Below are 57,267 nucleotides of genomic sequence, written 5' to 3'. Positions count from 1 at the left end.
CCGCATCGCCGACGTATCGCACGGTCTCGTGCGCGAGCGGCCGCCAGGCGCCCATCTTCATCGGCGATCCGTCCTTGGAATGGATCATCCAACCGCAGATCAGGTTGCCGATACCATCGGCGAGCAACTGCTTGCCGTCGAGCACACCGATCACGCCTGGCATGCCGATCGCCGCCGACCCGTCGACTTTGAGGATCTTCGCATGCGCATGCGGGCTGCGCACGAACACCGCATATTTCATCCCCGGCACGGACATGTCGTCCGTATAGCGGCCCTTGCCGGTCAGGAACCGCTTGTCCTCCTTGCGCGCCACGCGCGCGCCAATGCCTTCAACGCCCATTGCCTATCTCCTCCCGAGATATCCAGCGACAGTCCCGACGGCCATGCATCGGTCCTGAGTGACATGCGTCAGGGGCGAGATTCCGCCCCCGTTCTGCCGCTATTCTGCGGCCACACGGGCGCCGCTCATCTCGGCGGCGGCGGCAAGGATCGCTTTCACGATGTTGTGGTAACCGGTGCAACGACAGATGTTGCCTTCGAGCTCGGCGCGCACCGTCGCCTCGTCCAGCTGACCCTGATGCCTGCGGATCATGTCAACGGCCGTCATCACCATGCCGGGCGTGCAGAAGCCGCATTGCAGGCCGTGATTGGCCTTGAAGGCCGCCTGCACCGGATGCAGTTCGCCATCGGCCGCCAGCCCTTCGACGGTGGTGATCGTAGAGCCTGCGGCTTGCGCGGCGAGGATGGAACAGCTCTTGACCGACTTTCCGTCCATATGGATGACGCAGGCGCCGCACTGCGAGGTATCGCAGCCGACATGGGTGCCGGTCAGTCCGAGATTTTCGCGTATGAATTGCACCAGCAATGTGCGGTCGTCGCAATGACCGCTCACCTGACGGCCGTTGACCGTCATTGTTACTTTCGCCATTTCGCTCCTCCGGGGTCGGTCAATGCCAACACGAGCGCGGCCGGAAAGTCGGGTGAGATGGTTCACGCGACTAGGGTACGCGCCAACTGATATCGATGCCCGTCGCCCACGGATCCGCTCCTCCGGATTTTCGCAGGCTTGTTTGTATCATTTGTCTTTTTTTGGAATGCCGCAACCGCCCCTGCCCGCCGAACGACAAAATTTTTCCACGCCGGTTGTGCCGAAGGGAACTGCCTTCATGTCCCGTTCAGGAACGATATCATTATCTTGCCGGCAGGAAGAAACCGCAGCGCTCCCGTAGACTTTCGATGGGGACCGCGTATTTTCCGAACCGCAAGTTCCGGTGGAGCGGGATGTTCCCGGCTTCGCCATCATCCACGGGACGGACTGAGCGATAGGCTTGAGATCCGTAGACATCGGAGAGAACAACATGAAGAAAGCCATCGCACTTGTGCTGGTCGCCCTGGCGGTCGCAAGCTGCACCCAGACGGAAAAGGGCGCCGGCATCGGTGCCGTTTCCGGCGCGATCATCGGCGGCGCTGTTACCGGCGACGTCCGTGGCGCTGCAGTCGGCGCGGCAATCGGCGGTGTTTCCGGCGCAGTCATCGGCAACGTCACCGAGCAGCCCGGCCAGTGCTACTATCGCGACCGCTACGGCCGCCGCTACATCGACTCGTGCCCGCGCTAAGGCGACAGGCAGCCTGCCGTCGGCTGCAGCTTGAGCCGCCCGACGGTCTGGTTTGATGTTTCCCCCTCACGGCTGACCGCCCTGAGGGGGTTTTTCGTTGCGGCAACCGCATCCTCTGCCGCACACAACGCGCAGCGGCCAACGAAGGCGCCGAAATCGGGTGGCAACCGCCGAAGCAATCTCGTCTGCTGACCTCGACGTTTCATGATCGAGGTTCTTCCATGCCAAACCCACCACGCGACACCCTGCCACCGGCCTTCAAGCGCATCGGCTGGTCTAACCTGTTCGCACAGTTTTCCGAGCAGATGGCGCTGGCCGCCGCTCCGCTCGCCGCCGTGCTTCTGCTCGCCGCAGGCCCTGCGGAAACCGGATGGCTGCAGATGGCGCAGACGCTGCCATTCCTTCTGCTCTCCATTCCCGCCGGTCTCGTTGCCGACCGCGCATCGCGGCGCAGGCTGATGGTCTCCTCGGAAATGCTGCGCGCGCTGTCGCTGGTTGCCACGCTGTTGCTGATGCTCGGCGGCCTGCTGTCGCTGCCGCTGCTCGCCGTCATGGGCTTCGTCGGCGCCATTGGCACGGTCTGCTACAATGTCGCCGCCCCAGCCCTGGTGCCGGCGATCGTGCCCCGTCACCAACTCGCCGACGCCAATCGCTGGCTGGAGCTCGCCCGCAGTCTCGCCTATTCCGGCGGACCGGCGATCGGCGGCGCGATCGTCGCATGGACCGGCGCATCGCTCGCCTATGTCGCCGCCACATCCCTGTCCCTTCTCTCTGTCGTCCTGCTCGCCGGCCTTGGCGACCAGCAGCAACCGACCGCTCCCAGGCGCAACCTCCTTCAGGATCTCGCCGAAGGCGCCCGGTTCCTGGGCGGCCACGCGCTGCTCAGGCCCATTCTGGTGACCGCCATCGTCTTCAACACGGCCTGGTTCGTGCTGCAGGCGGTCTATGTCGCCTATGCCATTCAGACCCTCGGGCTGACGGCGACCGGCGTCGGCATCACGCTTGGCATCTATGGCGCCGGCATGATGATCGGCGCCTTCGCAGCCCCCGCCATTGCGCGCCGGATCCCCTTCGGCCTGATGATCGCCCTCGGCCCACTCGGCGGGTTGACGGCTGCGGCCGTGATGCTCTCGACCATCTGGGTTCCCTCAGGCGCCCTTGCCGGTTTGAGCTTCTTCCTGTTCGGCGCCGGCCCGGTGCTCTGGTCGATCGCCACGCTCACTTTGCGGCAGGCCGTCACCCCCAATGCGATGCTCGGGCGCGTATCGGCCTTCATCACCACCGCCACCTTCGGCGCCCGGCCGATCGGTGCAGCGCTCGGCGCCATCGTCGCCACACGCTTCGGCGTCGAGGCGTGCCTTGCCGTCGCAGCGGTCGGTTTCCTCATCCAGTTCCTCGTCATCATCGCTTCCGGCGTACCGCAATTGCGGGCGCTGCCCGAGGCGGCGTAGCGGCTCGATACAGCGGACAAGGCGGCATTTAAGCCTCCAAAAAGGCGCAGCGCCTTACTGGTTGTCGGCGGTGGTTGTGCTGCGCCGACAACATTTCCGCGCTTTTTCGACGGAATCGGCACCGAAATTCGGCATCAGGGGTGGATGCAGCGGATCGTCATCGTTAACAGATGGAAAACCTTAGGCATGCGATAGTGACCCAGCCGCATAAGCAGGCAGTTTGTATTGGGTCGCCTGAAGACGGGATGCGGAAGCGAATGTCCCCACCACGGTCGAGTATTGCGTACTGGAAGGCAGCGACTTCGCTTGCTGTTGCCTTTTCGTGCGCGCTCGGCCCGCTTTCCGCCGAGAAGGCCTATGCCTTCAAGCTCTTCGGCATGAAGTTTTTCGAGAGCGACGAGGAAGAGGCGCCGGTGATCGACCCGGTCAACTATACCCTCACCTTCGACGCCGGCACCGAAGACAAGGAACTGAAGGAAGCGCTGGAAAACAGCTCGCAGCTCGTGCAGGGCCAGGAAAAGCCTGTCTCCGGCGATCTTGGCCTGGCAATTCGGGCGCGTGACGACCGCGACCGGCTGCTTGCCGCACTCTACGAAAAGGCCCGCTACGGCGGCACCATCGCGATCCGCATCAACGGCCAGGATATCGACAGTCTGCCGCCGGATCCGTCTTTCCCGGATGGCAAGCCGATTCCGGTCACCGTCACCGTGACGCCGGGTCCGGTCTTCAACGTCGGTTCCGTCAAGTTCGAAGGCGATGCGGCCGGTTTCAGTCCCGCTGATTACGGCCTGCCCGCCGGCGCGCGTGCCGATTCCACCTTGATCATCAAGGCCGGCGAAAAGGTCGTGAACGATCTGCGCGAGCAGGGTCGCCCCCTGGCCAAGCTCACCGAACGCAGCGCTGTCGCCAACCACGCCAACTCGACCGTCGACATCGTCATCGGCGCCAGCGGCGGCCCGGTTGCCCCAGTCGGCGAAGTCAGCGTCGACGGAACGAAGACCGTCGACCCGGGTTTCGTGCGCGACTACTCACGCCTCAACGAAGGCCGTCCCTATTCGCCCGCGGACATCCGCAAAGCCTCCGAGCGCCTGCGCCAGCTCGGCGTCTTTTCGAGCGTCACCATCAAGGAAGCCAATGCGCTTTCGCCCGATGGATCTCTCCCGATGAAGATCGAGGTGTCCGAAGGCAAGCACAAGTATTTCGGCTTCGGCGCCCAGGTCTCGACCACCGACGGCCTCGGGCTTTCGGGCTACTGGGGACACCGCAACCTTTTCGGCCGCGCCGAATCGCTGCGCATCGAAGGATCGGTCGACCGCATCGGCGAGACCAAGGAACTGGACAAGCTCGACTATTCGGTTGGCATCCTGTTTGCCAAACCCGGTGCCTTCGGCCCGGCTTCCACCTTTACCGCGAGCGTCAAGGCCAACATCCAGGACCCAGACGCCTACCGCGCCAAGATCCTGACGGCAGCGGCCGGCGCCACCTTCGAGCTCTCGGACACCGACACCGTCTCAGGCGGCGGCGAGCTCAGCTGGGCCAATATCGACGACGCCTTCGGCTCGAACTCTTATCTGACGGCCGCGATCCCGCTCGAATATGTGCGCGATACCCGCAACGACAAGCTGAACGCGACCGAAGGCTACCGGGCGATGATCAACGCCAAGCCGAGCTACGAAATCAAGGGCCAGACCTTCTTCTCGTCCTTCGAAGCCTCGGCATCCGGTTACCATGCGCTCGGCGACGAGAAGCGCTTCGTGCTTGCCGGCAAGATCGGCGCCGGCATGCTCGTCGGCGGCAGCGGGCTCGAAGACATTCCTGCCAACCGCCGCTTCTACCTCGGCGGTGGCGGCTCGGTACGCGGCTATTCCTACCAGGAGATCGGCCCGCGCAATTCCGACAACGAGGAGACCGGCGGACGTTCCTATGTCAACGCCTCGCTCGAAGCCCGCATCGCCATCACCGACACGATCGGGGTTGTTCCCTTCATCGACGCCGGTACGGTGTCTGCGAAGACGACGCCGGATTTTTCCGACATCCGCGCCGGCGCCGGCATCGGCCTGCGTTACGCCACGCCCTTCGGCCCGATCCGCCTCGACTTTGCCGTTCCGCTTAACAAATATCCCGGCGGCACCAAGTACGGCATCTATGCCGGTATCGGCCAATCCTTCTGATCCGGGCCGTTTCTTCCACCAGAACCGGCAAATCGCCGCCATTGCCGGATAGTTTCTGCCGGCGGCGATTCCGCTTGGGAGCAACTTGCGTTATGGGTAGATCATGAATCAGGTCGTCCGCTTCCTTCGCGCGACGCTGCGCTATGGCCTTCGTGTGCTTGGCGTGATTGCGGTCGTTGCCCTTCTTCTCGTCGCCTTCGTGGGCTTCACCACACCCGGCGCAAGGCTCGTCGCCTGGGCAATCGAGAAGTATGCGGCAACCCCTGACCAGATCGTGCGGATCGCCGATCCGAGCGCGCTGTTGACCGGCAAGTTCACGGCCGGAAGCATCACGCTGTTCGATGGCGAGGGCGTCTATGCCGAAGTGCGCGACCTCGATCTCACCTGGTCGCCCGCCGCCCTTCTCTCCTTCCGCTTCGAAGCCGCGGCGCTCTCGGCCGGCTCGGTGCGCGTCGAGCGCCTGCCGATCCCCTCCACCGAGACCAAGGAAGTCCGCTCGACCTTTGCGCTTCCCGTGGACGTCAAGATCGACGCGATCGATCTCAAGGAGATCATCATCGGCAAGGCGATCACCGGCGAGGACCAGTTCCTGACCGCCAGCGGCAAGGTGAACGCGACCAACGAGAGCATCGCCCTTCAGCTTGCGGCCGCCCAGCGCGACCGGCCGGAGGCGCGCGCGGTTGCCGATATCGTCTTCAATCCGGCAGGCAACGAGCTGAAGCTCGAGGCGACCGTGGACGAGCCCAACAACGGCGTGCTGGCAAAGCTGCTTCGCCTGCCCAACGAGCCCGCAGTCAACATCAAGTTGACCGGCGAAGGCCCGCTTTCCGACTGGGCCGGCAGCGCCACGGCCGCACTCGACGGCAGCGAAATTCTCAAGCTCGACGGTCGCCACGTCCAGACGCCCGACGGAATGCACCGGCTGACCGTCAACGGCGGCGGCGGTTTCGGCTCGCTGATGCCGCCGGCGCTGCGCCCGATGTTCGAGGGTGACACCAGTCTCGACATCGCCGCCGCGTTCAACGACCAGGGGCTGGTTCAGGTCGACAAGGCTCATGTGACGACGGGCGCGCTCTCCTTTGCCGCTTTCGGTACCTACGACAGCAAGGGCGAGAACAACCTCAAGGCCAGGCTTGCCGGCACCAACGGCCCTGTCGACTTCCGCTGGCCGCTGCAGAAGGGTGAAGCGCAGGCCAAGATCAATGCCGTCGATTTCTCGCTGATCGGCGACGCGCAAGCCGCGATCCTCGATCTCACCGCAGACGTCACCTCCCTGGCGGTGCCCGACGTGGCGCTCGGCGCAGTCAAGCTTTCGGCACGCAGCGACGGCTTCAATCTCCAGGCGCAATCCGGTCCGGTGAAGGCGGCAATCGAGGTGGGCGAAGCCGGCTTCAACGACCCCAACCTCGCCCGCCTAGTCCAGGTGCCGCTGAAGGTGGACGCAATCCTCTCCGTGACGAAGGAAAACATCGCCTTCAACCCGGTGACGATCGAAAGCCCCGGTATCGGCGGTTCGCTCACCGGCGCCTTTTATCGCGACGAGAACACGGTTTCCGCGGCCTTCAAGCTCTTCGCCGTTCCGGACGCGTTGCCGCCGGCGGCCGCCGCGAAATTCGATGGCACGATCGCACTCTCGGGCGAAGTGAAGACGGCAACCGACGGCGGCGTCACCGTGGAGGGCCTCGAACTCAAGTCGGGCACGATCGAGGCCGCCGGCACAGTAGCGCTCGCGCAGAGCAACCTGACGGCCGACCTTAGGGGTACCCTGCCTGATCTCGGCAAGCTGCTTGCCGATGCCAAGGGCAAGGCCGACTTTACCGCCGCCGTGACCGGCCCGCTTTCGGAACTCGGCATCAAGGCCGAGTTGACGTCGAGCGGCGCGACACTGGCCGGACGCACGCTCAGCGACCTCAATGTCAAGGCCGACGCCAAGGCCAACCATTCGAGCCCGCAGGCAAGCCTGACGGCGACCGGTGCACTCGACGGCCAGGCCATCGACGTCAAGGCCGACGTCGTCTCGAAGGATGGCCAGACCGCAATCCCGGTGCTCGAAGCCAGGATCGGCGAGAACAAGCTGACCGGGGCAATCAGCTTCACCCCCGATTTCAAGCCGGACGGCACGGTCAGCTTCGACCTGCCCGATCTCGGCCTCTTGGCCGCGATGGCCGGGCAGAAGGCCTCCGGCGACCTCAACGGCTCGGCGGCCATCAAGACCCAAAACGGCATCACCTCCGTCGTCGTCAAGGCCGGCGGCAGCGGCATCAAACGCGACCAGCTGACCATCTCCAGGCCGACCGCCGACATCACCATCGCCGACCTCGCGGCCCTGGCGATCAAGGGCAGCATCCGCGCCGAAACGGTGGCGCAGGGCGAAAACCGTGTTTCCGGACTTGCCGTCGATTTCGAGCAACAGGCCGGCCGCACCGGTTTTGCCGTCGACGGCAAATATGACGGCGGACCGCTGACGATGAAGGGCGACCTTGCGAGCGCCAAGGGCCGCACCGAAATCCGCCTCGCATCCTTTGGCGCAACGCCGAAGGGCATTGCGCTGAAACTGGCGCAGCCGACGGTGATCGCCATCGAAAACGGCACCGTCCGTCTCAACGCGCTGACGATCCAGGCATCGAAAGGCACGATCGCAGTCAACGGCACGGCTGGCGAAAAGCTCGACATCACTGCGAAGCTCAACGCCCTGCCCGCAGCACTGGTCAACGCCTTCGCACCGGACCTCGGCGCCGAGGGCACGATCGCCGGCACCGTCGATGTCGAGGGCGCAGCGTCTGCCCCGGTCGTCGCCTACGACCTCAAATGGTCGGGCGCCTCGCTCGCGGCAGCCCGCACCGCGGGCGTTGCGGCCTTCGATGTCACGGCGGACGGCAAGTTTGCCAACAACAAAGTGACGCTCGATACGACGCTTTCGGGCGCCGGCGGACTTTCCTTCAAGGGCGGCGGCAATGTCGACATCGGCGGCAACATGCCGATCGCGATGAAGTTCAGTGGCAACGTCCCCTTCGCCCTCATCGCCAACCTGATGGCGGAGAAAGGCTTCACGCTGACGGGCCAGGCAAATGTCGATGTGGCAATCTCCGGTTCCGCGAAGGCGCCGCAGATCGCCGGCACGATCACCACGTCAGGCGGGCGCCTCGTCGACGTGCGTCGCAACCTGGCGCTCAACGACCTGACCGCCAATGTCGCGCTCGATGGCAAGCAGGCGACGATCTCCAGGCTCTCGGCCAATCTCGCGACCGGCGGCTCGGTCGAAGCCAGCGGTACCGTCGGCACCGTACCCGGTTCCGGCTTCCCGGCCAACCTGACGATCAAGCTGAACAACGCGACCTACGTCGATGGCACCCTGTTCAACGCCAACGTTGCCGGCGAGATGACCTTGACCGGTCCCCTGGTCGCGACCCCGACGCTCGGCGGCAAGGTGACGATCCGCAAGGCATCGATCACCATTCCGGAGAAGTTGCCGACCTCGCTTTCGGCCATCGACATCAAGCACAAGAATGCGCCGCCCAAGGTGCGGAAGATGGTCAAGGACCTGCGCAAGGACGAAGTGCCGGCCGCAGGCGCCAATGCCAGCGGCGTGATTGCCTTCGATCTCGGCGTCAACGCCCACCAGATCTTCGTGCGCGGCCGCGGCATCAACGCGGAGCTTGGCGGCGACTTGACGATCCGTGGCACCGCCGTGCAGCCAATTGTTTCCGGCGGCTTTGAGATGCGCCGCGGACGGCTCGAAATCCTCGGCAAACGCCTGACCTTCACCGACGGCAATATCGGCTTTGGCGGCGACCTGATCCCGACGCTCGACCTCAAGGCGACCTCCAGCGTCGGCGCGACCACCATCACCGTCGCGGTCGCGGGCCTCGCCAACAATCCGCAGATCGCCTTCTCTTCCTCCCCGGCGCTGCCGCAGGACGAAATCCTGGCGCAGCTCATCTTCAACCGGTCGCTGTCGAACCTCTCGGCCTTCCAGATCGCCCAGCTCGCCTCCGCCGTCAGCCAGCTGGCCGGCGGCGGATCGACCTCACTGCTCGACGGCCTGCGCAACAAGCTCGGCGTCGACGATCTCGACGTCACCACCGACGAGAATGGCGGCGCGTCCGTGCGCGCCGGCAAGTATCTCAACGACCGCACCTATATCGAGCTGCAGCAGGGTTCCGATTCCGCCTCCAGCAAGGCGGTCATCAACCTCGATGTCGGCAAGGGCGTGAAGCTCAAGGGCTCGGCGGCCGGCGACGGTTCGGCCTCGGGCGGCGTCTTCTTCGAAAAGGAATATTGAGCGGCGGCGGGCGTAAACACGCCTGTCCCGCCCGCATCACAAGGAAGCCGGTGGGTCGATCGCGATCCACCGGCGCCAGAGCCCCTGTGTTGCCCGCTCGACAGCAAGCTCACTATGGTCTTTTGGATGCACCGGCGGCGCCTGAAGCCGTGATCGGTCGCATGTCGTCGGCGCGGAGCGCGCTGCCCTTCTTGCGCCTGTTTCAGGCCCAGCCATTCTCGGGGACGAAGGAGACCTCGCGGCGTGGGCGCGTCTGCTCGTAGCGGTTCCATGCGACGGCGTCAGGCGACACGCCGGTCATCTCGGTTTTTCGGGCGAGCATGAGGAGTTCGTCGATCGACAGGGCATCGCCGCGCTCGATCTTCTGGAGCGCCGCATCGATCAAGGACAGGCCGTGTTCGACACGGTCGCGCAGGTCCAAGAACGCCGATTGCTGAACGGCTAGCGTTTGTCCGAGGGCCGGCGCAGTACCGGCGAGCATTTCGGTAATCCGGGTGAGGCTAAGGCCAAGCCGCCTCAAAGCCATGATTTCGGTCAGCCGCGCGATTTCGACCGCACCATAGAGCCGCCACTTCTTCTGCGTCCGCCGGGGCGTGATCAGACCGCGGTCCTCATAGACCTTGAGAGCGCGGATGGTAATGCCGAGACGGTCGGCGCATTCGGCCGCCGACAGCAGTTCATTGTGGTTCACGACCATGAGCACCTCTTCGAAACACTTTCAAAAAGGTGACTTTGCGGTCGACCCGAGCGGGCTTTGCGAAGCTTTGATGGAGATTTGGCGAAGACGCACCGTGAAAGGCGATTTGCCGGCACGCGCCGTCAAAACTTGCGGGACCGCTCCGTGGAAATGCCACTTTGCCAAACCTACATCGGCATCCAGGCGCGACCGCGCGCCCCGTTGTTTCATTCCTTTTTTCAGGTGATTGCCTTGCCCTCTTCTTTTCCGCGTCCCGAACTGCCCGAACCATTCCGCCCTCTTGTCGCTGGCTATCAGTGGAACCGTGATCTGCTCGGGCAATCCAACTCGAGCATCTTTCTCCTGAAGGCGCCCGATCGACCCATGCTGGTGCTGAAGCTCGAGGAAGCCGGCCCGTTCAGCGAGTTCGTCGACGAGGCGGCGCGGCTTGATTGGCTGGCATCAAAGGACGTGCCCTGCCCGCGGGTGATCGCTCGTGCCTTCGGCGCCGAGACGAACTGGCTGCTGCTGCAAGCAGTGCAAGGGACAGACCTCGCCTCCTCGACGCTCTCGCCCAAGGACCGGATCGTCATCCTCGCGGACGCGCTGAAGCAACTGTGTGCGCTGGATATCACCAACTGCCCCTTCGATCACCGGATCGAAGGGCGCATCGCCATCGCGAAGGCGCGCACCCAGGCAGGCGTGATCGATGAAAGCGACTTTGACGAGACGCGGCTCGGCCGAACGGCGGCGGATCTCTTTGCCGAACTTCAGGCGCGCGTGCCCCGAACCGGCGAACTCGTCGTCACCCATGGCGACGCCTGCCTGCCGAACATCATCGAGAAGAACGGCCGGTTTTCCGGCTTCATCGATTGCAGCCGGCTGGGCGTCGCCGACCCCTACCAGGACATCGCTCTTGCCTGCCGCAGCATCGTCCACAATCTCGGCGAGGAATGGGTTCAGCCGTTTCTGACCCGCTATGGCCTCGACAAGGACGATTCGGAGAAACGTGACTTCTACTGCCTGCTCGACGAGTTCTTCTGATCGTCAGGCAGCAGGTATAAAATCCACCCAGAGCACATGCCCGGGCAGCGAAAGGCCCGCAACGCCTCAGGCGGCGTTGCGGGCCTCGATGCTCAGATCGACGACGTCGGCATCTTCCATAGCGTTGAACAACGCCCAGATGTGGCCGAAGGGGTCGATGAAGGCGCCGACGCGATCGCCCGTCGACAAGGTTTCGGCCGCATTGCGAAGGCTTGCGCCTGCGCCGATCGCTCGGCCGATGACGCGATCGACGTCGCGCACATGCAGTTCCAGGATCACCGCCGTGGTGCCGAGCGCATGCGGCGAGCGCGGCCCGCCGAGCTTGGGTTCCGCATCGCGGCGCGGATTGGCCCCGGCAATACGGAACACCGATTCCCCGATCCTCAGATCCGCACTCGTCAGAATGCCGCTCGGCCATTCATGCCTTTGCAGCAGTTCGGCGCCGAGTGCTTCGCGATAGAAGGCGATGGCGCGATCCTCGTCGCCATGCCTGACGAACAGCTTCACACAGATCTGCCGATCGGCAAGCCTGCCGCCATTGGCAACCATGACATCCTCCATCTTGGGTGAGGCGGCCATCATAGCGAAGTACTAGAACAAAGCAAGAACAATTCGACTCTGAGAGGCAATTTCCTCACCGCTTCGGGTGGCCAGAAATGCTCAGAACGCCCCGGTCATCTTACTGGTTTTCAACAGGATATTCGTCTCCGTAACGGTGATGCCGTCGATCAGGCGGATGCGCCGCAGCGTTTCGTCGAAAGAGACGAGATCGCGGTCCTGAAGCTCGGCGATGAAGTCCCAGCGGCCATTGGTGCTGTGCAGCGCCCGCACCTGCGGCAGTCCGCGCAATTGCTCGGCGACACGATCGGCCATCTTGCCGTGCACCTCGATCATGACCACGGCGCGCACCCCGGAGGTCGGGATTTCGGCACCGGTGCGGATGGTGAAGGCGGCGATCGTACCATTGGCCACCAGCCTGTCGATACGGGCCGCCACCGTCGCCCGCGACACGCCCGTCATTTCCGATAGCGTCGAAACGGGAATGCGCGCATTCTGGCGCAGAGCGCTTATCAGCGCCTGGTCGAGATCATCCATAGCCTGCCACTTTGTAAAATCGGACTTAGCAATCTGTCGAATCTAGCTCACTAATCGGCAGTTTTCCATCTTTTTGCTGACGCCCATTTTGGCCATAATCCACACATCCCGGACTGGGTCACATCGGAATTATCTTGAGAAGGAATCGGGCGGACATGACGACTATCACGCTGATCGGCGCACCCATCGAGGAAGGTTCTGGACGACGCGGCGCGGCCATGGGTCCGACGGCCCTGCGCATCGCCGGCGTCGACACGGTGCTGCGCGATCTCGGCCATACGGTTCACGACGAAGGCGACGTCAAGCCGCTGCCGGCGCGCGATCTCGCCAACCATCCCGGCGCCAACAACCTGCAGATCGTCGCAGCCTTCGCCCGCGCCCTGCATGATTCCGTGCACGACACCGTGCGCAAGGGCCATTTCCCGATCATTCTGGGTGGCGACCATGCGCTTTCGATGGGCAGCGTCTCCGGCATGGCGCGCCATGCCGCAGACGTCGGCCGGCCGCTGTTCGTGCTCTGGCTCGACGCCCATGCCGACTTCAACTCGCCGTCGACCTCGCCCTCCGGCAACATGCACGGCATGCCGGTCGCCTTCTTCTGCGGCCAGGCCGAATTCGCCCCGATCCTGCCGTCGGACCGTCCGCTCGTCGATCCGAAGAAGGTCTTCCAGGTCGGTATCCGCTCGGTCGACGACCGCGAGCGCGAAGAGATCACAGAACATGGCGTGCGCGTCTTCGACATGCGCGCCGTCGACGAACTCGGCATGGCTCACATCATGCGCCAGATCCTCGAAGAGGTCCGCGCCGCCAATGGCCTGCTGCATGTCAGCCTCGATGTCGATTTCATGGATCCGGAACTGGCGCCCGGCGTCGGCACCACCGTTCCGGGCGGCGCCACCTTCCGCGAGGCGCACCTGATCATGGAAGTGCTCTGGGAAAGCGGGCTCGTTTCCTCGCTCGACGTCGTCGAGCTCAACCCCTTCCTCGACGATCGCGGCAAGAGCGCGCGCATCCTGGTCGAACTGACGGCGAGCCTCTTCGGCCGCCGTGTTCTCGACCGGCCGACCCGCAGCGCCTAGATCACGGAGATCTTGGGTCGACTGGATCCAAGATCATAAGCGTGAACGGCTCTCATAAGTCTAAGCGGGATGCGGGCGGAAAACCGCGCACACTTTTCCTCTTCCCGCTCAGACAAAGAAACACCGGAGGACGATATATGAACACGACGGCTGCCCTGATCGAAACCGAATACCGGCTCGGCGCCCATAACTACAAGCCGCTCGACGTGGTGCTTTCGCGCGGCGAAGGTGTCTATGTCTGGGATATGGAAGGCAACCGCTACCTCGACTGTCTCTCGGCCTATTCTGCCGTGAACCAGGGCCATTGCCACCCGAAGATCCTGAAGGCGATGATGGAGCAGGCGCAGAAGCTGACGCTGACCTCCCGCGCCTTCCGCAACGATCAGCTGGCGCATTTCTACGAAGAGATCGCTGCGCTGACCGGCTCGCACAAGGTGCTGCCGATGAACTCCGGCGCCGAAGCCGTCGAGACCGCCGTCAAGGCCGTGCGCAAGTGGGGCTACGAGGTCAAGGGCGTGGCCGAGAACAAGGCCGAGATCATCGTCTGCTCCAACAACTTCCACGGCCGCACCATGGGTATCGTCGGTTTCTCGACCGATCCGGACGCCCGCACCGGCTTTGGCCCGTTTGCGCCGGGCTTCAAGGTCGTACCCTTCGGTGACATCGACGCCTTCCGTGCGGCGATCAACGAAAACACCGTCGCCTTCCTGGTCGAGCCGATCCAGGGCGAAGCCGGCGTCATCGTCCCGCCGGTCGGCTACTTCACGACGGTGCGCGAGCTCTGCACCAAGCACGGCATCACGCTGATCCTCGACGAGATCCAGACCGGGCTTGGCCGCACCGGCAAGCTGCTTGCCGAAGAGCATGAGGCGATCGAAGCCGACGTGACGCTGATCGGCAAGGCTCTGTCCGGCGGCTTTTATCCGGTCTCGGCGGTGCTTTCGAATTCCGAAGTGCTCGGCGTCTTGAAGCCCGGCCAGCACGGCTCGACCTTCGGCGGCAACCCGCTTGCCTGCGCCATTGCCCGCGCGGCGCTGAAGGCGCTGACCGAGGAAGGCATGATCGAGAACTCGGCAAAGATGGGCGAGCGCTTCCAGAAGGGCCTCACCGACATCCGTTCCAACATCATCAAGGAAGTGCGCGGTCGCGGCCTGATGCTGGCGGTGGAACTGGTGCCGGAAGCCGGCGGCGCGCGCAAGTATTGCGAAGCGCTGAAGCAGCTCGGCATCCTTGCCAAGGACACCCACGGCGACACGATCCGCATCGCGCCGCCGCTCGTCATCACCGCCGAGCAGGTGGATTGGGCGGTCGAACAGTTTGCCAGGGTTCTCGCCTCCGCTTGATCGCAAATCGCTTCCGCCCCGGGGTCACGCCCGGGGCGAGATCTTCGTAAGCACTTGCAAAAGCAAGTCTTAACGAATCCCGGCCTATAGTCCTTTCCCAAAGCGCAAAGCGGTTCCTCCGCGCATGATGCAGCTGCGCCCTGCCGGATGTGATCGGCGGACTGGAAGGATCTCTCCTTTACGGATCATTGACCGCGCCTGATGCGCCGTCAGCCATGCGGAGAGATCTGGAGTATGGCGGTGTCGCGCCCAGAGGCGTCGACCGGAAAGCTGGAAGGACCTTCGATGACAAGCACACTCAGGACGGCCGGGTTCGACGGCGAGACGCTGGAAATCATTGCGTTCCGCCTCCACGATCAGGAATTCTGCGTCAAGACGACGACGATCCGTGAAATCCGCGGCTGGGCGCCCTCGACGCCTATCCCGCATTCGCCGCCGGAAGTGATCGGCGTCATGAACCTGCGCGGCACGGTGATCCCGATCATCGACCTCGCCCACAAGCTCGGCATGAAATCGACCACCGCCAACGAGCGCAGCGCCATCGTCGTCGCCGAAGTGCACAACATGGTCATCGGCCTCGTCGTCGACCGCGTGTCGGATATCCTCACGGTCCAGGGCAGCCAGGTGCAGCCGGTGCCGGAAGTGACGGCCTCCTTCGACAAGAGCTTCGCCGAAGGCATCATCGCCAACGAAACCGGCATGATCTGCTTCCTGAACCTTGCCCGCATGTTCAAGGAACGCGAGGTCGAGGAACTGGCCGCCTAAAGCAACAGCTCAGCGATATTCAAGGCCGTCCGACGTCTCGTCGGGCGGCTTTTTTGTTGGTTATTTGCTCAGCCAGAGGGCGATACTTTAGAAAAACAGGAGAAACTAATTCAACTAAAATTGGGATCTACGAGTTCTTACAACTGAAATTTGATAGTTGCTATTTTAACACCTGCTTAATAGTCCTATCACTAACCTAGATTGCATAAACACGGCGCCTGGGCATGAAGCCCGCCAGTTCGAACTCCCCTCACGAAGCACTAAATCGCTGACCCGGTGGGCCGGCGCGGGACGACCAGACATGTTTCGGCAGGCCGGCATTTGTCTTAGTCCGGGAGTTTGCGCCGCTTCGGCTCCGCAAACCCTGTCAAAGAAGGCACGAAGCCCCCGGCTTGAGCCAACAAACCAGAAGAGGGTTACAATGTTCGCTCTCGGAAAAATTGCAGACGCGAACCAGATCATCGCCGCGCTATCGAAGTCGCAGGCTATCATCCAGTTCGACCTGACCGGCAAGATCCTGACCGCCAATGAGAATTTCTGCCAGGCACTCGGTTACAACCTCAGCGAAATCGTCGGGCAGCACCACCGCATGTTCTGCCCCGCCGACTACGCCCAGACGCAGGAATACCGCGACTTCTGGGCCCGGCTCGGCCGCGGCGAATTCGACGCCAATGCCTACAAGCGTGTCGCCAAGGGCGGCCGCGAAATCTGGATCCAGGCGACCTACAACCCGGTGCTTCGGGGCGGCAAACCCTACAAGGTGGTCAAGTTCGCAAGCGACATCACTGCCGCCAAGGCAAGGGCCACGGAAGATGCCGGCAAGCTCGACGCGATCTCCCGCTCCCAGGCCGTGATCGAGTTCACGCCATCGGGCGAGATCCTGACCGCCAACGAAAACTTCTGCGCCGCGCTCGGCTACAGCCTCCAGGAAATCCAGGGCAAGCACCACAGCATGTTCTGCGAGCCCAACTATGCTCGCACCGCCGAATATGCCGACTTCTGGAAGCGGCTCGCCGCCGGCGAGTTCTTTTCCAACGAGTTCGTGCGCTACGGCAAGGGCGGCAAGGAGATCTGGATCCAGGCGGCCTATAACCCGATCCGCGACTTCAGCGGCAAGGTCTACAAGGTCGTCAAGTTCGCGACCGATGTCAGCGAGCGCATGAGCGCCATCAACAGCCTCGGCGCGGGCCTGCGGGCGCTCGCCGAAGGCGATCTGACGCGCAACCTCGACACGCCCTTCGTACCAAGCATGGAAGCGGTGCGGATCGACTTCAACGATGCCACCGCAAAGCTGCGCGGGGCGATGCGAACCGTCGGCGACAATGCCAGCGCGATCGCCTCCGGCGCCCGCGAGATCCGGGCCGCCGCCGACGACCTGTCGAAGCGCACCGAGCAACAGGCCGCTTCCGTGGAAGAGACCGCCGCAGCGCTCGACGAGATCACCACGACCGTCTCGGACTCCAGCCGCCGCGCCGAGGAGGCCGGAGGCCTGGTCGCCAAGACCAAGGCCGGTGCCGAACGCTCCGGCAATGTGGTCAAGAGCGCGATCGGCGCCATGGACCAGATCGAACAGTCGTCACGCGAAATCTCCAACATCATCGGCGTGATCGACGACATCGCCTTCCAGACGAACCTTTTGGCGCTGAACGCCGGCGTCGAGGCGGCGCGCGCCGGTGAAGCCGGCAAGGGCTTCGCCGTCGTCGCCCAGGAAGTGCGTGAGCTGGCCCAACGCTCCGCCAGTGCCGCCAAGGACATCAAGTCGCTGATCGGCACCTCGACCGAACACGTCAAGAACGGCGTGTCGCTGGTCGGCCAGACCGGGGCGGCGCTTGAGGAAATCCTCGTCCAAGTCCAGGAGATCAACGCCAACGTCTCGGCGATCGTGGAGGCGGCACGGGAACAGTCGACCGGCCTCAAGGAGATCAACCAGGCGGTCAACTCGATGGACCAGGCGACCCAGCAGAACGCCGCGATGGTCGAGGAAAGCACGGCCGCAAGCCACGCCATGGCCCGCGAGGCCGAAGCCCTGCACGAACTGCTCCGCCAGTTCCGCTACGGCGAGCAGGCCCAGGTCGTCGACGCGAACCGCCACCTCGAAGATCGCGCGCAGCCATCACGCCTACAGGCCACCGCCCGCGCCATGCGCGGCGGACAACGAACAAGCCTGGCCGCGGCACCGGCCGCGGATGGCTGGCAGAATTTCTGAGCGCACATCCCTGCACCCCGCGCTCGGGAATGGGGAAGGCGGCGACCGGTAGCCGCCTTCCCTTAAATCTTTTCAGGAGAGTGCCCGCTTAGGAAAACGTGCTCGATGAGCGCGCAGAAAGCGCTGGCGGGTAAGGAATGTAAGCTAGGCCGCTTCCGGACGTTTGATCTTTGCGGCCGCCTCCAGCACCAGCGGCGTCAGCCCCTCGCCGCCATTGTCGATATGCTCGAACAATTTGCGCCGCATGCGCGGCTCCCAGTACTTGTTGATATGGGTGGCAACGCCCTGCGCCGCCTCGCTCTCAGGCTGGCTCTTGAAGAAGGTGGCGATCTGGTTCGCCATATAGATCAGCTTGGCGTTGGTATTGTCATGCGACATCGACGGCAGCTCCGGACTTGATGCGTTCGGCATGGGTGAAAATCTCGAATTCGTCGCCGCGTACGAGCGCAATCAGCGTCATGCCCGCAGCTTCCGCCGTGCGGATGGCAAGCGCCGTCGGCGCCGAAATGGCGATGATCACAGGGCTGCCGACGACTGCCGTCTTCTGCACCATCTCGACGGACACGCGGCTGGTGACGACCACGGCGCCCTCGCTGCCCTTGAAGCCGGCGCGTGCGGCGGCACCGACCAGCTTGTCGAGCGCATTGTGGCGGCCGACATCCTCACGCACAGCGATCAGCCCGCGGCCCGGCACATAGAAGGCGGCACCGTGCACGGCGCGCGTTTCGAAATGCAGCGGCTGCTGGCCATTGAGCAGCGCTACGGCCGAAACCACGTCCTCCTGCGACAACGTCAGTCTCGAACGGGAAACGTCCGGCGTCGGCCGTACCGCCTGCTCGATCGATTCGATGCCGCAAAGACCGCAACCGACCGGCCCCGCCATGTGCCGTCGGCGTTGACGCAGCATGTCGTTCTCTTCGTCCTGAAGCACGATCTGCAAGTCGATGCCGAGATTGCCGGCGACCGTCTCGGAGACGACCTCGACCGTTTCGATCTGGCCGGGATCGGTAATGATGCCTTCGGTCAGGCTGAAGCCGACGGCGAAATCCTCGAGATCGCCGGGCGTCGCCATCATCACCGCATGGGTCGAACCACCATAGCTGAAGGCGACCGGCGTCTCCTCCGGCACGGCGCGCGCACCGTCCCGAAGCGCGCCGTTGCGGCGGGCGGCCTCGGGAACGGTCTTGGATGTCCTAAACGTCGCCATGATCGGTCGCAGCGAAAGGCATTACTCCGCCGCCTCCAGCTTGCCGGAAATCCGGCGCGACTGGCGGGCCTGCTCGTCATAGTCGACCTGCCAGTCCGACGGGCCGTTCGACGGCATCACCTGCACCGCCGTCACCTTGTATTCCGGGCAGTTGGTGGCCCAGTCGGAGAAGTCGGTGGTGATGACGTTTGCCTGCGTCGTCGGGTGGTGGAAGGTGGTGTAGACGACGCCGGGCGCGACGCGATCGGTGATCAGCGAACGCAGGGTCGTCTCGCCGGCGCGGCTTGCGAGCCGGATCCAGTCGCCATCACGGATGCCGCGCTGCTCGGCGTCGTGCGGGTGGATCTCCAGCCGGTCTTCCGCATGCCAGACGACGTTGTCGGTGCGTCGCGTCTGGGCGCCGACATTGTACTGGCTAAGGATGCGGCCGGTCGTCAAAAGCAGCGGGAAGCGCGGGCCGGTGCGTTCATCCGTCGCCACATATTCGGTGCGGATGAACTTGCCTTTGCCACGCACGAAACCGTCGATATGCATGATCGGCGAACCCTCGGGATGCGCCTCGTTGCAGGGCCACTGCACCGAGCCCATCTTTTCGAGATAATCGTAGGAAACCAGCGCGAAGCTCGGCGTCGTCGCGGCGATCTCGTCCATGATCTCGGACGGATGGCGGTAGTTCCAGTTGAGGCCCATGGCCTGGGCGAGCTTCTGCGTGACCTCCCAGTCGGCATAACCGTTCTTCGGCGTCATCACCTTGCGCACGCGGTTAATGCGGCGCTCGGCATTGGTGAAGGTGCCGTCTTTTTCGAGGAAGGTCGAACCGGGCAGGAAGACGTGCGCGTAGTTGGCCGTTTCGTTCAGGAACAGGTCGTGCACGACGACGCATTCCATCGCGGCGAGGCCGGCTGCCACATGCTTGGTGTCCGGGTCGGACTGCAGGATGTCCTCGCCCTGGATGTAGAGCGCCTTGAAGGTGCCGTCGACCGCGGCATCGAGCATGTTGGGGATGCGCAGGCCCGGCTCGTTGGAGATCTCGACGCCCCAGAGCTTCTCGAAGGTCTCGCGGGTGGCATCGTCGGAGATGTGACGGTAGCCCGGCAGTTCGTGCGGGAACGAACCCATGTCGCAGGAACCCTGCACGTTGTTCTGGCCGCGCAACGGGTTCACGCCGACGCCCGGCCGGCCGATATTGCCGGTGACCATGGCGAGGTTGGCGATCGCCATGACCGTCGTCGATCCCTGGCTGTGCTCGGTGACGCCGAGACCGTAATAGATCGCGCCGTTGCCGCCGGTGGCATAGAGCCTGGCCGCGCCCCGCACGAGATCGGCCGGCACGCCGGTATAGGCTTCGGTCGCCTCCGGGCTATGGTAGGGCTCGGCGACGAAGGCGGCCCAATCCTCGTACTCCGACCAGTCGCAGCGCTCGCGGATGAACTGTTCGTTGGCGAGGCCTTCCGTGACGATCACATGGGCGATCGAGGTCAAGATCGCGACGTTGGTGCCGGGCTGCAGCGGCAGGTGATAGGCGGCCTCCACGTGCGGCGAGCGCACGATGTCGGTGCGGCGCGGATCGATGACGATCAGCTTGGCGCCTTCGCGCAGCCGCTTCTTCAGTCGCGAGCCGAAGACCGGATGGCCGTCGGTCGGGTTGGCGCCGATAATGACGGCGACGTCGGTGAACTCGACACTGTCGAAGTTCTGCGTACCGGCCGAGGTCCCGAAGGCCTGGCCGAGGCCGTAGCCGGTCGGCGAATGGCAGACGCGGGCGCAGGTATCGACATTGTTGTTGCCGAAGCCGGCGCGCACCAGCTTCTGCACCAGATAGGTCTCTTCATTGGTGCAGCGCGACGAGGTGATGCCGCCGACGGAATCGCGGCCGTACTGATACTGGATCCGCCGGAACTCGGAGGCCACATGCGCGTAAGCCTCCTCCCAGGTGACCTCGCGCCAGGGATCGGAGATCTTCTCGCGGATCATCGGGTTGAGGATGCGGTCCTTGTGATTGGAATAGCCGTAAGCGAAGCGGCCCTTGACGCAGGAATGGCCGCGGTTGGCCTGGCCATCCTTCCACGGCACCATACGCACCAGTTCCTCGCCGCGCATTTCCGCCTTGAACGAGCAGCCGACGCCGCAATAGGCGCAGGTCGTCACTTCGGAATGTTCGGGCTGGCCGATCTCGATCACCGACTTTTCGATGAGCGTCGCCGTCGGGCAGGCCTGGACGCAGGCGCCGCAGGAGACGCATTCCGACGACATGAAGTCTTCCGCCATCCCGGCCGAAACGCGGCTGTCGAAACCGCGGCCGCCGATCGTCAGCGCGAAGGTGCCCTGCACTTCCTCGCAGGCGCGCACACAGCGCGAGCAGACGATGCATTTGGCCGGATCGTAGGTGAAATAGGGATTGGACTCGTCCTTCGGCATCCACTTGGCGTTGATCTCGCCATTGTTGCGCGCCGTGACGTGGTTCTCGCCCTCATAGCCGTAGCGCACGTCGCGCAGGCCGACTGCGCCGGCCATGTCCTGCAGCTCGCAATCGCCATTGGCAGCACAGGTCAGACAGTCGAGAGGGTGGTCGGAAATGTAGAGCTCCATCACCCCGCGGCGCACGTCCTTCAGCCGAGGCGTCTGGGTGGAGACCTCGATACCGGCTGCAACCGGCGTCGTGCAGGAGGCCGGCATGCCGGCGCGTCCCTTGATCTCGACGAGACAGAGCCGGCAGGAGCCGAAGGCATCCATCATGTCGGAAGCGCAGAGCTTCGGCACTTCTATGCCGGCATCCATCGCCGCGCGCATGATCGAAGTGCCCTCGGGCACGGTGACCTCGCGTCCGTCGATCGTCAGCGTCACCAGTTTTTCGGACTTGGAGGCCGGAGTGCCGTAGTCGATTTCATGAATGAGAGACATGGTCTTTTCCTCACTCCGCCGCTTGAACGCGCGGTGCCGGCTGAAAATCATCCGGGAAATGGGTCATGGCGCTCATGACCGGATAGGGCGTGAAGCCGCCAAGGGCGCAGAGCGAACCGAACTTCATCGTGTTGCAAAGATCGGCGAGCAGTTCGCGGTTCTTCTCCGGCTCGATGCCGGCGGCGATCCTGTCGGTCACCTCGACACCGCGCGTCGAACCGATGCGGCAGGGCGTGCACTTGCCGCAGCTTTCTACCGCGCAGAATTCCATCGCAAAGCGCGCCTGGTGCAGCATGTCGACGGTGTCGTCGAACACAACGATGCCGGCATGGCCGATCAGACCGTCACGCGCGGCGAAGGCTTCGTAGTCGAACGGCGTGTCGAACAGCGCCCGCGGGAAGTAGGCGCCGAGCGGACCGCCGACCTGCACGGCCTTGACCGGCCGGCCACTCGCCGTGCCGCCGCCGATGTGATCGATGATCTCGCCGAGCGCCAGGCCGAAGGCGGTTTCGTAGAGACCGGCATGCTTGACGTTGCCGGCGATCTGGATCGGGATCGTGCCGCGCGACCGGCCCATGCCGAAGTCGCGGTAATAGGCGGCGCCCTTGTCCATGATGATGGGGACGGAGGCGAGCGAGATCACGTTGTTGATCACGGTCGGACAGTCGAAGAGGCCTTTGTGCGCGGGAAGCGGCGGCTTGGCCCGCACGATGCCGCGTTTGCCTTCGAGGCTATTGAGCAGCGCCGTTTCCTCGCCGCAGACATAGGCACCTGCGCCCTCGCGCACTTCCATATCGAAGGCCCGACCGGAACCGAGCACCGAGGTGCCGAGCACGCCGGCCTTGCGGGCGATCTCGATCGCCTCAGCCATCGCCGCGATCGCATGCGGGTATTCGGAGCGGGTGTAAATGAAGCCCTTGGTCGCGCCGGTCGCGATGCCGGCGATCGCCATGCCCTCGATCAGCACGAAGGGATCGCCTTCCATGATCATCCGGTCGGCAAAGGTGCCGCTATCGCCCTCGTCGGCGTTGCAGACGATGTACTTCCGATCACCCGCCGCATCGAGAACGGTCTTCCACTTGATGCCGGTCGGAAAGCCTGCGCCGCCACGGCCGCGAAGGCCGCTTTCGGTCACCTGCGCGACAATGTCCTGCGGCGCCATGGCAATGGCATTGCGCAGACCGGCGAGTCCGCCATGGGCCTGGTAATCGTCGAGCGAAAGCGGATCGATGATGCCGCAGCGGGCAAAGGTCAGCCGCGTCTGCTGCTTCAGGAAGGGGATCTCCTCGGTCTTCCCGAGACAGAGGGCATGATCGCCGCCGTCGAGCAGGGCGGCATCGAGCAGCGAGGAAACGTCACGTGCCTTGACCGGGCCATAGGCAACACGGCCGTCAGCCGTTTCCACCTCGATCAGCGGCTCCAGCCAATGCATGCCGCGCGAACCGTTGCGCACGATCGTGGCGTCGAGGCCGCGTGCGCCGATCGCCTCGGCCATTGCCTTGGCTACCTTGTCGGCGCCGAGCGCCACGGCCGCGGCGTCCCGCGGAATGTAGATCTTTGCGGTCATCGACGCGCCTCCTGAACGAGCGCGTCGAGATCGGCGGCATCGACCCGGGCATGCACCTCACCGTCCAGCATGGCGGAGGGTGCGCAGGAACAGAGCCCGAGACAGTAGACCGGCTCCAGCGTCACCGCGCCATCCGGGGTCGTCTGGTGAAAATCGATGCCGAGCAGCCGCTTCGCGCGCTCGGCCAGCTGGTCGCCGCCCATCGACTGACAGGCTTCGGCGCGACAGAGCTTCAGCACGTGGCGCCCGGCGGGGTGCTCGCGGAAATCATGGTAGAAGCTCATCACCCCATAGACTTCGGCGCGCGAGAGGTTGAGTTCGCGGGCAATCACCGGAAGACATTCCTGCGGCACATAGCCGAACTCTTCCTGCAGCTCGTGCAGGATCGGCAGCAAGGGCCCTTCCAGCCTCTTCAGCTCCTCGACGATGGCGAGCGTGGTTTCCGCGATATCGGCGCGCGGCTGATGGATGTTCAACGGGAGCCCTCCCGGCTCATGGGCGAGGCGGCAGCACCCGAAACGGACGACCGGCCCAGCCGACATTTCACTTCTGGCGAAGGCCGTTCCTCGGCGGTCTCCGGCCATGATCAAAAAAGCTTCGCGCTTATGGCCGCATGGGTCAATAAGGCTGTTCCGTCGATCGATAGAAAAAATCTATTGAGCCTGATTCCGCTCGCCGAGAATGCGTGCTTCGTGCAGCAAGGCCGACACCAACGGCGTAAACGGCTCACGATGCGTCGCAACCAGGCCGACCGTGTGACGGGCGTCCGGATCGACGATCGGAATCATCCGGATATCTTCGTGAAAACCGAATGATTTCGCGACGTTGAATGGCATGATGCTGGCCCAGCGGCCGGTGCGCACATGCGAAAAAAGCACGATCATCGAGTTCGATTCGAGCGTCGGCTTGGCGACGGCACCGGCCTCCGAAAAATGCTGGTTGATGATGCGGCGGTTCTGCATATCGGCCGTCAATAGACAAAGCCGAACGTCGCTAACCTCTTTCCACGTCACGCTTTCCCGCTCCGAAAGCGGTGTTCCGGCGGCGGTGACGAGGTGATAGCGCTCGACCTGGAGCGGAACGCTCGTCACCCGGCCGAGCGGCTCGTTCTCCAGATAGGTGAGCCCCGCATCGATCTCGAGATTTTCGAGCAGCGCCAGGATCTGCACCGATGTCGTCGAGAGCACGGAAAAGGTGACATCAGGGTGCTTTTCCTGGAATGGCGCGGTGATCATCGGCACCATGGCAAGTGTCGTCGGCACCGCGGCCAGCCGGATATGGCCGGAAAGACCCTTGCGCGCCGCCCGCATCTCCTCACGCATGGTGCGGGTATCGCCGACGATGCGCCGCGCCCATTCGAGTACGCGCTGGCCCTCGGGCGTCAGGCCCTGAAAGCGCGACCCACGGCTGACGAGCATGACGCCGAGCTGATCCTCAAGCTGGCGGATGGCCGCCGACAGCGTCGGTTGCGTCACCCCACACTCCTCCGCCGCGCGACCAAAATGCCTTTCGCGGGCGAGAACGAGGAACATTTCCAGCTTGTCGATCATGTCCGGCCTTCAGTTATTGTGGCTCTGCCCCTCACCCTAACCCTCTCCCGCTTGCGGGACGTGGCGCTTCGCGAGGTCGCCCCTTCATGATGCGGGCCCCGAATGGAGTGGGGGACGCGAGCGGGCGCCGCAGCCTTCCTTCTCCCCGCAAGCGAGGAGAAGGTGCCGGTAGGCGGATGAGGGGTAGCCGACTTCATCTACCGCTCAAACGATCAGCTGCCCGCCATTCACCTCCAGCACCTGCCCGGTGATGTAGCCCGACAGCGCATGCGAGGCGAGGAAGAGATAGGCGGGCGCGCAGTCTTCCGCCGTCCCGAGCCGACCAAGCGGAATAGTCTTGCGGGTCGCCTCCAGCTTCTCCGGCGATGAGTAGCGCTCGTGGAATTCGGTGGTGATCGTCCCCGGCGAAACGCAGTTGACACGGATGCCATCGGGCGCGAGTTCCCGCGCCAAGGCCTTGGAATAGGTGGAAACGAACGCCTTCGTCGCCGAATAGATCGACGATCCGGCGCTGCCGCCGGTAACCGCAGAGATCGAGACGGTGTTGACGATCGCCGGATGCGTACCCTTGCGCAACAGCGGCAGCATCGCCCGCGTCATCTCGACGACCGCGGTCTGGTTGAGCTGGACGACGGTCTGGTACTGCTCGTCGGACAGCTCCGCCGCCGGGAAGCGGCCGACCATCGTGCCGGCATTGTTGATGAGGATATCGATGCTCTCGAAGCGGCTGCGCACCACGTCGGCCAGCCCCTCGACACCATCCGGCGCGAGAAAGTCCGCCGTCGCCACATAGGCCCGGCCTTCCGTCGCCGCAGATTCGAGAAAATCGGGCAGGTCGCCGACCGACCGGCCGGCATGGACGAGTACATGCGCGCCACAATCCAGGAACTGCCGGGCAACCTCGAGCCCGATGCCGCGCCCGGCACCGGTGATCACGACGGTCATGCCCTTGAACAAGGCCGGATGAAACATGTCTTTCCCCTCTTCACTCCTAAGGCAGGGTCGCCTATCGCCGTAGCGAATGCAACGCGCGCCGACACCCTGGACCCGCTGCGAAAGCGATTTCGCCGCAAACGCCGATTCTGAAATTGCGCGGCTTTCGTTTTTGCATATTATGAAACAAAACGAAAATGGGGAGGATGGAATGTATTTGACCGGTCGGCAGGAGGAGATCCTGGAACTGGCAAAAAGCGAGGGCCGGGTACTGGTCGAGGAGCTGGCGCAGCGCTTTTCCGTCACGCCGCAGACCATCCGAAAGGACCTGAATGACCTCTGCGACGCCAAGATCCTGAACCGCATTCATGGCGGCGCGATCTTCCCGAGCGGCAAGGAAAACGTCAAATACGACGCCCGCCGCCAGATCGCGGCACCGGAGAAACAGGCGATCGGCAAGGCCGCCGCCGAACTCATCCCCGACAACGCGTCGCTGTTCATCAATATCGGCACCACCACCGAAGCTGTGGGCGAGGCCCTGCTCGACCACAAGGAACTGATGGTCATCACCAACAACATCAATGTCGCCAATCGCTTACGCGTTTTCCCCTCGATCGAGGTGGTGATCACCGGCGGCGTCGTGCGCGGCTCGGACGGCGGCATCGTCGGCGAGGCCGCCGTCGATTTCATCAAGCAGTTCAAGGTCGACTTCGCCGTCATCGGCGCCTCGGCGATCGACCATGACGGCGCGCTGCTGGATTTCGATTTTCGCGAAGTGAAAGTCGCCCAGGCGATCATCGCCAATGCGCGCCATGTCATTCTGGTTTCCGACTCGACCAAATTCGAAAGAACCGCGCCTGTTCGCATCGGCCATATATCGCAGGTCCAGACCTTCATCACCGACCGCTGCACGCTCGAAAACGTCAGGAAAATCTGTGTTGAACAGGACGTTCGCCTGATCGAAACCGACGCCTGAAACGGGAGATTTAGCCACCCCTAAAGATTCGGGGAGCATTCGTTTGACATTCGATATGTTTTCGTTTTAACTGATTTCACTTTCGCTGATGCATCAATTTGTGCATCGCGAAATGTGGAGGGGAAACAGCAGTGTCAGAGCAGGCAATCTACGACGTCTTCGTCATCGGCGGCGGCATCAACGGATGCGGCATCGCGCGCGACGCGGTCGGCCGTGGGTACTCGGTCGCCTTGGCCGAAATGAACGATTTCGCTTCCGGCACGTCCTCCGGCTCCACCAAGCTCATTCACGGCGGCCTGCGCTACCTCGAACATTACGAATTCCGCCTCGTGCGCGAAGCGCTGATGGAGCGCGAGGTGCTGTGGGCGATGGCGCCGCACGTCATCTGGCCGATGCGCTTCGTGCTGCCCTATCACAAGGGCGGCCTGCGCCCGGCCTGGCTCATCCGCCTCGGCCTCTTCCTTTACGACCATATCGGCGGCCGCAAGCTGCTGCCGGCAACGGCGACGCTGGACATGAACCGCGATCCCGCCGGCAAACCGCTGAAGCGCCTGTTCAACAAGGCCTTCGAATATTCCGACGGCTGGGTCAACGACGCCCGCCTCGTGGTCTTGAATGCCCGCGACGCTGCCGACCGCGGCGCCGTCATCATGGCCCGTACCCGCGTCGTCGCTGCACGTCGCGACGGTGGGCTCTGGGCCATCGAAACCGAGAACCAGGCAACCGGCGAACGCAAGACGCTCAAGGCCCGCATGCTCATCAATGCCGCCGGCCCCTGGGTCGACGCGGTTCTCTCGGGCGCGCTCGGCAAGAACGACGTGCACAATGTCCGCCTCGTTCAGGGCAGCCACATCGTCGTGAAGAAGAAGTTCGACGATCCGCGCGCCTATTTCTTCCAGAACCCGGATGGCCGCATCATGTTCGCCATCCCTTACGAAGAAGACTTCACGCTGATCGGTACCACCGACCGCGACTACACCGGTAATCCGGGCGAGGTGCGCATCAGCGACGCGGAGGTCGACTATCTCTGCCGGGCAGCAAGCGAGTATTTCCTTGAGCCGGTGGAAAAGGACGACATCGTCTGGACCTATTCGGCCGTTCGCCCGCTTTACGACGACGGCGCCAGCAAGGCGCAGGAAGCGACGCGCGACTACGTGCTGCGGGTCGAGGGTGACAAGGGTGCGGCACCACTGCTCAACGTCTTCGGCGGCAAGCTCACGACCTATCGCCGCCTCGGCGAATCCGCGCTGGAAAAGATCGGCGAGGCGATCGGCGTCAAGGGTTCGAAATGGACCGCCGGCTCCAGGCTTCCGGGCGGCGATTTTCCCGCCCAGGGTTATGCCGACGAAGTCGCAAGACTGCGAAAGCAATATCCCTTCCTTGCGCCCCAGCATGCGCGTCGCCTCGTGCGCCTCTATGGCACACGCGCCGCGGCACTTCTGGGTTCGGCGTCGAACGAGGCCGGTCTCGGCCACCATTTCGGCGCCGATCTCTACGAGGCCGAGGTCACGTGGCTGATGACGCAGGAATGGGCGCGGCACGCCGAGGACGTGCTGTGGCGGCGCACGAAACTGGGATTGAAGCTGACGCCGGGCGAGGCGGCAGCGCTGGAGGAATATATGCGAGGCGCGGCCAACGCAGCCGCCTGACAACGCTCGCATTCAATGCATTTCCAACACGGGTGCGCGCGCCCGGAAATGCAGAAAACCGATGAGATAGAGCGTTTCCGCGCTGGGGTGGAAAACGCTCGGACTGCCGACAGGCTGGGTGGAGAATTCAATGCTTGAAATGAAGAAGATATCCAAGGTCGTAGGCGGGGAGACGCATATCTACCCGACCGACCTGGTGCTGGAGAGGGGGTCGCTGAACGTTCTGCTCGGCCCGACCCTTTCCGGCAAGACGTCGCTGATGCGGCTGATGGCCGGTCTCGACAAGCCCGCCTCCGGTTCGCTCCTTTTCGACGGCGCCGACGTCACCGGCCTGCCGGTGCAGAAGCGTTCGGTCGCCATGGTCTACCAGCAGTTCATCAACTATCCGGCGATGACCGTTTACGAAAACATCGCCTCACCGATGCGCATCAGCGGCGCCGACACCGCCACCATCGACCGCGAGGTGCGCAAGGCGGCCGATCTGCTGAAGCTGACGCCTTATCTCGACCGTACGCCCTTGAACCTCTCAGGTGGCCAGCAGCAGCGCACGGCACTTGCCCGCGCCATCGTCAAGAACGCCGATCTGGTGCTGCTCGACGAGCCACTCGCCAACCTCGACTACAAGCTGCGCGAGGAACTGCGCGAGGAACTGCCGAAGATCTTCGCCGCCTCCGGCGCCATCTTCGTCTATGCGACGACCGAGCCTTCGGAAGCGCTGCTGCTCGGCGGCAACACCGCAGCCCTCAGCCAGGGCCGCATCACCCAGTTCGACAAGACAATCGACGTCTATCGCCGCCCGGTCGACCTGATCACCGCCCGCACCTTCGCCGATCCGCCGCTGAACTGCATCGAGCTGGTCAAATCAGGCTCGGCCTTCACGCTCGACGGCAAGTCTGTGCTCACCGTCCCGGCACATCTGGCTGGCATCGGCGACGGCCCCTGCACCGTCGCCTTCCAGCCGCATCACCTGTCGTTTGACCGCCCGCAGGGCGGCGGCGATGCGCTGACGGTGAAGACGGCGATCTCCGAAATTGCCGGCTCCGAAAGCTTCATTCACGTCGGTTTTGCCAATGCGCGCTGGGTGATGCTGGCGCCGGGCATTCACGACATCGAACCCGACGCGACCCTCGAGGTATTCGTCGATACCCGCCATCTCATGGCCTTCGGGCCGGACGGGCGCGCCATCGGCGGCACGGCCTAAAGGAGGCGCTGGGAGGAAAACATGGCACGCATCAATCTCAACCATATCCGCCACGCCTATGGCGCCAAGCCGAAGTCGGAAAACGACTACGCGCTGAAGGAAGTGCACCACGAGTGGAACGACGGCGGCGCCTATGCGCTGCTCGGGCCCTCCGGCTGCGGCAAGACCACGCTGCTCAACATTATCTCTGGCCTGATCAACCCGTCCGAAGGCGAGATCCTCTTCGACGGCAAGGACGTGACGCATCTGTCGACCCAGGAACGCAACATCGCCCAGGTGTTCCAGTTCCCGGTCATCTACGACACGATGACGGTTTACGATAATCTGGCCTTCCCCTTGCGCAACCGGCATGTGCCGGAGGCCGAGGTCGACCGCCGCGTCAAGGAAACGATCGAGATGATCGGCCTTGGCGGCTGGGCGAAGAAGACGGCTCGGGGCCTCACCGCCGACCAGAAGCAGAAGATCTCGCTCGGCCGCGGCCTCGTGCGCAACGACGTCAGCGCGATCCTCTTCGACGAACCGCTGACGGTCATCGATCCGGAAATGAAGTGGGTGCTGCGCTCACAGATCAAGCGCCTGCACAAGCAGTTCGGCTTCACCATGGTCTACGTCACCCACGACCAGACCGAGGCGCTGACCTTCGCCGACAAGGTCGTCGTCATGTATGACGGCCAGATCGTGCAGATCGGCACGCCGGCGGAACTCTTCGAGCGCCCGCGCCACACCTTTGTCGGCTACTTCATCGGCTCGCCGGGCATGAACGTGCTGCCGGTCAAGCTCGACGGCGGCACCGCGACGATCGGCGGCGAGCAGTTGGGCCTCACCTTCCAGCCCAAGGTCAAGGCCGGCGCCAAGACCGAGCTCGGCATCCGCCCGGAATTCGTCTCGCTCGGTCGCGAAGGCATGCCGGTCGCGATCACCAAGGTCGAGGATATCGGCCGCCACAAGATCGTGCGCGCCCGTTTTGCCGACCAGCCGATCTCGATCATCGTCGACGAGGACGGCGAGATCCCCGCCGAGCCGCGCGTCACCTTCGATCCGAAAGCCATCAACATCTACGCCGATTCCTGGCGCGTCGGCGAGGAGGCCTGACCATGGAGAAAACCTGGAACAACAAGGCCTGGTTCATGGTGCTGCCGGTCCTCGTGCTCGTCGCCTTCTCGGCCGTCATCCCGCTGATGACCGTCGTCAACTATTCGGTCCAGGACACCTTCGGCAACAACCAGTTCTTCTGGGCCGGCACCGACTGGTACGTGCAGGTGCTGACGTCGGACCGCTTCTGGGACGCGCTCAGCCGCAACCTTATCTTCTCGGCGATCATCCTGGCAATCGAAATCCCGCTCGGCATCATCATCGCGCTCAACATGCCGAAGAAGGGTCTCGGCGTGCCGGTCTGCCTCGTCCTGATGGCGCTGCCGCTCTTGATCCCGTGGAACGTCGTCGGCACCATCTGGCAGGTCTTCGGCCGCGTCGACATCGGCCTGCTCGGCCGCACGCTCGAAGCGATCGGCATCAACTACAATTACGTGCAGAACCCCGTTGCCGCCTGGGTCACGCTGATCGTCATGGACGTCTGGCACTGGACGAGCCTCGTCGTCCTGCTCTGCTATGCCGGTCTCGTCTCGATCCCCGACGCCTATTACCAGGCGGCCAAGATCGACGGCGCCTCGCGCTGGTCGGTGTTCCGCTACATCCAGCTGCCGAAGATGAAGCGCGTGCTTTTGATCGCCTTCCTGCTGCGGTTCATGGATAGCTTCATGATCTATACCGAGCCCTTCGTCGTCACCGGCGGCGGTCCCGGCAACTCGACAACCTTCCTGTCCATCGACCTCGTCAAGACGGCCATCGGCCAGTTCGACCTCGGTCCGGCGGCAGCGCTATCGATCATCTACTTCCTCATCATCCTGCTGCTCTCGTGGATCTTCTACACCGTGATGACCACGAGCGACGCGCAGGGCTGACAAAGGCGGGAGGAGAAACAAAATGCAAAAACAATCACTTACCGAACGCCTCTCCTGGCTGGTGCCGACGGTCTACATCGTCTTCCTGCTCCTGCCGATCTATTGGCTCGTCAACATGAGCTTCAAGGAAACGAGCGAGATCCTGAGCACCTTCTCGCTCTGGCCGGTCAATCCGACGCTCCGGAACTACCAGGTGATCTTCACCGATCCCTCCTGGTACAACGGCTACATCAACTCGATCATCTACGTCGTGATGAACACGGTGATCTCGGTGACGGCAGCGCTGCCGGCGGCCTATGCTTTCTCGCGCTACCGCTTCCTCGGCGACAAGCACCTGTTCTTCTGGCTCTTGACCAACCGCATGGCGCCGCCGGCCGTCTTCGCGCTGCCCTTCTTCCAGCTCTATTCGGCCTTCGGCCTGATCGACACGCACATCGCGGTTGCCCTTGCGCACTGCCTGTTCAACGTGCCGCTCGCGGTCTGGATCCTGGAAGGCTTCATGTCGGGCGTGCCGAAGGAGATCGACGAGACCGCCTATATCGACGGTTACTCGTTCCCGCGCTTCTTCGTGAAGATCTTCATGCCGCTGATCGCCTCGGGCATCGGTGTCGCTGCGTTCTTCTGCTTCATGTTCTCCTGGGTCGAACTGCTGCTTGCCCGCACGCTGACGACCACGGACGCCAAGCCGATCGCCGCCACCATGACCCGCACGGTCTCCGCCTCCGGTCTCGACTGGGGCGTGCTGGCGGCCGCCGGCGTGCTCACCATCATTCCGGGCGCACTCGTGATCTATTTCGTTCGCAACTACATCGCCAAGGGCTTTGCCCTGGGGAGGGTATGATGACCGCTCAACCCGTTCGCAACGCCCGCTGGCAACTGCCGTTTGCCGCCGTTCTCGTCGTCTACGCCGCCGTTGCCGGGCTGCTCTTCAGCATGCTGCCCATCAAGGACGGCGCGCGCGACTGGTTCGCGCCGCTCATCCCCGGTGGCTGGATGGCCTGGTCGTTTCCGTCGGCCATGTTCTTCCTGACGATCTTCGCACTGCTGTCGATGATGGCGGTCTGGGAATATGCCTCGCCCGGTGGCAACCCGCGCGTCGGCATCCTGCGCTTCGAGACGACACGGGGCGATCGCCTCTTCGTGTCACTGCTCGGCAGCGCCTTCATTCACCTCGCATGGCTCGGCTTCGTCGGCGGGCAGAACCTGTGGTGGGCGCTCGCGCTCTCCCTGGTCTATGCCGTCGGCGTCTTCCGCTACGTCTGAGGCGAACCGATTTGAGGGGCCGCCAGACGGGCGGCCCCTCGAAAGATAAAGAACTGCATTCGCAAACCTAAGGGAGGGAATTATGCGACGGCATCTTTTGACTACGACGGCAGCTATGCTGCTGGCTTTCACCGGCAGCGCTTTTGCCGGCATGGACGAAGCCAAGAAATTCCTCGACAGCGAGATCGGCGACATGTCCTCGCTCGACCGCGCCGGCCAGGAAGCCGAAATGCAGTGGTTCGTCGATGCGGCGAAACCCTTTGCCGGCATGGAAATCAAGGTCGTTTCCGAAACGATCACCACTCATGAATACGAATCGAAGACCCTGGCCAAGGCCTTCTCCGACATCACCGGCATCAAGATCACCCACGACCTGATCGGCGAAGGCGACGTCGTCGAAAAGCTGCAGACGCAGATGCAGTCGGGCGAAAACGTCTATGACGCCTACATCAACGACTCGGATCTGATCGGTACCCATTGGCGCTACCAGCAGGCCCGCAGCCTGACCGACTTCATGGCCAATGAAGGCAAGGACGTCACCAACCCGAACCTCGACATCGACGACTTCATCGGCAAGTCCTTCACGACAGCACCGGATGGCAAGCTCTACCAGCTTCCCGACCAGCAGTTCGCGAACCTCTACTGGTTCCGCTACGACTGGTTCAACGACGAGAAGAACAAGGCGGACTTCAAGGCGAAGTACGGCTACGACCTCGGCGTTCCGGTCAACTGGTCGGCCTATGAGGATATCGCCGAGTTCTTCACCGGTCGCGAAGTCGATGGCAAGAAAGTCTATGGCCACATGGACTACGGCAAGAAGGACCCGTCGCTCGGCTGGCGCTTCACCGACGCCTGGCTGTCGATGGCCGGCAACGGCGACAAGGGCATCCCGAACGGCAAGCCGGTCGACGAGTGGGGCATCAAGGTCGACGAAAACTCGCGCCCGGTCGGCTCCTGCGTTGCCCGCGGTGGCGACACCAACGGCCCGGCCGCTGTCTACTCCATCCAGAAGTATCTCGACTGGATGAAGGCCTACGCACCGGCAGCTGCGCAGGGCATGACCTTCTCGGAATCCGGCCCGGTTCCGTCGCAGGGCGAAGTCGCCCAGCAGATGTTCACCTACACGGCGTTCACCGCCGACTTCGTCAAGCCGGGCCTGCCCGTCGTCAACGAGGACGGCACGCCGAAGTGGCGTTTTGCTCCAAGCCCGCATGGCGTCTACTGGAAGGACGGCATGAAGCTCGGTTACCAGGACGCCGGTTCCTGGACGCTGCTGAAGTCCACGCCTGACGACCGCGCCAAGGCCGCCTGGCTCTATGCGCAGTTCGTGACCTCGAAGACCGTCGACGTGAAGAAGAGCCATGTCGGCCTCACCTTCATCCGCCAGTCGACGCTCGACCACAAGAGCTTCACGGACCGCGCTCCGAAGCTCGGCGGTCTGATCGAGTTCTACCGTTCGCCGGCCCGCCTGCAGTGGTCGCCGACGGGCACGAACGTTCCTGACTATCCGAAGCTGGCTCAGCTTTGGTGGCAGGCGATCGGCGATGCATCCTCGGGTGCCAAGACCGCTCAGGAAGCCATGGACTCGCTGTGCGCCGAGCAGGAGAAGGTTCTCTCCCGTCTCGAACGCTCGGGCGTTCAGGGCGACATCGGTCCGAAGCTCGCCGAAGAGCACGATCTCGAGTACTGGAACAAGGATGCCGTTTCCAAGGGCAACCTCGCTCCGCAGCTGAAGATCGAGAACGAGAAGGAAAAGCCGCAGACCGTCAACTACGACGATCTGGTCAAGAGCTGGCAGAAGTAAGAAACCAACGGCCGCCTGCAAAACGGGCGGCCCTCATCTCCTCGGGAGATGCGGCACCGGGGTCGGCAACGGCCCCGGTATTTCTTTGCCCATAGGCGTGAAAGGACCTGTCGCGCCTACATGTGGGCAAGCCGCAAGCGTCCGGATTTCTCGGATCGTCGCTTGTCGAAGATGGCCCTGACCGCCTGCGTCGAGCCATCATCCATCCGCACGCTCATAACCATGTGGAGATGCTCATCGACGATCGTGATGCGGATGTCGAACGGCTTGCCGCGATAGCGGCCGGCGCCGTCCTCGTTCCAGCGCCCGATGCCCGCAGCGCTCGAACCGCCGCCGACGCGCCCGAGATGGGTCACCGCGAACCATCCATCCCTCCCCGTCACCTTCAGCACGGGGCCGTTCCGCCGGATCTCGACCGAGCAGCTCTCGCAGTCACCGGCGCCGGACGTGACCTGCTGCCATTGCCCCTGGAAGCTGACGCCGCTCGCCCCGGCGACCGCCGGCCAGAGAACGATCAGCAGCACGAAAAGCGCACGGCAGGGAGACGAAAAGGCCACTCTGCAAGATTTCATCGACATGATCCCAACGAACTGCGGCGGAGCCTTCGCACCCGGCGCGACGAACCATCGTCGCTTCACATTGCAGCAACGTTGCATCGTTGCTAGGATCAAGCTGTTCGTTGGCGCGCCTTGAGGCTTTCTTCGGCAATACCTGCCCGGTCGGAGCCATTCGACGGGCAAATCCGAACCTTTCCCGCCCCGATCACCCCTCGACAATTTCCCCCGAAATCCGGAAAGTGTTTTCGTTCCGGCGATACTTGCGACATTCTGTCTCGACAACCGAAGATAGCGGTTCCCCTGTTGGAGGACGGGGGGCCGGACTGGTCGATGTAATGGGAGGAGGAACCATGAGCGACGTTTCCAGCATACACCCGGTGGACGAGAGGCTGCCCGTGGGCAGACTTGCGACCCTCGGGTTGCAGCATGTCCTTGTCATGTATGGCGGCGCCGTCGCGGTGCCCCTGATCGTCGGCCGCGCCTTGCAGCTCAGCCCCCAGGACGTCGCTTTCCTGATTTCCGCCGATCTTTTCGTTTGCGGCCTCGTCACCATCATCCAGTCGCTTGGCCTCGGCCGCAGCATCGGCATCCGGCTTCCGGTCATGATGGGCGTTACTTTCGCCTCAGTCGGCCCGATGGTCTCGATGGCGGCGATGACACCCGGGCAAGAGGGTGCCCGGATGATCTTCGGCGCCATCATCGGCGCCGGCCTCGTCGCGCTCCTGCTCGCGCCGGTCATGGGCCGGCTTCTGAGGTTCTTCCCCCCCGTCGTCACCGGCACGATCATTCTCGTCATCGGCGTTTCGCTGATGCGCGTCGGCGTGAACTGGATCTTCGGCAATCCCTTCGGTCCGACCGCACCCAAGCTCGTCGATCCGAGCCATGCGGAATGGCTGGCGGAGCTCAAGAAGGCCGCGGCCACCGGAGGCCCGGCGGTACCGGACGGCCTGGTGCTTGGCGCCAGCGTGCCGAACCCGCTTTACGCCGAGCCGAGCCACATCGCGCTGGCCGGCTTCGTGCTCCTCTCCATTCTCGTGATCGCCCGCTTCGGCCGCGGACTGATCAGCAACATCGCGGTGCTGACCGGCGTCGTCGTCGGCTGCGTCGTCGCCGCAGCACTCGGCATGATGCATTTCGACCGGGTGGCCGATGCCGGCTGGTTTGCCGTGGTCACGCCGCTGCGCTTCGGCATGCCGATCTTCGATCCGGTGCTGATCGCCACCATGTCGCTGGTGATGATCGTCGTGATGATCGAATCGACCGGCATGTTCCTGGCACTCGGCGAAATCACCAATCGCGAAGTCTCGCGGCAGCAGTTGACGGCGGGGCTCAGGGTCGATGGCCTCGGCACCATGATCGGCGGCCTGTTCAACACCTTCCCCTACACGAGCTTCTCGCAGAATGTCGGGCTTGTCGGCGTCACCGGCGTCAAGAGCCGCTACGTCTGCGTGATGGGGGGCGTCATCATGATCGCGCTCGGCCTCATCCCGAAGATGGGCGCACTGGTCGAAGCGGTTCCGACCTTCGTGCTCGGCGGCGCCGGCCTGGTGATATTCGGCATGGTCGCTGCGACCGGCGTGCGCATCCTGTCGACCGTCGATTTCAAGTCGTCGCGCAACAACCTGTTCGTGGTCGCCGTCTCGGTCGGCTTCGGCTTGATCCCGCTGATCGCGCCGAACTTCCTGATCTGGCTGCCGCATGCGATCCACCCGATCATCGAGTCCGGCATCGTGCTTGCCTCGATCTCGGCCGTCGTGCTCAACGCCTTCTTCAATGGCCTCAGCTTCGAAAGCACAGCCAGCGTCAACGCGGCCAAGCTCGCCGACAGCCATTGAGCCACCCGCAATCACGGAACCCCGGCTTTCCCGCGAAAGCTGGGGTTTCGCTTTTCCACATCTCGGAGGATCCCGATACTTCGATCGCCAACGAAGCATCCGCCGTAAGCGTCGCGCTAGAACGATGGCAACAATGACGACACAAGGATGCGATCCCGATGGCCAAGACCAACCTTTCTCTCGAACTCCTGCTGCTTCTTGCGCTCGCAACGCTCTGGGGCGCCTCCTACACCTTCATCAAGATCGGCATCGAGACCATTCCGCCGGTCACGCTGATCGCCGCCCGCACCCTGATTGCCGGCGCGCTTCTTCTTGCCGTTCTGCGCTGGCGTGGTCTCAGCCTGCCGCGTGACGCGGCGACCTGGCGGCGCTTCCTGTTCCAGGCCTGCCTCAACAGCGTTGTGCCCTTCACGCTGATCGCCTGGGCCGAGCAGACGATCGATGCCGGCATCGCCTCGATCCTCAATGCGACAACGCCGATCTTCGCCTTCCTGATGACGGCGCTGATCACCCGCCACGAAGCGGTCACGGCCCGCAAGCTCGTTGGCATCGTCGCCGGCATGACCGGCATCAGCCTGATCATCGGCATGGAGGCCTTCGGCGGCCTCGGGGAACAGTTGCTGCCACAGTTGGCCGTGGTGCTCGCCACCGTCTGCTACGGGGGCGCCGCCATCTTCGGTCGCGGCTTCAAGGGACTCGACCCGATGATGCCCGCCGCCGGCTCGTTGATCGCAGGTGCTGCCCTGCTGATCCCGGTAAGCCTCGTCGTCGACAGGCCCTGGACGCTTGCGCCGTCGACGGAGTCGCTGCTGGCACTGCTCGGCCTCGCCGTCTTCTCGACCGCCCTTGCCTTTGCCATCTACTTCCGGCTGATCCAGACACTGGGCTCGGTCGGCGCCACGGCACAGGCCTATCTGCGCGTGCCGATCGGCGTTGCCATCGGCGCGCTCTTCCTCGGCGAACGGCTGTCGGACACCGCCTGGATCGGCCTTGGCTGCGTCATCGTCGGGGTCGCGGCCATGACCATTCCGGCGCGGCGACGCGTCGCCGCGATCGCCGACCGCGGCTGAGGCCACTTACGGATAAAGAGCAGAGATTGCGCGCGCCGTCTGGCGCGCCATTGCCGACGCCTCAGTCCTTGCGCTTGCGGCAGTAGAGTTCCAGCCGGTGACGTACGAGGTCATAGCCGAGTTCGGCGGCGATTTCCGCCTGAAGCTGCTCGATCTTGTCGGAGCGGAACTCGATCACCGCACCGGTGTCGATGTCGATCAGATGATCGTGGTGCGGCGCGTCGGCGGTCTCGAAGCGAGCGGTCGCACTCTCAAAGGCATGGCGCTGCACCACGCCCTGTTGCTCAAGCGCAGACAACGTCCGGTAGACCGTCGATAGCGAGACGGTGGCGTCGATTTCCTTCGCCCGGCGATGCAGTTCGTTTGCATCCGGATGGTCTTCGGCGGTGGCGAGGATCTTCAGAATAGCGGCACGCTGGCGCGTCACGCGCACGCCGCCATCCCTCAACACGCCTTCCAGTTCTTCGACACGATTCTTGTTCTGTTTCATGGTCGTACACTAGCCAAGGGCACGGCCTTTGAAAATAGCTAGTTGCGAATGCTTCTCATTTGCATTGACTTATGCAAATCATTCCCCTACTCCTGTGAGCATCAACATCTGGGAGTAGAGAATGATCGATCAGACGAGGCGCGCGATCCTGGCGGCAATGACGGCCGTCGCAGCCATTGCGCTCGTTCCAGGCGCCGCTTACGCGCAGGAGAAATTCAAGGCAGTGACGACTTTTACGGTCATTGCCGACATGGCAAAGAACGTCGCGGGCGACGCGGCCATCGTCGAATCGATCACCAAGCCGGGCGCCGAGATCCACAACTACCAGCCGACGCCGCGCGATATCCTGAAGGCGCATGACGCCAAGCTGATCCTCTGGAATGGCCTGAACCTGGAGCGCTGGTTCGAGAAATTCTTCCAGAACTTCGACGATGTTCCCGGTGTCGTCGTCTCGACCGGCATCGACCCCATGGGCATTGCCGAGGGCCCCTATACCGGCAAGCCCAATCCGCATGCCTGGATGTCGCCATCGGCCGCGTTGATCTATGTCGACAACATCCGCGACGCCTTCGTGAAGTACGACCCTGATAATGCCGAGACCTACAAGGCCAATGCCGAGGCCTATAAGCAGAAGATCGAGGCGACCATTGCACCGATCCGCGCCGAGATCGCCAAGATCCCCGAGGACAAGCGCTGGCTGGTCTCGAGCGAAGGCGCCTTCAGCTACCTGATCCGCGATTTCGGAATGAAGGAACTCTATCTCTGGCCGATCAACGCCGACCAGCAGGGTACCCCGCAGCAGGTCCGCAAGGTGATCGACGCCGTCCGGGCGAACCATATCCCTGTGGTCTTCTCCGAAAGCACGATTTCGCCGGACCCGGCAGAACAAGTGGCGCGCGAGACCGGTGCAAAATACGGCGGTGTGCTCTACGTTGATTCCTTGAGCGAAGCGGACGGCCCGGTTCCGACCTATGTCGACCTGCTGCGCGTCACATCGGAAACCATCGCCAAGGGTCTTGCACAATGAACCTTCAGGTGAAGACGCGCTCCGGGCCAGCACCTTCTTCCGGTGAGCAAGGAAGCGGCATCCGCGTCGCGGGTGCCACCGTCACCTACCGCAACGGCCTGCGGGCGCTGCGTGACGCCAGCTTCGAGATCCCGACCGGCACGATCACTGCGCTCGTCGGCGTCAACGGCAGCGGCAAGTCGACGCTGTTCAAGGCGATCATGGGCTTTGCCCGCCTGTCGCGCGGCGAGATCGCGATCCTCGGTCTTTCCGTGCCGGACGCGCTGAAGAAAAACCTCGTCGCCTATGTGCCGCAGGCCGAAGAAGTCGACTGGAACTTCCCGGTGCTGGTCGAGGACGTGGTCATGATGGGCCGTTACGGCCACATGAACATGTTGCGCATCCCGAAGAAAGTCGATCACGAAGCGGTCGAGGCAGCCCTTGCCCGCGTCGGCATGAGCGACTACCGCAAGCGCCAGATCGGCGAACTCTCCGGCGGCCAGAAGAAGCGCGTCTTCCTCGCACGCGCCCTTGCCCAGGACGGCAAGGTCATCCTGCTCGACGAACCCTTCACCGGCGTCGACGTCAAAACCGAGGACGCGATCATTCGGCTTTTGATCGGCCTTCGCGACGAGGGCCGGGTCATGCTGGTCTCGACCCACAATCTCGGCAGCGTACCGGAATTCTGCGACCGCACCGTGCTTCTGAAGAACACCGTGCTCGCCTATGGCCCGACCGAGACGACCTTCACCCGCGAGAACCTCGAGCTCGCCTTCGGTGGCGTGCTGCGGCACTTCGTGCTCGGCGGCGATAGCCTGCACGACGACGCCGATCCCCGCCAGCTTGCCGTCATCACCGACGACGAGCGTCCGCTCGTCATGTATGGCGACAAGGACCGCATGGTGGCGCAACCGGCAAAGCCCGAGACCAACGGGGAACAGAACGGCAAATGATCGCCACGCTCTCCGAACCCTTCACCTACGGCTACATGCTCAACGCCATGTGGGTGAGCGCACTGGTCGGCGGCGTCTGCGCCTTCCTGTCCTCCTATCTGATGCTCAAGGGCTGGTCGCTGATCGGCGACGCGCTCTCGCACTCGATTGTGCCCGGCGTTGCCGGCGCCTACATGCTCGGCCTGCCCTTCTCGCTCGGCGCCTTCTTCTCCGGCGCCCTTGCCGCCGGCGCCATGCTGTTTCTCAATCAGCGCACAAGGCTCAAGGAAGACACGATCATCGGGCTGATCTTCACCTCCTTCTTCGGCCTCGGCCTCTTCATGGTCTCGCTGTCGCCGACGTCGGTGAACATCCAGACGATCGTGCTCGGCAACATCCTGGCGATCACGCCCGCCGACACGCTGCAACTGGCGATCATCGGCATCGTCTCGCTCATCATCCTGACGGCCAAGTGGAAGGACCTGATGGTGACCTTCTTCGACGAGAGCCACGCCCGCTCGATCGGCATCCCGACGACCTTCCTCAAGGTCTTGTTCTTCACGCTGCTTTCGGCCTGCACGGTCGCGGCCCTCCAGACCGTCGGCGCCTTTCTCGTCATCGCCATGGTCGTAACACCGGGCGCCACCGCCTATTTGCTGACGGATCGTTTTCCGCGGCTGATCCTCATCAGCATCGCCATCGGCACGCTGACGAGCTTCCTCGGCGCCTATTTCAGCTATTTCCTCGATGGCGCCACCGGCGGCATCATCATCGTGCTGCAGACGCTGATCTTCCTGACGGCCTTCGTCTTTGCCCCGAAGCACGGGCTTCTGGCCGCTCGCCGGCGCGGCGCCGAACCGGTGGAGGCCGGCCGATGATCTCGCTCGACATGATGCTTGCCGTGTTCGAATTCGAGTTCATGCGCAACGCGCTTTTGATCTCGGTGCTGGTGGCGATCCCGACCGCGATGCTCTCCTGCTTCCTGGTGCTGAAGGGCTGGTCGCTGATGGGCGATGCGATCTCACATGCCGTCTTTCCCGGCGTGGTGATCTCCTACATCGTCGGCCTGCCGCTCGCCGTCGGTGCCTTTGCCGCCGGCATGTCCTGCGCGCTGCTCACCGGCTATCTCAAGGAAAACAGCCGCATCAAGCAGGATACGGTCATGGGCGTGGTCTTCTCCGGCATGTTCGGTTTCGGCTTGGTGCTCTACACCAAGATCCAGAGCGACGTGCACCTCGATCACATCCTCTTCGGCGACATGCTCGGCATCGGCTGGCCGGACATTGTCGAGACCGGCGTGATCGCGCTCGTCGCCGCCGGCATCCTCGCGGTCAAGTGGCGGGATTTCCTGCTGCATGCCTTCGACCCGGCCCAGGCCAAGGCGGTCGGCCTGCCGGTCAACTGGCTGCACTATGGGCTGCTGGCGATCCTGTCGCTGACGATTGTCGGTGCGCTGAAGGCGGTGGGGCTGATCCTCGCCATCGCCATGCTGATCGCGCCCGGCGCCATCGCCTTCCTGATCACCCGGACAATGGGCATGATGCTCATCGTCGCCGTGCTGATCGCGATGACGGCGTCCTTCACCGGCGTCTATCTGTCCTTCTTCATCGACAGCGCGCCGGCGCCGACCATCGTGCTCCTGATGACCGCAATGTTCCTGATGGCCTTCGCCTGGTCGTCCTGGCGGACCTACCGAAACGAAGCCCGGCGCGTGGCGGCCGAATGAAAAAAAGGCTCCCCTTGGCGGGGAGCCTCCTTGCCTTATTTCAGTGGCTCGGATGCAGCGCGTCGTTGAGATACATGCAGGTCAGCATGGTGAAGATATAGGCCTGGATCAGGGCCATCAGCAGCTCCAGCCCCGTCAACGCCACCGTCATCAGCAGGGGCATGATCGCCGCCAGAATGCCCAGCGCGCCGAAACCGCTCAAGCCCACGACGAAGCCGGCGAAAACCTTGAGCGTGATATGACCGGCGAGCATGACCGCGAACAGACGGACCGAGTGGCTGACCGGGCGCGACAGGTAGGAGACCACCTCGATCGGGATGATGATCGGTGCCAGGATCAACGGCACGCCTGAGGGCATGAACAGCCTGAGAAAGCCGAGGCCGTGCCGGTAGAGGCCGTAGAGCGTGACCGTCAGGAACACCAGCATCGCCAGCGCGAAGGTGACGGCGATATGGCTCGTTACCGTGAAGGCATAGGGAAACATGCCGATCAGGTTGGCGGTGAGGATGAACATGAACAGCGAGAAGACCAGCGGGAAAAAGCGCATGCCCTTTTCGCCGGCATTGTCGCGCAGTGTTTTCGCCGCAAACTCGTAGAGGATTTCGGCCGCCGATTGCGCCCGGTTCGGCACGAGGCCGCGTCTCCTGGTCGACAGGATCAGGAACAGGCTGGCGATCGCGATCGTCAGCACCATGTAGGCGGCCGAGTTGGTAAAGCTGATCTGGTAGCCGCCGACTTCGGCGATCGGGAAGAGCGACTTGATCTCAAATTGTTCGATGGGTCCGGCCATCATCAACCTCGTGCGTTGGTGACGAAACGGCGGCGGCGCGCGCAGGCGGCCACCTGCGCGCTTCAATATGTTGGGAAAGCGATCGGCGGCCGAGATCGTTCCACGAAACGATGGCTTCCGGCGGGGCAATCGGGCTGCTCGATGAAGGAATCGGTCACGCGGACGTGCCGCGGGCTACGGGGCTGCATGGTACGATCGTCTCCAATATCTCGGTCGAGATAATGGGGCCGTCCCCAGGCGAAACACCGACGCGGGTCGTCCCGCGTGCGCCTGACCTAGAGGCAATTTGCGCCGGGGTCAAGTCGGCGCTTGGCCGCGGCCCAACCGGTCTCAGCCGTAGCGACGGTGATCCGCAAGCACCTCGTCGATCACCACGCGCTGCTTTGCCTTTTCGCTCGCGGGCGCGCCAGTCATGTCGGCAAGGACAATCAGCGCCTTCCACAGGGTCCAGCCGCGGCCGCGCGCCCAGGCGCCGCGATCGAGAGCCATGCCGTCGCGGAAAACCTCGCGGTTCTCGCCGTCGAAAAACGTCCAGGCGATCGCCAGATCGCAGGCCGGATCCCCGACGCCGGAGGTGCCGAAGTCGATGACGCCGCTCAAGCTGCCGTTCTCGACCAGCAGGTTGCCCCAGGCGATATCGCCGTGAAACCAGACAGGCGCTCCTTCGAAAGACGCGGCAAGTGCGGCCTCCCACACCTCTGCTGCCACTGTCGTATCGACATTGTCCGCAAGCAGCGTGAGCGCCTGACGCGTCTGCGCGTCATAGAAGGCGGGCGGTCCGCCGCGATGGAAATTGTGATCGCCGGGCAAGGGTGCCCCGATGGCATCCGCTTGCATCAGCGCGCGCAGGAACCGCGCCAGGTCCTTCGCCACCTGACTGACATCGTCGACCCGCTCGACAGCCAGTGTTTGCCCGGGGAGATAACGATAGACCGACCAGGGCCAGGGAAAACCTTCTCCCGGCACGCCCTTGCCGAGAGGCACCGGAATGGGCAGCGGCAGTTGCGACGCCAGCAGCGGCAGCCAGCGATGTTCCTTTTCGACCTGCAGAACGTAGTGTTCGGCGCTCGGCAACCGGACGGTCATCCGGTCGCCGAGGCGAAACGTCCGGTTATCCCAGCCGCCCGGTTCGATCGGCCGTACGTCGAGTTCCGACCATTGCGGAAACTGCGCCGCGAGCAGCCGGCGCACCAGTGGTACGTCGATCGAGGGAGTTGCGGATGTCGGCTCTGTCATGACGAACGTACGCCCCGTTTGAATGTCTGCGGACGCAAGCTATGCAATCGCTTCCGGATTTCAACTTTTTAGTTCACGCCGACAACCATTCACCGGCGCGTTGTGCCTGGATGCAAAAGTCGCCGTGCGGTTATCGGCGGTTGCATATTGCCGCCGCGACGGATTTCGAGGATGAAGAAAGCTTGGACATCTTGCTAGCCTGAGATCATGGAAACCCGGCAGACCGATCGCCCTTCGCTGGAGGCTCCGCAGCTCATCGCCCATCATCGGGCGGGCGAGGCTGCATGAGCACGGCCAAAGGCAAGACGCCCGCCGGCAAGCCGGCCCGCAGCACCGGTCTGCGCTTCTTCATCGTGGCCCTGCTGCTGATCGTCACCGCCATCGTCGCGACGGCCCTGCTCGCCAACGAGCAGCGCAATCTGAAAAGGGTTCTGCTCGCATTCGGCCTGCCGACGACCTTCCTCGAACGGGGAAAGCCAGACGAGACGACGGGCACGAAGCGCGCGAGGCGCGTGCCACCGCGCATCGCCCTGCCCGCCTGGACCTTCCAGGATCTGCAGACGCCGGAGCAGCCGTTCCTGCGCGCCATCCGCAGCGACCCCAAGGCGCTTTGCGACGAGTTGCGCGACGCCGGGTTTCGGGAACTCGAATGGAAATCGAGCGCCGGCGAACAGGCCCAATGGGAATGCTCGTCGCTCATTTCCTTCCCCCGGCCGGGCGAGGACAAACCCTCCTCGATCTTCATCTTCGTCAAGGGCAGCGGCGAGGAAGAGATCTCATCGTTCCGGGTCAAGCTCAACATCGAGCGCCAGGAGGACAGCCAGGCGGTGACGACGGCGGCGGCGCGCGCGGCATCCGTGTTCCTCGACCACGTGCGCTGGGCGGATGCGGCCAGCGTCACCTTGCAGATCCAGGCGCTGAGGGAGTTCGACCTCAAGCGCTTCGGCAGCCGCATCCAGCTCAAGCGTGAATCCGACGAGGAGACGCAGCGCTACAATTTCCTCGCCAATCAACCCGCCCGCGCCCGCCCGAAGAACATTGCCGAACAATATTTCGACCGCAGCAAGTGGCTCGCCTATGGCGATGGCAGCCTGCGCAGTTTCGTTCGGGGGCCGAGCGCCTGGAACGCTCCAGCCAAGGTGCCCGACGGAACGGGTAGCAACAAAGAGGAATCCGCGCCGTCCGCTAGCCCACCCTGACGGCCGCGTCGCTTGTCGCTTGAGCCGAAGGACGGCCTAGCGGTCGATCCGCGTCGAGAGGATGATCGACGACAGCGTCCGGTCGACACCGTCGATTTCGCCGATCCGATCGATCAGCAGATCGAGTTCGCTGATCGACATCGCGGCGACCACGGCGATCAGGTCGAAGCTGCCGCTGACCGAATGCAGCGTCTGGATTTCCCGGATGGCGCTCAGTTCTGGAGTCACGCGCGAGAGCGCCCGCGGCGCAATGGTGATCAGCACATGCGCCTTGACCAGCCCCTTCTCGTAGCTTTCCGAGAGGCGCACGCCATAGCCGGCGATGATGCCTTCGCGCTCCAAGCGCTCGATACGGGCCTGCACCGTCGTGCGCGACAGACCAAGCCTTCGGGCAATCGTCGCCGTCGGCATGCGGGCGTTCTCGCTCAAGATGGCGAGAAGCTCGCGATCCTTGTCGGTGATCTGCATTTCGTCGATCCTGTTGGGCAATCTGCCGAATTTAGATAGGCGATTTAGTCATATCAGCGCTTCAAATCAACAGCCCCTCCCGCGACAATAGAGACACAAACAGTTCTCATACCCCGGGGGAAAGAATGAAGAATATCGTCGTCATCGGAGCAGGCAAGATCGGCTCCACCATCGCTCGCATGCTGGCCCACACCGGCGACTACAGCGTCTGCGTCGCCGACCGCGCCGCCGAGCAGCTGGAACAGGTCGAAAAGCATGCCGCGATCACGACGGCAACCGTCGACATCGGCGACAAGAAGGCGCTCGTCGCCCTTCTCTCCGGCAAGTTTGCCGTGCTCAGCGCCGCTCCGTTCCACCTGACGGTCGCAATCGCCGAAGCCGCTGCCGAAGCCGGCATCCACTACCTGGATCTTACCGAAGACGTCGAATCCACCCGCCAGGTCAAGGCGATCGCCGCCAAGGCGAACACCGCCTTCATCCCCCAGTGCGGCCTCGCACCGGGCTTCATCTCGATCGTCGCCAACGATCTCGCCAGCCGCTTCCAGACGCTGGAAAGCGTGCGCATGCGCGTCGGCGCCCTGCCGCAGTACCCGTCGAACGCTCTGAACTACAACCTCACCTGGAGCACCGACGGCGTCATCAACGAATACATCGAGCCCTGCGAGGCGATCGTTGAGAGCAACCTGATCGAAGTTCCGGCCATGGAAGAACGCGAAGAATTCTCGCTTGATGGCGTCACCTACGAAGCCTTCAACACCTCGGGCGGCCTCGGCACGCTCTGCGAAACGCTGAAGGGCAAGGTCCGCACGCTGAACTACAAGACGATCCGCTACCCGGGTCACGCCGCCATCATGAAGGCGCTGCTGAACGACCTCGGCCTGCGTCACCGCCGCGAAGTCCTCAAGGACATCTTCGAAAATTCGCTGCCGACCACCACCCAGGACGTCGTCGTGATCTTCGTCACCGTTTCGGGCTTCCGCGACGGTCGCCTGATCCAGGAAACCTACGCCAACAAGGTCTATAGCGGCGTCGTTGCCGGTCGCATGCAGAGCGGCATCCAGATCACCACGGCCGGCAGCATCTGCGCCGTGCTCGATCTGCTCGCCGAAGGCAAGATCGCCCAGAAGGGTTTCGTTCGTCAGGAAGACATCGGCCTCGACACCTTCCTCGCCAACCGCTTCGGTCACTACTACGCCCAGAAGGGCGAGAGCGCGCGCGTCGCCGGCTGAGCCTATCAGTCCTGATGCGCCGACTTCAATGCCCGGGTTCAGCCCGGGCATTTTTCGTTTCACGGTCCGCCAACGATGCGATGCGCTTAGTTGCGGCCGAATTCGTCCTCGATGCGAACGGTGTCGTCGTCGCCGAGATAGGAGCCGGTCTGCACCTCGATCAGCTCCAGCGGAATCTTGCCCGGATTGTGCAGCCGGTGCACCGTGCCCTGCGGAATGAACACGGACTCGTTCTCGTGCAGGAGCCGCGTCTCGCCGCCCATGGTGATCTCCGCCGTGCCGCGCACGACGATCCAGTGCTCGGCGCGGTGATGGTGCTTCTGCAGGGAGATCTTCTTGCCGGGCGTCACACGCAGCCGCTTCACCGAGAAGCGCTCGCCGTCGGAAAGCGCGGCCACCGCGCCCCAGGGGCGATAGGCGGTGGGGTGCACCTCCGTCAGCGCCGCGGTTTCGGGAGAACGCGCGAGCGCCTTGACGATATGGCCGACGCTCTGGCTGTCGTCCAGCCGCCCGACATAGACGGCGTCCTCGCCGGCAATGACGGCCACGTCTTCCAACCCCTGCACCGCCAGGTGAATGTCGCGTGACAGAACCAGCGAGTTGCGGGTGTTCGACACCGTCGCCCGGTCCGTGACAACATTGCCGTCGTCATCCTTGCGCCCGGTCTTCCACACCGCATCCCAGCTTCCGAGATCCGACCAGGGGAAGGACGACGGCACAACGGCTGCATGGTCGGTCTTTTCGAACACGGCGTAGTCGACGGAAATATCCGGAGCGGCCGCAAAGCTCTCGCCGTGCAGCCGGGTGAAATCGAGATCCTTGTAGGCACCTTCGACGGCAGCCTTCGCTGCGTCGAAGACTTCGGGCGCAAAGCGCTTCAACTCGTCGAGAAAGAGCGTCACCGGCAGCATGAACAGGCCGGAGTTCCAGAGATAGCGCCCGGTCGCGATCATCGCCTCGGCTTTCGCCCGATCCGGCTTCTCGACAAAACGCACCACCCGGTTCGTACCTTCGGCCAGCTCGTCGCCACACTCGATATAGCCGTAACCGGTGGCCGGCTCGGTCGGCGTGATGCCGAAGGTCACCAGCTCTCCCCGCCCGGCGGCCGCCTGCGCTCTCAGGATGCAGTCCTCGTAGAGGACGCCGGCATCGATCTCGTGATCGGAGGCGAGCACCTGAATGATCGCCCCTTCGCCGTAGCGGCCAAGGACTGCAAAGGCGGCGGCAGCAAGGGCCGGTGCGGTGTTGCGCGCCACCGGCTCCAAGAGGATGTCGCCGAGCTCAGCCTCGATCGTACGGGCCTGCTCGGCGACGATGAAGCGAAAGTCGCTGTTGGTGACGACGATGGCCGGCTCGTATCGCGTGCGGTCGCCCACGCGTTCGAGCGTCTGCTGGAACAGCGATCGCTCGGAAAGAATCTGCAGGAACTGCTTGGGCGCGGCTGAGCGCGAGAGCGGCCACAGTCGGGTGCCCTTTCCGCCGGCCATGATGACAGGAACAATCTTCGACGTCATGCCAGCGGTCTCTCTTCCTAGGCTGAACGATGCCGGCTCAGTACAGCAGCTCTAATGAAGAATGGCTAAAGCGGCCGGTCCGGCTGCTATTGGTTACAAGATCGGGCAAAACAGGCAACAAAAAACCCCGCTCGAGGGCGGGGCTTTCTCATTCGCTTCACCCTTCCGGGTGTCCCTTTCAGGCCGGGATCACGATCTCGCCGAGCTTCGTCAGCTCGGCGACGAACTGCTCCAGACGGGTCTTCTTTTCGTCACCGGCGCCTTCCAGCTCGGCACGAACCGCGTCGATACGGCTTTCGAGAGCCGTGCGGTCGAGTTCATCGACATGAACGGCGGATTCGGCGAGCAGCGTGCAGCCGGTCGGCAGGATGTCGGCAAAGCCGCCAAACACCGCAAAGCGCTCCGTCTTGCCGTCGGCCAGCTTCACCGTGACCACGCCGGGCTTCACCGTCGTCATCGTCGGCGCGTGATTGGCCATCACGGTCATCTCGCCCTCGGTCGCCGGGATGACGACTTCCGTCACCTTTTCGGAGACGAGCAGGCGCTCGGGGGAAACAAGCTCAAAGTTGAAATCGGCCATGACCATTCACTTCTTGTGGGCGCGCCACCTGAGAGGCGGCTGTGCATGTCTTCCCTATCCTTGCGAAAGGACAGGATGAAAGCCTCGGCGCTTGTGCAGCGCCGAGGCTTAACAGTGCTATCAAGCGGCTTCGGCAGCCAGCTTCTTGGCCTTCTCAATCGCTTCTTCGATCGAGCCAACCATGTAGAAGGCAGCTTCCGGCAGGTGGTCGTACTCGCCGTTGACCAGGCCCTTGAAGCCCTTGATCGTGTCTTCGAGAGCGACGAGCTTGCCCGGCGAACCGGTGAAGACTTCGGCGACGAAGAACGGCTGCGACAGGAAGCGTTCGATCTTACGAGCGCGGGCAACGGCCAGCTTGTCTTCTTCAGACAGTTCGTCCATGCCCAGGATGGCGATGATGTCCTGGAGCGCCTTGTAGCGCTGCAGGGTCGTCTGCACCTTACGCGACACTTCGTAGTGCTCTTCGCCGACGATCATCGGGTCGAGCATGCGCGAGGTCGAGTCGAGCGGGTCAACGGCCGGGTAGATACCCTTTTCGGCGATCGAGCGCGACAGAACGGTCGTTGCGTCCAGGTGGGCGAACGAGGTTGCCGGTGCCGGGTCGGTCAAGTCGTCGGCCGGAACGTAGATGGCCTGAACCGAGGTGATCGAGCCCTTGGTCGTCGTGGTGATGCGTTCCTGCATCTGACCCATGTCGGTCGCCAGCGTCGGCTGGTAACCCACAGCCGACGGAATACGGCCGAGCAGAGCCGACACTTCGGAACCTGCCTGGGTGAAGCGGAAGATGTTGTCGACGAAGAACAGAACGTCCTGCCCCTTGTCGCGGAAGTCTTCAGCGATCGTCAGACCCGTCAGAGCGACACGAGCGCGGGCGCCCGGCGGTTCGTTCATCTGGCCGTACACGAGAGCAGCCTTGGAGCCTGCGCCACCGCCGTGCTTGTTAACGCCGGACTCGATCATTTCGTGGTAAAGGTCGTTGCCTTCGCGGGTACGTTCACCCACGCCTGCGAACACCGAGTAACCACCGTGCGCCTTGGCGACGTTGTTGATCAGTTCCATGATGAGAACGGTCTTGCCGACGCCTGCGCCGCCGAAGAGGCCGATCTTGCCGCCCTTTGCGTAAGGAGCGAGAAGGTCGACGACCTTGATGCCGGTGACGAGGATCTGCGCTTCCGTCGACTGCTCGACGTAGGACGGCGCTTCCTGGTGGATGGCGCGCTTGCCCGAGGTGACGAGCGGGCCTGCTTCGTCAACAGGCTCGCCGATGACGTTCATGATACGGCCGAGCGTTTCGTCGCCAACCGGAACCGTGATCGGTGCGCCGGTGTCGGTGACCGACTGGCCGCGGACGAGACCTTCGGTCGAGTCCATGGCGATCGTACGGACAGCGTTTTCGCCGAGGTGCTGTGCGACTTCGAGAACGAGGCGGTTACCGTTGTTGTCGGTTTCCAGCGCGTTCAGGATCTGCGGAAGCTGGCCTTCATCGAACGCGACGTCGACGACGGCGCCGATGACCTGCGTTACGCGACCGACAGCGCCGGTTGCGGCTGCTGCTGCGGTCTTGGCGGAAGCTGCCTTCCTCGGTGCAGCGGGCTTCTTCTCCGCTGCGGTTTCTTTCGGGGTAGCTGCCTTAGCCATAATCCTTACCCTCTTCTCGTGACCTTAGAGCGCTTCCGCGCCCGAGATGATTTCAATGAGTTCCTTGGTGATCTGAGCCTGGCGCTGACGGTTGTAGTTCAGCGTCAGCTTGTTGATCATCTCACCAGCATTGCGCGTCGCGTTATCCATCGCGCTCATCTTGGCGCCCATTTCGCCGGCGACGTTCTCGAGCAAGGCCCGGAAGATCTGCACCGAAATGTTGCGCGGAATGAGATCGCTGAGGATCGCGCCCGCGTCCGGCTCATATTCGTAGACAGCCGAAGCATCCGATGCTTCCGCTGCGACCGGGCCGGCCGAAGCGGGGATCAACTGCTGAGCCGTCGGAATCTGGGCGATAACGGACTTGAACTCAGAATAGAACAGCGTGCAGACATCGAACTCGCCCTTTTCGAAGAGCGCGATGATCTTGTGGCCAATCTGGTCGGCGTTTTCAAAGCCGATCTTCTTGACCTCACGCAGGTCGACACGATCGATGATCAGCGACGCGTATTCGCGGCGCAGAATATCGAAGCCCTTCTTGCCGACGCAGATGATCTTGACCGTCTTGCCGGCTGCAAGCAGCTTGCGAACGTGGTCGCGGGCATGACGGGCGATCTGCGAGTTGAAGCCGCCGCAAAGGCCGCGTTCAGCCGTGCAGACGACCAGAAGGTGCGTATCGTCCTTGCCGGTTCCGGTCATCAGCGCAGGCGCGCTGTCGTCCGCGCCAACCGCCTGGGCGATGTTGGCGAGAACGGCAGCCATACGCTGCGAGTAAGGCCGGGCGGCCTCGGCCGCCTCCTGCGCGCGCCGAAGCTTCGCCGCGGCGACCATTTTCATCGCCTTGGTGATCTTCTGCGTCGCCTTGACGGAGGCGATCCGGTTCTTCAGATCCTTAAGTGAAGGCATCCGTTATCCGTCCTAAATGAAATCCGCTCAGGCGAAAGACTTGGCGAAGCTGTCGATTGCAGCCTTCAGCTTGCCCTTGACGTCGTCGGAGATCGCCTTGTCCTTGCGGATGGTTTCCAGGATGTCCTTGCCTTCCGAACGCATGTACGAAAGCAGGCCCTGCTCGAACTTGCCGACCTGGTTGACCGGCAGCTTGTCGAGGTAACCGTTGACGCCTGCGAAGATGACAGCGACCTGTTCTTCCGTCTTCAGCGGCGAGAACTGCGGCTGCTTCAGGAGTTCGGTCAGGCGGGCGCCGCGGTTCAGCAGGCGCTGCGTAGCGGCGTCGAGGTCCGAGCCGAACTGCGCAAAGGCGGCCATTTCGCGATACTGGGCGAGTTCGCCCTTGATCGAGCCGGCAACCTGCTTCATCGCCTTGATCTGCGCGGCCGAGCCGACGCGCGAAACCGACAGACCGACGTTAACGGCCGGACGGATGCCCTGGTAGAACAGGTCGGTTTCGAGGAAGATCTGGCCGTCGGTGATCGAGATCACGTTGGTCGGGATGAACGCCGAAACGTCGTTACCCTGCGTTTCGATGACCGGCAGAGCCGTCAGCGAGCCAGCGCCCATGTCGTCGTTCAGCTTTGCAGCGCGCTCGAGCAGACGGGAGTGCAGGTAGAAAACGTCGCCCGGGTAAGCTTCGCGGCCCGGCGGGCGGCGCAGCAGGAGCGACATCTGGCGGTAGGAAACAGCCTGCTTCGACAGGTCGTCGTAGCCGATCAGGGCATGCTTGCCGTTGTCACGGAAGTATTCGCCCATCGCGCAACCGGCGAACGGTGCGAGGTACTGCATCGGAGCCGGGTCGGAAGCGGTCGCAGCAACGATGATCGAATACTGCAGAGCGCCACGCTCTTCCAGAACCTTCACGAACTGGGCAACGGTCGAACGCTTCTGGCCGATTGCGACGTAGACGCAATACAGCTTGTCACCTTCCGGACCATTGTCGTGAATGGCCTTCTGGTTGAGGATCGTGTCGAGGATGATCGCGGTCTTGCCGGTCTGACGGTCGCCGATGACGAGCTCGCGCTGGCCACGGCCAACCGGGATGAGAGCGTCGATGGCCTTGAGGCCGGTCGACATCGGCTCATGCACCGACTTGCGCGGAATGATGCCCGGAGCCTTGACGTCAACGCGCGAGCGCTGCTTGGCGTTGATCGGGCCCTTGCCGTCGATCGGGTTGCCGAGCGCGTCGACGACGCGACCGAGCAGTTCCGGACCAACCGGAACGTCCACGATGGCGCCAGTCCGCTTGACGGTGTCGCCTTCCTTGATGTCGCGGTCCGAACCGAAGATAACGACACCGACGTTGTCGGCTTCGAGGTTCAGCGCCATGCCGCGAATTCCACCCGGGAATTCGACCATTTCGCCTGCCTGGACATTATCGAGGCCGTAGACGCGGGCAATACCGTCACCGACGGAAAGCACCTGACCGACTTCGGAGACTTCTGCTTCCTGGCCGAAATTTTTGATCTGATCTTTGAGAATTGCGGAAATTTCCGCGGCGCGGATATCCATCAGCCGACCTCTTTCAGTGCAAGCTTAAGGGTAGAGAGTTTGGTGCGAAGGGAAGTGTCAATCTGGCGGGACCCGACCTTGACGATCAGACCTCCAAGAATAGACGGGTCGACGGTGACGTTGACCGCCACGTCTTTGCCGGTGACGCTCTTCAGCGTCGCCTTCAATTCAGTTTCCTGCGCCGCGGAGAGCGCATGGGCCGACGTGACGTCGGCGGAAATTTCGCCACGATGGCGCGCGGCGATCAGGCGGAACGCCTTGATCATGCCCGGCAGCGCGAAGAGGCGGCGATTGCGGGCAACGACCTTGAGGAAGTTACCGACGAGCCCGGAGATGCCAGCCTTCGCGGCAACTGCCGAAATGGCCTTGAACTGGTCGTCTGCAGAAAAGACCGGGCTGGCGATCAGCCGCTTCAGATCGTCGCTGCCGTCGATCAGGGCCTGGACGCGGGTAAGATCCGCACCGACTGCCTCGACCGAACCGGCGCTGAGCGCGAGTTCAAAAAGCGAGGACGCATATCTTTCTGCAACACCGGAAATAAGCTGGGATGTGTCTGCCACGGGCACAAGCTTCTCTCAATTTCATCCAAGAACTGCGCTGGCGGTGGGCCGTCAACTTAAGGTCTTGAATTTGCTGCAATAATTTGCAGGATATCGAGGCCTGGCGACCCACTTCCCCCGCAATTCGCGGTTCGTCTAGCATAGGATGTTTGGACTCGCAACACGCGAAGGGCAGGAATGCGGCATAAGTCGGCCACCTTTGGCCGAATTTTGCCGTAAATTCGGTCCTGCGCTGTGAATCGCGGGGAAGCCCGCAATCGCAATCAGATCATGCCGAAGACATAGGCGAGCGGAAGGATGGCGAGTGCCGCCTGAATGATGAGCGCCGCCCAGTTGTAGAGCGTGCTGCCGTTGTCGCTCATCATCGAGAGGATTCGGCCGAAGGCGGCGAGCGCAAAGGCCGCGCCGACAGCGAGATAAACCATCGGCTGGGCGAGCAGAATGGCGGCAAGACCGAGCCCCACATGCATGCCGCCCATGGTCGAGCGCGCCTCGGCAAGGCCGCCGCGCCGCCCCTCGGCAATACCGATGCCGGCTGCGCGAAAGGTCAGCCGCGGAGCAAACAGCATGACGACGCCGATCAACGCTGCTACCGCCGCGGCGCAGAAGGCGAGGAACTCGCCGGTTTCCGTCGGAATATAAAACTCCATGCCCGTTCCCGCAGATGAGCCCGTTGTCATGCCGCCCCGTCGTCGGCCGGAGCAATGCGTCCCTGACCTCTAGCGCATGTCGCCCCGGTTGTGAATCGCCCACGGGCTTCAGAATGCGGCGATCACAGGAAACTTGAACTACAGGAAGCTTTGGGGATCGATGTCGAGCTGGACGCTGATCGAGCCGCGCTCCTTGGGACCGGCGGCGATCATCGCCTTGACGAAGGCCTGCATGTCGCTGTTGCGCCGGCCATGCACCAGCAGCCGGAAGCGATGCCGTCCGCGCACCAGCGCCAGCGGCGCCTCGGCCGGACCGAGAATACTGATACCCTCGGTGCGGGGGGCGGCCATCCGCAAACCGCGCGCGTGGCCCTCGGCATCCTGGCGCGTGTCGGCCGAAACGATCAGCGAGGCAAGCCGGCCAAAAGGCGGCAGCAGCGCTTTCTCGCGCTCGGCGATCTCGCGGTCGTAGAAGGCGTCGGCATCGCCGGAAACGATCGCCTGCATCACCGGATGCTGCGGCTGATAGGTCTGCAGCAAGCCGAGGCTTTTGAGACCCGTTCGGCCCGCACGACCCGTCACCTGCGAGAGCAGCTGGAAGGTCCGCTCGGCCGCACGCGGATCGCCGTTCGCAAGACCCAGATCCGCATCGACAATGCCGACCAGTGTCATCAGGGGGAAGTTATGTCCCTTGGCGACGAGTTGCGTGCCGATGACGATATCGGCTTCGCCACGCGTGATGGCTTCAAGCTCCAGCCTCAACCGTTTGACGCCCATCAGGTCGGAAGAAAGCACGATGGTGCGCGCCTCGGGGAAATGCCGCTCCACCTCTTCGGCGATGCGCTCGACCCCCGGCCCGCAGGCCACCAGATGATCGAGCGTGCCGCATTCCGGGCAGGCTTCCGGCGTGCGCTCGGAATAGCCGCACTGGTGGCACTGGATCTGCCCACGGAAGCGATGCTCGACGAGCCAGCTCGAACAATCCGGGCACTGGAAGCGATGGCCGCAGACGCGGCAGAGCGTCAACGGTGCGTAGCCGCGACGATTGAGGAAGAGCAGAGCCTGTTCGCCACGCTCGACCGCCTTGCCGACCTGGTTCAAGAGCACCGGCGACAGAAAGCCGCCGCGTGCCGGCGGGTGCTGACGCATGTCGACGACGCCGAGCCGCGGCAGCGCCGCATCGCCGAAACGGGTCGGCAGGTGGATCGGCTTGTAACGGCCGACATCGCCATTGACCCGGCTTTCGAGCGACGGCGTCGCCGAGACGAGCACGACGGGAAAGCCGGTGATGCGACCACGAACGACCGCCATGTCGCGCGCATTGTAGAAGACGCGATCTTCCTGCTTGTAGGCGGGGTCGTGCTCTTCGTCGACGATGATGAGGCCCAGTTCCTCGAAGGGCAGGAACAGCGCCGAGCGGGCGCCGGCCACGACGCGGACGGTGCCTGTCGTCACCTGGCGCCAGACCTTTTCGCGGGTGCGGGGAGCCAAGTCCGAATGCCACTCGGCGGGCTTGGCGCCAAAACGATCCTGAAAGCGCTCGAGGAAGCTCGACGTCAGCGCGATTTCGGGAAGCAGGATCAGCACCTGCTTGCCGGCGCGAAGGGTCGCAGCGATCGCCTCGAAATAGACCTCGGTCTTGCCGGATCCGGTGATGCCGTCGATGAGCGACACCGAGAAGCCGCCCTCCTCTACCGCTGCCAGCAGATCGGCGGCCGCATCCTTCTGCGGGCCTTCGAGCCGGGGCGCGGTGAAATCGGGATCTGGCAAGGCGACGACAGGCGGCGGCGCCATGAAGACGGTCTCGAATACGCCTTGCTGGGTTAGCCCTTCGATCACACTCGACGACGTGCCGGCGGCATGCGCCAGCCCCGAGCGCGTCCAGGAAAAACCATCACTGGCGGCTGCGATTACGCGCTCGCGCGCAGCCGTCATGCGCTCCGGCCGCATCTCGGTGAGACGCAGTGCCTCCACCATCGGTTCGGGATCGAACGCCGCCGGTGCGCGGAGCGCCATACGTGCCACCAGCCCCGGCGGCGTGACGGTATAGGCGGCCACCCAATCGAGAAAGGTCCGCATGTCGCGCGTCAGCGGCGGGCAATCGAAAGCCTTCTCGATCGTCTTGAGTTTCTTGGCATCGACGCTCCCGTCATCATCGCCATCCCAGACCACGCCGACGACGAGACGAGGGCCCAGAGGCACCTGCACGATCGAGCCCGGTTCGACCGCCATGCCGTCGGGAACCGCATAGGAATAGGCTTTCGACGCCGGCATGGGCACCAGGACCGGCACGACGCGACGGGCCGAAACGGGCCCGAGCAAATCGCCGAATAAATCGGTTGAATCGCGAGTCATTTTGCCGTGACCTTGCCACGTGTTTCGGTTAAAGAAAACTGCGCTGCGAACCGCAGCCTTGCAGGCCGCAGGGTTTGTCACGGTTCCACCAGAGTTTCAACGCGCGCGATCTCTGCCAACGGAATTCCTCCCCGGTAGATATGCGCCGAACGGCAATCGTGCCCCAAGGGAGTGACCCCATGAAATTTTTCGTTGATACCGCCGACGTCAAGGAAATCCGTGAGCTGAA

50 protein-coding genes and 1 pseudogene (2 of these 51 cut by a window edge) are annotated in these 57,267 nt (G+C 63.4%); 26 read left to right on the top strand and 25 right to left on the bottom strand.

Annotated features, from left to right (window positions below; all coding sequences use genetic code 11):
• Positions 1-340 carry the 5' end (the start) of a xanthine dehydrogenase family protein molybdopterin-binding subunit gene (locus ASE71_RS13940; RefSeq protein WP_060521364.1) on the bottom strand. The gene continues 2,006 nt to the left of window position 1, outside the view, so the window shows 340 of its 2,346 coding nt (coding positions 1-340); its start codon is at positions 338-340; the stop codon falls past the left edge of the window.
• A 99-nt stretch (positions 341-439) separates the two neighbouring features.
• Complete coding sequence (locus ASE71_RS13935) at positions 440-928, bottom strand: (2Fe-2S)-binding protein (RefSeq protein ID WP_060521365.1); 489 nt, start codon at positions 926-928, stop codon at positions 440-442.
• A gap of 430 nt (positions 929-1,358) precedes the next feature.
• On the opposite strand from ASE71_RS13935, the gene ASE71_RS13930 reads away from it, so the two are divergent.
• The 4 genes and pseudogenes from ASE71_RS13930 to ASE71_RS13915 all read left to right on the top strand — a co-directional run.
• Positions 1,359-1,616 carry a glycine zipper domain-containing protein gene (locus ASE71_RS13930; RefSeq protein ID WP_034802400.1) on the top strand — a complete coding sequence of 86 codons (258 nt, stop codon included), beginning with the start codon at positions 1,359-1,361 and terminating at the stop codon, positions 1,614-1,616.
• A gap of 221 nt (positions 1,617-1,837) precedes the next feature.
• Entirely contained in the window at positions 1,838-3,067 is a 1,230-nt protein-coding gene (locus tag ASE71_RS13925; RefSeq protein WP_060521366.1) for an MFS transporter, read from the top strand.
• A gap of 257 nt (positions 3,068-3,324) precedes the next feature.
• Complete coding sequence (locus ASE71_RS13920) at positions 3,325-5,238, top strand: autotransporter assembly complex protein TamA (RefSeq protein WP_082566522.1); 1,914 nt, start codon at positions 3,325-3,327, stop codon at positions 5,236-5,238.
• A gap of 1,477 nt (positions 5,239-6,715) precedes the next feature.
• Positions 6,716-9,520, top strand: a pseudogene (locus tag ASE71_RS13915) (translocation/assembly module TamB domain-containing protein); the annotation flags it as partial.
• A 202-nt stretch (positions 9,521-9,722) separates the two neighbouring features.
• Here the strand turns inward: ASE71_RS13915 and ASE71_RS13910 are convergent.
• Complete coding sequence (locus ASE71_RS13910; protein ID WP_060521369.1) at positions 9,723-10,217, bottom strand: MerR family transcriptional regulator; 495 nt, start codon at positions 10,215-10,217, stop codon at positions 9,723-9,725.
• Positions 10,218-10,448: 231 nt separating this feature from the next.
• Between ASE71_RS13910 and ASE71_RS13905 the strand changes: the two genes are divergently transcribed.
• Positions 10,449-11,240: an APH(3') family aminoglycoside O-phosphotransferase gene (locus ASE71_RS13905; protein ID WP_060521566.1), complete on the top strand. Its 792-nt coding sequence runs from the start codon at positions 10,449-10,451 to the stop codon at positions 11,238-11,240.
• 66 nt (positions 11,241-11,306) lie between these two features.
• Here ASE71_RS13905 and ASE71_RS13900 read toward each other — a convergent pair whose 3' ends face one another.
• Together ASE71_RS13900 and ASE71_RS13895 are read right to left on the bottom strand one after the other, a co-directional pair.
• Positions 11,307-11,789 (bottom strand): VOC family protein, encoded by a 483-nt coding sequence (locus ASE71_RS13900; protein WP_034802409.1) that lies wholly within the window; start codon positions 11,787-11,789, stop codon positions 11,307-11,309.
• Between the two features lie 111 nt (positions 11,790-11,900).
• A complete protein-coding gene (locus tag ASE71_RS13895) occupies positions 11,901-12,335 on the bottom strand; it encodes an Lrp/AsnC family transcriptional regulator (protein ID WP_034802411.1) in 435 nt (144 codons plus the stop codon).
• A gap of 155 nt (positions 12,336-12,490) precedes the next feature.
• Here ASE71_RS13895 and rocF point away from each other — a divergent pair, with 155 nt between their 5' ends.
• The 4 genes from rocF to ASE71_RS13875 all read left to right on the top strand — a co-directional run bounded on the left by rocF (position 12,491) and on the right by ASE71_RS13875 (position 17,728).
• The gene (gene rocF / locus ASE71_RS13890) at positions 12,491-13,414 is read left to right on the top strand and encodes an arginase (protein ID WP_060521370.1); all 924 of its coding nucleotides are present in this window, start codon (positions 12,491-12,493) and stop codon (positions 13,412-13,414) included.
• A 137-nt stretch (positions 13,415-13,551) separates the two neighbouring features.
• Complete coding sequence (gene rocD, locus ASE71_RS13885; protein ID WP_034802416.1) at positions 13,552-14,757, top strand: ornithine--oxo-acid transaminase; 1,206 nt, start codon at positions 13,552-13,554, stop codon at positions 14,755-14,757.
• 285 nt (positions 14,758-15,042) lie between these two features.
• Positions 15,043-15,522, top strand: coding sequence for a chemotaxis protein CheW (locus ASE71_RS13880; protein WP_034803080.1), 480 nt, complete (start codon positions 15,043-15,045; stop codon positions 15,520-15,522).
• A gap of 421 nt (positions 15,523-15,943) precedes the next feature.
• Positions 15,944-17,728 carry a methyl-accepting chemotaxis protein gene (locus ASE71_RS13875; RefSeq protein ID WP_060521371.1) on the top strand — a complete coding sequence of 595 codons (1,785 nt, stop codon included), beginning with the start codon at positions 15,944-15,946 and terminating at the stop codon, positions 17,726-17,728.
• 144 nt (positions 17,729-17,872) lie between these two features.
• On the opposite strand, the gene ASE71_RS13870 is transcribed toward ASE71_RS13875, so the two are convergent.
• The 7 genes from ASE71_RS13870 to ASE71_RS13840 all read right to left on the bottom strand — a co-directional run bounded on the left by ASE71_RS13870 (position 17,873) and on the right by ASE71_RS13840 (position 25,925).
• On the bottom strand, positions 17,873-18,106 hold the full coding sequence (locus ASE71_RS13870; RefSeq protein ID WP_034802422.1) for a formate dehydrogenase subunit delta: 234 nt from the start codon (positions 18,104-18,106) through the stop codon (positions 17,873-17,875).
• On the bottom strand, positions 18,096-18,935 hold the full coding sequence (gene fdhD / locus ASE71_RS13865; protein WP_034802424.1) for a formate dehydrogenase accessory sulfurtransferase FdhD: 840 nt from the start codon (positions 18,933-18,935) through the stop codon (positions 18,096-18,098). Before fdhD ends, ASE71_RS13870 begins: the two co-directional genes overlap by 11 nt.
• Before the next feature lie 21 nt (positions 18,936-18,956).
• Entirely contained in the window at positions 18,957-21,836 is a 2,880-nt protein-coding gene (gene fdhF / locus ASE71_RS13860) for a formate dehydrogenase subunit alpha (protein ID WP_034802427.1), read from the bottom strand.
• A gap of 10 nt (positions 21,837-21,846) precedes the next feature.
• Positions 21,847-23,403: a formate dehydrogenase beta subunit gene (locus ASE71_RS13855; RefSeq protein WP_060521372.1), complete on the bottom strand. Its 1,557-nt coding sequence runs from the start codon at positions 23,401-23,403 to the stop codon at positions 21,847-21,849.
• Positions 23,400-23,879 carry a formate dehydrogenase subunit gamma gene (locus ASE71_RS13850; protein ID WP_060521373.1) on the bottom strand — a complete coding sequence of 160 codons (480 nt, stop codon included), beginning with the start codon at positions 23,877-23,879 and terminating at the stop codon, positions 23,400-23,402. Before ASE71_RS13850 ends, ASE71_RS13855 begins: the two co-directional genes overlap by 4 nt.
• A 177-nt stretch (positions 23,880-24,056) precedes the next feature.
• Positions 24,057-24,953 (bottom strand): LysR family transcriptional regulator, encoded by an 897-nt coding sequence (locus ASE71_RS13845; RefSeq protein WP_060521374.1) that lies wholly within the window; start codon positions 24,951-24,953, stop codon positions 24,057-24,059.
• A gap of 204 nt (positions 24,954-25,157) precedes the next feature.
• Positions 25,158-25,925, bottom strand: a complete 768-nt coding sequence (locus ASE71_RS13840) for an SDR family NAD(P)-dependent oxidoreductase (protein WP_060521375.1) — start codon at positions 25,923-25,925, stop codon at positions 25,158-25,160.
• Positions 25,926-26,097: 172 nt separating this feature from the next.
• Here ASE71_RS13840 and ASE71_RS13835 point away from each other — a divergent pair, with 172 nt between their 5' ends.
• From ASE71_RS13835 to ASE71_RS13800, 8 genes are all read left to right on the top strand, one after another.
• Positions 26,098-26,862, top strand: coding sequence for a DeoR/GlpR family DNA-binding transcription regulator (locus tag ASE71_RS13835; RefSeq protein ID WP_034802440.1), 765 nt, complete (start codon positions 26,098-26,100; stop codon positions 26,860-26,862).
• A 131-nt stretch (positions 26,863-26,993) separates the two neighbouring features.
• Positions 26,994-28,511, top strand: coding sequence for a glycerol-3-phosphate dehydrogenase (gene glpD / locus ASE71_RS13830; RefSeq protein ID WP_060521376.1), 1,518 nt, complete (start codon positions 26,994-26,996; stop codon positions 28,509-28,511).
• Positions 28,512-28,641: 130 nt separating this feature from the next.
• Complete coding sequence (locus tag ASE71_RS13825; RefSeq protein ID WP_060521377.1) at positions 28,642-29,712, top strand: ABC transporter ATP-binding protein; 1,071 nt, start codon at positions 28,642-28,644, stop codon at positions 29,710-29,712.
• A gap of 21 nt (positions 29,713-29,733) precedes the next feature.
• On the top strand, positions 29,734-30,804 hold the full coding sequence (locus ASE71_RS13820; RefSeq protein ID WP_034802449.1) for an ABC transporter ATP-binding protein: 1,071 nt from the start codon (positions 29,734-29,736) through the stop codon (positions 30,802-30,804).
• A gap of 2 nt (positions 30,805-30,806) precedes the next feature.
• Positions 30,807-31,673 carry a carbohydrate ABC transporter permease gene (locus tag ASE71_RS13815; protein ID WP_034802451.1) on the top strand — a complete coding sequence of 289 codons (867 nt, stop codon included), beginning with the start codon at positions 30,807-30,809 and terminating at the stop codon, positions 31,671-31,673.
• 22 nt (positions 31,674-31,695) lie between these two features.
• Entirely contained in the window at positions 31,696-32,514 is an 819-nt protein-coding gene (locus ASE71_RS13810; RefSeq protein ID WP_060521378.1) for a carbohydrate ABC transporter permease, read from the top strand.
• On the top strand, positions 32,514-32,936 hold the full coding sequence (locus ASE71_RS13805; RefSeq protein ID WP_034802456.1) for a DUF2160 domain-containing protein: 423 nt from the start codon (positions 32,514-32,516) through the stop codon (positions 32,934-32,936). The genes ASE71_RS13810 and ASE71_RS13805 overlap by 1 nt, the downstream gene beginning before the upstream one ends.
• 82 nt (positions 32,937-33,018) lie before the next feature.
• A complete protein-coding gene (locus ASE71_RS13800) occupies positions 33,019-34,740 on the top strand; it encodes an ABC transporter substrate-binding protein (protein ID WP_034802459.1) in 1,722 nt (573 codons plus the stop codon).
• A 116-nt stretch (positions 34,741-34,856) separates the two neighbouring features.
• Here ASE71_RS13800 and ASE71_RS13795 read toward each other — a convergent pair whose 3' ends face one another.
• Positions 34,857-35,312 (bottom strand): hypothetical protein, encoded by a 456-nt coding sequence (locus ASE71_RS13795; RefSeq protein ID WP_156400762.1) that lies wholly within the window; start codon positions 35,310-35,312, stop codon positions 34,857-34,859.
• Positions 35,313-35,647: 335 nt separating this feature from the next.
• Here ASE71_RS13795 and ASE71_RS13790 point away from each other — a divergent pair, with 335 nt between their 5' ends.
• On the top strand, positions 35,648-37,132 hold the full coding sequence (locus ASE71_RS13790) for a nucleobase:cation symporter-2 family protein (RefSeq protein WP_060521380.1): 1,485 nt from the start codon (positions 35,648-35,650) through the stop codon (positions 37,130-37,132).
• Positions 37,133-37,290: 158 nt separating this feature from the next.
• On the top strand, positions 37,291-38,202 hold the full coding sequence (locus ASE71_RS13785; RefSeq protein WP_060521381.1) for a DMT family transporter: 912 nt from the start codon (positions 37,291-37,293) through the stop codon (positions 38,200-38,202).
• A gap of 61 nt (positions 38,203-38,263) precedes the next feature.
• Here ASE71_RS13785 and ASE71_RS13780 read toward each other — a convergent pair whose 3' ends face one another.
• A complete protein-coding gene (locus ASE71_RS13780) occupies positions 38,264-38,692 on the bottom strand; it encodes a Fur family transcriptional regulator (RefSeq protein ID WP_034802472.1) in 429 nt (142 codons plus the stop codon).
• Positions 38,693-38,813: 121 nt separating this feature from the next.
• On the opposite strand from ASE71_RS13780, the gene ASE71_RS13775 reads away from it, so the two are divergent.
• Genes ASE71_RS13775 through ASE71_RS13760 form a run of 4 tightly spaced genes read left to right on the top strand, consistent with a single transcriptional unit; the run spans position 38,814 to position 42,356 of the window.
• Positions 38,814-39,719: a metal ABC transporter substrate-binding protein gene (locus tag ASE71_RS13775; protein WP_034802475.1), complete on the top strand. Its 906-nt coding sequence runs from the start codon at positions 38,814-38,816 to the stop codon at positions 39,717-39,719.
• On the top strand, positions 39,716-40,651 hold the full coding sequence (locus tag ASE71_RS13770; protein ID WP_034802478.1) for a manganese/iron ABC transporter ATP-binding protein: 936 nt from the start codon (positions 39,716-39,718) through the stop codon (positions 40,649-40,651). The genes ASE71_RS13775 and ASE71_RS13770 overlap by 4 nt, the downstream gene beginning before the upstream one ends.
• Positions 40,648-41,508, top strand: coding sequence for a metal ABC transporter permease (locus ASE71_RS13765; protein ID WP_060521382.1), 861 nt, complete (start codon positions 40,648-40,650; stop codon positions 41,506-41,508). The genes ASE71_RS13770 and ASE71_RS13765 overlap by 4 nt, the downstream gene beginning before the upstream one ends.
• Positions 41,505-42,356: a metal ABC transporter permease gene (locus tag ASE71_RS13760; RefSeq protein ID WP_034802483.1), complete on the top strand. Its 852-nt coding sequence runs from the start codon at positions 41,505-41,507 to the stop codon at positions 42,354-42,356. Before ASE71_RS13765 ends, ASE71_RS13760 begins: the two co-directional genes overlap by 4 nt.
• A gap of 40 nt (positions 42,357-42,396) precedes the next feature.
• Here the strand turns inward: ASE71_RS13760 and ASE71_RS13755 are convergent, their stop codons facing one another.
• Positions 42,397-43,146 (bottom strand): F0F1 ATP synthase subunit A, encoded by a 750-nt coding sequence (locus ASE71_RS13755; RefSeq protein ID WP_089044351.1) that lies wholly within the window; start codon positions 43,144-43,146, stop codon positions 42,397-42,399.
• 330 nt (positions 43,147-43,476) lie between these two features.
• Positions 43,477-44,382, bottom strand: a complete 906-nt coding sequence (locus ASE71_RS13750) for an aminoglycoside phosphotransferase family protein (protein WP_060521383.1) — start codon at positions 44,380-44,382, stop codon at positions 43,477-43,479.
• 284 nt (positions 44,383-44,666) lie between these two features.
• On the opposite strand from ASE71_RS13750, the gene ASE71_RS13745 reads away from it, so the two are divergent.
• The gene (locus tag ASE71_RS13745; protein ID WP_060521384.1) at positions 44,667-45,581 is read left to right on the top strand and encodes a DUF6030 family protein; all 915 of its coding nucleotides are present in this window, start codon (positions 44,667-44,669) and stop codon (positions 45,579-45,581) included.
• A gap of 36 nt (positions 45,582-45,617) precedes the next feature.
• Here the strand turns inward: ASE71_RS13745 and ASE71_RS13740 are convergent, their stop codons facing one another.
• Positions 45,618-46,049 carry an Lrp/AsnC family transcriptional regulator gene (locus tag ASE71_RS13740; RefSeq protein WP_034802493.1) on the bottom strand — a complete coding sequence of 144 codons (432 nt, stop codon included), beginning with the start codon at positions 46,047-46,049 and terminating at the stop codon, positions 45,618-45,620.
• 125 nt (positions 46,050-46,174) lie between these two features.
• Between ASE71_RS13740 and ASE71_RS13735 the strand changes: the two genes are divergently transcribed.
• Positions 46,175-47,278, top strand: coding sequence for a saccharopine dehydrogenase family protein (locus tag ASE71_RS13735; protein WP_034802496.1), 1,104 nt, complete (start codon positions 46,175-46,177; stop codon positions 47,276-47,278).
• Positions 47,279-47,364: 86 nt separating this feature from the next.
• On the opposite strand, the gene ASE71_RS13730 is transcribed toward ASE71_RS13735, so the two are convergent.
• From ASE71_RS13730 to ASE71_RS13695, 8 genes are all read right to left on the bottom strand, one after another.
• Positions 47,365-48,792 carry a mannose-1-phosphate guanylyltransferase/mannose-6-phosphate isomerase gene (locus tag ASE71_RS13730; RefSeq protein ID WP_060521385.1) on the bottom strand — a complete coding sequence of 476 codons (1,428 nt, stop codon included), beginning with the start codon at positions 48,790-48,792 and terminating at the stop codon, positions 47,365-47,367.
• 178 nt (positions 48,793-48,970) lie between these two features.
• The gene (locus ASE71_RS13725; protein ID WP_034803086.1) at positions 48,971-49,372 is read right to left on the bottom strand and encodes a F0F1 ATP synthase subunit epsilon; all 402 of its coding nucleotides are present in this window, start codon (positions 49,370-49,372) and stop codon (positions 48,971-48,973) included.
• Between the two features lie 120 nt (positions 49,373-49,492).
• The gene (gene atpD / locus ASE71_RS13720; RefSeq protein WP_034802502.1) at positions 49,493-51,010 is read right to left on the bottom strand and encodes a F0F1 ATP synthase subunit beta; all 1,518 of its coding nucleotides are present in this window, start codon (positions 51,008-51,010) and stop codon (positions 49,493-49,495) included.
• Between the two features lie 24 nt (positions 51,011-51,034).
• Positions 51,035-51,916 (bottom strand): F0F1 ATP synthase subunit gamma, encoded by an 882-nt coding sequence (locus ASE71_RS13715; protein ID WP_034802504.1) that lies wholly within the window; start codon positions 51,914-51,916, stop codon positions 51,035-51,037.
• A gap of 27 nt (positions 51,917-51,943) precedes the next feature.
• Positions 51,944-53,473 (bottom strand): F0F1 ATP synthase subunit alpha, encoded by a 1,530-nt coding sequence (gene atpA, locus ASE71_RS13710; RefSeq protein ID WP_034802507.1) that lies wholly within the window; start codon positions 53,471-53,473, stop codon positions 51,944-51,946.
• Positions 53,473-54,039, bottom strand: coding sequence for a F0F1 ATP synthase subunit delta (locus ASE71_RS13705; RefSeq protein ID WP_034802509.1), 567 nt, complete (start codon positions 54,037-54,039; stop codon positions 53,473-53,475). Before ASE71_RS13705 ends, atpA begins: the two co-directional genes overlap by 1 nt.
• A gap of 257 nt (positions 54,040-54,296) precedes the next feature.
• Entirely contained in the window at positions 54,297-54,683 is a 387-nt protein-coding gene (locus ASE71_RS13700) for a hypothetical protein (protein WP_060521386.1), read from the bottom strand.
• A 138-nt stretch (positions 54,684-54,821) separates the two neighbouring features.
• Complete coding sequence (locus ASE71_RS13695) at positions 54,822-57,038, bottom strand: primosomal protein N' (RefSeq protein WP_060521387.1); 2,217 nt, start codon at positions 57,036-57,038, stop codon at positions 54,822-54,824.
• A 179-nt stretch (positions 57,039-57,217) separates the two neighbouring features.
• Between ASE71_RS13695 and fsa the strand changes: the two genes are divergently transcribed.
• Positions 57,218-57,267, top strand: the 5' portion of a protein-coding gene (gene fsa, locus ASE71_RS13690; protein ID WP_034802519.1) for a fructose-6-phosphate aldolase. Its footprint extends 604 nt past the window's final position; 50 of the gene's 654 nt are visible here — the first part of the coding sequence; it begins with the start codon at positions 57,218-57,220; the stop codon falls past the right edge of the window.

This window comes from Ensifer sp. Root954 (genome assembly GCF_001429005.1).
Taxonomy (GTDB): domain Bacteria; phylum Pseudomonadota; class Alphaproteobacteria; order Rhizobiales; family Rhizobiaceae; genus Ensifer; species Ensifer adhaerens.
Note: the sequence above shows the minus strand (reverse complement) of the source record. Positions and strands in the feature narration are given on the sequence as shown.

Bases quoted from the DNA above. Each gene is read 5' to 3' on its own strand.
- ASE71_RS13790 (WP_060521380.1), top strand. From the start codon at position 35,648: ATGAGCGACGTTTCCAGCATACACCCGGTGGACGAGAGGCTGCCCGTG.
- ASE71_RS13900 (WP_034802409.1), bottom strand. From the start codon at position 11,789: ATGGTTGCCAATGGCGGCAGGCTTGCCGATCGGCAGATCTGTGTGAAG.
- ASE71_RS13755 (WP_089044351.1), bottom strand. From the start codon at position 43,146: ATGGCCGGACCCATCGAACAATTTGAGATCAAGTCGCTCTTCCCGATC.
- ASE71_RS13795 (WP_156400762.1), bottom strand. From the start codon at position 35,312: ATGAAATCTTGCAGAGTGGCCTTTTCGTCTCCCTGCCGTGCGCTTTTC.
- ASE71_RS13760 (WP_034802483.1), top strand. From the start codon at position 41,505: ATGATCTCGCTCGACATGATGCTTGCCGTGTTCGAATTCGAGTTCATG.
- ASE71_RS13715 (WP_034802504.1), bottom strand. From the start codon at position 51,916: ATGCCTTCACTTAAGGATCTGAAGAACCGGATCGCCTCCGTCAAGGCG.
- ASE71_RS13800 (WP_034802459.1), top strand. From the start codon at position 33,019: ATGCGACGGCATCTTTTGACTACGACGGCAGCTATGCTGCTGGCTTTC.
- ASE71_RS13920 (WP_082566522.1), top strand. From the start codon at position 3,325: ATGTCCCCACCACGGTCGAGTATTGCGTACTGGAAGGCAGCGACTTCG.
- ASE71_RS13785 (WP_060521381.1), top strand. From the start codon at position 37,291: ATGGCCAAGACCAACCTTTCTCTCGAACTCCTGCTGCTTCTTGCGCTC.
- ASE71_RS13695 (WP_060521387.1), bottom strand. From the start codon at position 57,038: ATGACTCGCGATTCAACCGATTTATTCGGCGATTTGCTCGGGCCCGTT.
- ASE71_RS13735 (WP_034802496.1), top strand. From the start codon at position 46,175: ATGAAGAATATCGTCGTCATCGGAGCAGGCAAGATCGGCTCCACCATC.
- ASE71_RS13810 (WP_060521378.1), top strand. From the start codon at position 31,696: ATGCAAAAACAATCACTTACCGAACGCCTCTCCTGGCTGGTGCCGACG.
- ASE71_RS13855 (WP_060521372.1), bottom strand. From the start codon at position 23,403: ATGACCGCAAAGATCTACATTCCGCGGGACGCCGCGGCCGTGGCGCTC.
- ASE71_RS13935 (WP_060521365.1), bottom strand. From the start codon at position 928: ATGGCGAAAGTAACAATGACGGTCAACGGCCGTCAGGTGAGCGGTCAT.
- ASE71_RS13875 (WP_060521371.1), top strand. From the start codon at position 15,944: ATGTTCGCTCTCGGAAAAATTGCAGACGCGAACCAGATCATCGCCGCG.
- fdhF (WP_034802427.1), bottom strand. From the start codon at position 21,836: ATGTCTCTCATTCATGAAATCGACTACGGCACTCCGGCCTCCAAGTCC.
- ASE71_RS13845 (WP_060521374.1), bottom strand. From the start codon at position 24,953: ATGATCGACAAGCTGGAAATGTTCCTCGTTCTCGCCCGCGAAAGGCAT.
- ASE71_RS13730 (WP_060521385.1), bottom strand. From the start codon at position 48,792: ATGACGTCGAAGATTGTTCCTGTCATCATGGCCGGCGGAAAGGGCACC.
- ASE71_RS13745 (WP_060521384.1), top strand. From the start codon at position 44,667: ATGAGCACGGCCAAAGGCAAGACGCCCGCCGGCAAGCCGGCCCGCAGC.
- ASE71_RS13835 (WP_034802440.1), top strand. From the start codon at position 26,098: ATGTATTTGACCGGTCGGCAGGAGGAGATCCTGGAACTGGCAAAAAGC.
- ASE71_RS13775 (WP_034802475.1), top strand. From the start codon at position 38,814: ATGATCGATCAGACGAGGCGCGCGATCCTGGCGGCAATGACGGCCGTC.
- ASE71_RS13895 (WP_034802411.1), bottom strand. From the start codon at position 12,335: ATGGATGATCTCGACCAGGCGCTGATAAGCGCTCTGCGCCAGAATGCG.
- ASE71_RS13820 (WP_034802449.1), top strand. From the start codon at position 29,734: ATGGCACGCATCAATCTCAACCATATCCGCCACGCCTATGGCGCCAAG.
- ASE71_RS13805 (WP_034802456.1), top strand. From the start codon at position 32,514: ATGACCGCTCAACCCGTTCGCAACGCCCGCTGGCAACTGCCGTTTGCC.
- ASE71_RS13765 (WP_060521382.1), top strand. From the start codon at position 40,648: ATGATCGCCACGCTCTCCGAACCCTTCACCTACGGCTACATGCTCAAC.
- rocF (WP_060521370.1), top strand. From the start codon at position 12,491: ATGACGACTATCACGCTGATCGGCGCACCCATCGAGGAAGGTTCTGGA.
- ASE71_RS13815 (WP_034802451.1), top strand. From the start codon at position 30,807: ATGGAGAAAACCTGGAACAACAAGGCCTGGTTCATGGTGCTGCCGGTC.
- ASE71_RS13825 (WP_060521377.1), top strand. From the start codon at position 28,642: ATGCTTGAAATGAAGAAGATATCCAAGGTCGTAGGCGGGGAGACGCAT.
- ASE71_RS13770 (WP_034802478.1), top strand. From the start codon at position 39,716: ATGAACCTTCAGGTGAAGACGCGCTCCGGGCCAGCACCTTCTTCCGGT.
- ASE71_RS13870 (WP_034802422.1), bottom strand. From the start codon at position 18,106: ATGTCGCATGACAATACCAACGCCAAGCTGATCTATATGGCGAACCAG.
- ASE71_RS13725 (WP_034803086.1), bottom strand. From the start codon at position 49,372: ATGGCCGATTTCAACTTTGAGCTTGTTTCCCCCGAGCGCCTGCTCGTC.
- ASE71_RS13840 (WP_060521375.1), bottom strand. From the start codon at position 25,925: ATGTTTCATCCGGCCTTGTTCAAGGGCATGACCGTCGTGATCACCGGT.
- ASE71_RS13880 (WP_034803080.1), top strand. From the start codon at position 15,043: ATGACAAGCACACTCAGGACGGCCGGGTTCGACGGCGAGACGCTGGAA.
- rocD (WP_034802416.1), top strand. From the start codon at position 13,552: ATGAACACGACGGCTGCCCTGATCGAAACCGAATACCGGCTCGGCGCC.
- ASE71_RS13750 (WP_060521383.1), bottom strand. From the start codon at position 44,382: ATGACAGAGCCGACATCCGCAACTCCCTCGATCGACGTACCACTGGTG.
- ASE71_RS13740 (WP_034802493.1), bottom strand. From the start codon at position 46,049: ATGCAGATCACCGACAAGGATCGCGAGCTTCTCGCCATCTTGAGCGAG.
- atpD (WP_034802502.1), bottom strand. From the start codon at position 51,010: ATGGCTAAGGCAGCTACCCCGAAAGAAACCGCAGCGGAGAAGAAGCCC.
- ASE71_RS13780 (WP_034802472.1), bottom strand. From the start codon at position 38,692: ATGAAACAGAACAAGAATCGTGTCGAAGAACTGGAAGGCGTGTTGAGG.
- ASE71_RS13930 (WP_034802400.1), top strand. From the start codon at position 1,359: ATGAAGAAAGCCATCGCACTTGTGCTGGTCGCCCTGGCGGTCGCAAGC.
- ASE71_RS13910 (WP_060521369.1), bottom strand. From the start codon at position 10,217: ATGGTCGTGAACCACAATGAACTGCTGTCGGCGGCCGAATGCGCCGAC.
- atpA (WP_034802507.1), bottom strand. From the start codon at position 53,473: ATGGATATCCGCGCCGCGGAAATTTCCGCAATTCTCAAAGATCAGATC.
- fdhD (WP_034802424.1), bottom strand. From the start codon at position 18,935: ATGGCGACGTTTAGGACATCCAAGACCGTTCCCGAGGCCGCCCGCCGC.
- ASE71_RS13925 (WP_060521366.1), top strand. From the start codon at position 1,838: ATGCCAAACCCACCACGCGACACCCTGCCACCGGCCTTCAAGCGCATC.
- ASE71_RS13700 (WP_060521386.1), bottom strand. From the start codon at position 54,683: ATGGAGTTTTATATTCCGACGGAAACCGGCGAGTTCCTCGCCTTCTGC.